49 protein-coding genes and 5 pseudogenes (1 of these 54 only partly in view) are annotated in these 56,792 nt (G+C 70.4%); 25 read left to right on the top strand and 29 right to left on the bottom strand.

Annotated features, from left to right (window positions below; translation table 11 throughout):
- Positions 1-643 carry the 5' portion of an alpha/beta fold hydrolase gene (locus ACWD6R_RS01000; RefSeq protein ID WP_451816734.1) on the bottom strand. The gene continues 131 nt to the left of window position 1, outside the view, so the window shows 643 of its 774 coding nt (coding positions 1-643); it begins with the start codon at positions 641-643; its stop codon lies beyond the left edge, outside the window.
- A gap of 87 nt (positions 644-730) precedes the next feature.
- Here ACWD6R_RS01000 and ACWD6R_RS00995 point away from each other — a divergent pair, with 87 nt between their 5' ends.
- Positions 731-1,270 (top strand): PadR family transcriptional regulator, encoded by a 540-nt coding sequence (locus tag ACWD6R_RS00995; RefSeq protein ID WP_451816733.1) that lies wholly within the window; start codon positions 731-733, stop codon positions 1,268-1,270.
- Between the two features lie 107 nt (positions 1,271-1,377).
- On the opposite strand, the gene ACWD6R_RS00990 is transcribed toward ACWD6R_RS00995, so the two are convergent.
- Complete coding sequence (locus tag ACWD6R_RS00990) at positions 1,378-3,609, bottom strand: peptidoglycan recognition protein family protein (protein ID WP_451816732.1); 2,232 nt, start codon at positions 3,607-3,609, stop codon at positions 1,378-1,380.
- A 374-nt stretch (positions 3,610-3,983) separates the two neighbouring features.
- Positions 3,984-5,423, bottom strand: coding sequence for an MFS transporter (locus ACWD6R_RS00985; protein ID WP_451816731.1), 1,440 nt, complete (start codon positions 5,421-5,423; stop codon positions 3,984-3,986).
- Positions 5,424-6,217: 794 nt separating this feature from the next.
- Between ACWD6R_RS00985 and ACWD6R_RS00980 the strand changes: the two are divergent.
- Positions 6,218-7,886 (top strand): annotated as a pseudogene (locus ACWD6R_RS00980) (IS200/IS605 family accessory protein TnpB-related protein).
- A gap of 8 nt (positions 7,887-7,894) precedes the next feature.
- Here ACWD6R_RS00980 and ACWD6R_RS00975 read toward each other — a convergent pair.
- The 3 genes from ACWD6R_RS00975 to pip form a co-directional block, all read right to left on the bottom strand.
- Complete coding sequence (locus tag ACWD6R_RS00975) at positions 7,895-8,893, bottom strand: NEW3 domain-containing protein (RefSeq protein WP_451816730.1); 999 nt, start codon at positions 8,891-8,893, stop codon at positions 7,895-7,897.
- 77 nt (positions 8,894-8,970) lie between these two features.
- A complete protein-coding gene (locus ACWD6R_RS00970) occupies positions 8,971-10,416 on the bottom strand; it encodes a Gfo/Idh/MocA family protein (protein WP_451816729.1) in 1,446 nt (481 codons plus the stop codon).
- A gap of 302 nt (positions 10,417-10,718) precedes the next feature.
- Positions 10,719-11,696 carry a prolyl aminopeptidase gene (gene pip / locus ACWD6R_RS00965; protein WP_451816728.1) on the bottom strand — a complete coding sequence of 326 codons (978 nt, stop codon included), beginning with the start codon at positions 11,694-11,696 and terminating at the stop codon, positions 10,719-10,721.
- Positions 11,697-11,761: 65 nt separating this feature from the next.
- Here pip and ACWD6R_RS00960 point away from each other — a divergent pair, with 65 nt between their 5' ends.
- The 9 genes from ACWD6R_RS00960 to ACWD6R_RS00920 all read left to right on the top strand — a co-directional run bounded on the left by ACWD6R_RS00960 (position 11,762) and on the right by ACWD6R_RS00920 (position 18,319).
- Positions 11,762-12,274 (top strand): hypothetical protein, encoded by a 513-nt coding sequence (locus tag ACWD6R_RS00960; protein WP_451816727.1) that lies wholly within the window; start codon positions 11,762-11,764, stop codon positions 12,272-12,274.
- Positions 12,275-12,388: 114 nt separating this feature from the next.
- The gene (locus ACWD6R_RS00955; RefSeq protein ID WP_451816726.1) at positions 12,389-12,844 is read left to right on the top strand and encodes a MarR family winged helix-turn-helix transcriptional regulator; all 456 of its coding nucleotides are present in this window, start codon (positions 12,389-12,391) and stop codon (positions 12,842-12,844) included.
- Entirely contained in the window at positions 12,841-13,689 is an 849-nt protein-coding gene (locus ACWD6R_RS00950) for an ABC transporter ATP-binding protein (protein ID WP_451816725.1), read from the top strand. The genes ACWD6R_RS00955 and ACWD6R_RS00950 overlap by 4 nt, the downstream gene beginning before the upstream one ends.
- Positions 13,649-14,512 carry an ABC transporter permease gene (locus tag ACWD6R_RS00945; RefSeq protein WP_451816724.1) on the top strand — a complete coding sequence of 288 codons (864 nt, stop codon included), beginning with the start codon at positions 13,649-13,651 and terminating at the stop codon, positions 14,510-14,512. The genes ACWD6R_RS00950 and ACWD6R_RS00945 overlap by 41 nt, the downstream gene beginning before the upstream one ends.
- 128 nt (positions 14,513-14,640) lie before the next feature.
- Positions 14,641-14,850, top strand: coding sequence for a hypothetical protein (locus tag ACWD6R_RS00940; protein WP_451816723.1), 210 nt, complete (start codon positions 14,641-14,643; stop codon positions 14,848-14,850).
- 155 nt (positions 14,851-15,005) lie between these two features.
- Positions 15,006-15,536 (top strand): toxin-antitoxin system HicB family antitoxin, encoded by a 531-nt coding sequence (locus ACWD6R_RS00935; protein ID WP_451816722.1) that lies wholly within the window; start codon positions 15,006-15,008, stop codon positions 15,534-15,536.
- Between the two features lie 81 nt (positions 15,537-15,617).
- A complete protein-coding gene (locus ACWD6R_RS00930; protein ID WP_451816721.1) occupies positions 15,618-16,463 on the top strand; it encodes a DUF4097 family beta strand repeat-containing protein in 846 nt (281 codons plus the stop codon).
- A gap of 66 nt (positions 16,464-16,529) precedes the next feature.
- Entirely contained in the window at positions 16,530-17,531 is a 1,002-nt protein-coding gene (locus tag ACWD6R_RS00925; protein ID WP_451816720.1) for an ATP-binding cassette domain-containing protein, read from the top strand.
- Positions 17,528-18,319 (top strand): ABC transporter permease, encoded by a 792-nt coding sequence (locus ACWD6R_RS00920; protein WP_451816719.1) that lies wholly within the window; start codon positions 17,528-17,530, stop codon positions 18,317-18,319. Before ACWD6R_RS00925 ends, ACWD6R_RS00920 begins: the two co-directional genes overlap by 4 nt.
- A 130-nt stretch (positions 18,320-18,449) precedes the next feature.
- Here the strand turns inward: ACWD6R_RS00920 and ACWD6R_RS00915 are convergent, their stop codons facing one another.
- The 5 genes and pseudogenes from ACWD6R_RS00915 to ACWD6R_RS00895 all read right to left on the bottom strand — a co-directional run bounded on the left by ACWD6R_RS00915 (position 18,450) and on the right by ACWD6R_RS00895 (position 22,902).
- A complete protein-coding gene (locus tag ACWD6R_RS00915; RefSeq protein WP_451816718.1) occupies positions 18,450-19,514 on the bottom strand; it encodes a tetratricopeptide repeat protein in 1,065 nt (354 codons plus the stop codon).
- Positions 19,511-20,773, bottom strand: coding sequence for an ATP-binding protein (locus tag ACWD6R_RS00910; RefSeq protein WP_451816717.1), 1,263 nt, complete (start codon positions 20,771-20,773; stop codon positions 19,511-19,513). The genes ACWD6R_RS00915 and ACWD6R_RS00910 overlap by 4 nt, the downstream gene beginning before the upstream one ends.
- 184 nt (positions 20,774-20,957) lie before the next feature.
- Positions 20,958-21,265 (bottom strand): annotated as a pseudogene (locus ACWD6R_RS00905) (transposase); the annotation flags it as partial.
- 427 nt (positions 21,266-21,692) lie between these two features.
- Positions 21,693-22,088 (bottom strand): peptidase inhibitor family I36 protein, encoded by a 396-nt coding sequence (locus ACWD6R_RS00900; protein ID WP_451816716.1) that lies wholly within the window; start codon positions 22,086-22,088, stop codon positions 21,693-21,695.
- Positions 22,089-22,170: 82 nt separating this feature from the next.
- Positions 22,171-22,902 (bottom strand): hypothetical protein, encoded by a 732-nt coding sequence (locus ACWD6R_RS00895; RefSeq protein WP_451816715.1) that lies wholly within the window; start codon positions 22,900-22,902, stop codon positions 22,171-22,173.
- A gap of 700 nt (positions 22,903-23,602) precedes the next feature.
- Between ACWD6R_RS00895 and ACWD6R_RS00890 the strand changes: the two genes are divergently transcribed.
- Entirely contained in the window at positions 23,603-27,340 is a 3,738-nt protein-coding gene (locus ACWD6R_RS00890) for an nSTAND1 domain-containing NTPase (RefSeq protein ID WP_451816714.1), read from the top strand.
- On the opposite strand, the pseudogene ACWD6R_RS00885 reads toward ACWD6R_RS00890, so the two are convergent.
- Positions 27,337-28,212, bottom strand: a pseudogene (locus ACWD6R_RS00885) (IS701 family transposase); the annotation flags it as partial. The gene ACWD6R_RS00890 and the pseudogene ACWD6R_RS00885 sit on opposite strands and share 4 nt — an antisense overlap.
- Positions 28,213-28,271: 59 nt before the next feature.
- Positions 28,272-28,451 (bottom strand): annotated as a pseudogene (locus tag ACWD6R_RS00880) (Scr1 family TA system antitoxin-like transcriptional regulator); the annotation flags it as partial.
- A 5-nt stretch (positions 28,452-28,456) separates the two neighbouring features.
- Here ACWD6R_RS00880 and ACWD6R_RS00875 point away from each other — a divergent pair.
- Positions 28,457-29,356, top strand: a complete 900-nt coding sequence (locus ACWD6R_RS00875; RefSeq protein ID WP_451816713.1) for a hypothetical protein — start codon at positions 28,457-28,459, stop codon at positions 29,354-29,356.
- Positions 29,357-29,540: 184 nt separating this feature from the next.
- Here the strand turns inward: ACWD6R_RS00875 and ACWD6R_RS00870 are convergent, their stop codons facing one another.
- Entirely contained in the window at positions 29,541-30,281 is a 741-nt protein-coding gene (locus tag ACWD6R_RS00870) for a hypothetical protein (RefSeq protein ID WP_451816712.1), read from the bottom strand.
- A 253-nt stretch (positions 30,282-30,534) separates the two neighbouring features.
- Here ACWD6R_RS00870 and ACWD6R_RS00865 point away from each other — a divergent pair, with 253 nt between their 5' ends.
- Positions 30,535-31,389, top strand: a complete 855-nt coding sequence (locus tag ACWD6R_RS00865; protein ID WP_451816711.1) for a GNAT family N-acetyltransferase — start codon at positions 30,535-30,537, stop codon at positions 31,387-31,389.
- 358 nt (positions 31,390-31,747) lie between these two features.
- Here ACWD6R_RS00865 and ACWD6R_RS00860 read toward each other — a convergent pair whose 3' ends face one another.
- The 4 genes from ACWD6R_RS00860 to ACWD6R_RS00845 all read right to left on the bottom strand — a co-directional run bounded on the left by ACWD6R_RS00860 (position 31,748) and on the right by ACWD6R_RS00845 (position 35,404).
- Positions 31,748-32,923, bottom strand: coding sequence for a serine hydrolase domain-containing protein (locus tag ACWD6R_RS00860; RefSeq protein ID WP_451816710.1), 1,176 nt, complete (start codon positions 32,921-32,923; stop codon positions 31,748-31,750).
- Positions 32,924-33,086: 163 nt separating this feature from the next.
- The gene (locus tag ACWD6R_RS00855) at positions 33,087-33,539 is read right to left on the bottom strand and encodes a hypothetical protein (protein WP_451816709.1); all 453 of its coding nucleotides are present in this window, start codon (positions 33,537-33,539) and stop codon (positions 33,087-33,089) included.
- A 155-nt stretch (positions 33,540-33,694) separates the two neighbouring features.
- Positions 33,695-34,933 (bottom strand): MFS transporter, encoded by a 1,239-nt coding sequence (locus tag ACWD6R_RS00850; RefSeq protein WP_451816708.1) that lies wholly within the window; start codon positions 34,931-34,933, stop codon positions 33,695-33,697.
- A gap of 21 nt (positions 34,934-34,954) precedes the next feature.
- The gene (locus tag ACWD6R_RS00845; RefSeq protein ID WP_451816707.1) at positions 34,955-35,404 is read right to left on the bottom strand and encodes a YunG family protein; all 450 of its coding nucleotides are present in this window, start codon (positions 35,402-35,404) and stop codon (positions 34,955-34,957) included.
- Between the two features lie 430 nt (positions 35,405-35,834).
- Here ACWD6R_RS00845 and ACWD6R_RS00840 point away from each other — a divergent pair, with 430 nt between their 5' ends.
- Positions 35,835-36,440, top strand: coding sequence for a TetR/AcrR family transcriptional regulator (locus tag ACWD6R_RS00840; protein ID WP_451816706.1), 606 nt, complete (start codon positions 35,835-35,837; stop codon positions 36,438-36,440).
- Between the two features lie 37 nt (positions 36,441-36,477).
- Entirely contained in the window at positions 36,478-37,095 is a 618-nt protein-coding gene (locus ACWD6R_RS00835) for a helix-turn-helix domain-containing protein (protein WP_451816705.1), read from the top strand.
- A 21-nt stretch (positions 37,096-37,116) separates the two neighbouring features.
- Here the strand turns inward: ACWD6R_RS00835 and ACWD6R_RS00830 are convergent, their stop codons facing one another.
- Complete coding sequence (locus ACWD6R_RS00830; protein WP_451816704.1) at positions 37,117-37,812, bottom strand: GDSL-type esterase/lipase family protein; 696 nt, start codon at positions 37,810-37,812, stop codon at positions 37,117-37,119.
- Between the two features lie 58 nt (positions 37,813-37,870).
- Between ACWD6R_RS00830 and ACWD6R_RS00825 the strand changes: the two genes are divergently transcribed.
- Entirely contained in the window at positions 37,871-38,875 is a 1,005-nt protein-coding gene (locus ACWD6R_RS00825; protein ID WP_451816703.1) for a WD40 repeat domain-containing protein, read from the top strand.
- Positions 38,876-38,954: 79 nt separating this feature from the next.
- Positions 38,955-39,506, top strand: coding sequence for a GNAT family N-acetyltransferase (locus ACWD6R_RS00820; protein ID WP_451816702.1), 552 nt, complete (start codon positions 38,955-38,957; stop codon positions 39,504-39,506).
- On the opposite strand, the gene ACWD6R_RS00815 is transcribed toward ACWD6R_RS00820, so the two are convergent.
- A complete protein-coding gene (locus ACWD6R_RS00815; protein WP_451816701.1) occupies positions 39,457-40,068 on the bottom strand; it encodes a Uma2 family endonuclease in 612 nt (203 codons plus the stop codon). The two genes, ACWD6R_RS00820 and ACWD6R_RS00815, sit on opposite strands and share 50 nt — an antisense overlap.
- A 127-nt stretch (positions 40,069-40,195) precedes the next feature.
- Between ACWD6R_RS00815 and ACWD6R_RS00810 the strand changes: the two genes are divergently transcribed.
- Entirely contained in the window at positions 40,196-40,339 is a 144-nt protein-coding gene (locus ACWD6R_RS00810) for a DUF4259 domain-containing protein (protein ID WP_451816700.1), read from the top strand.
- Between the two features lie 65 nt (positions 40,340-40,404).
- Here the strand turns inward: ACWD6R_RS00810 and serC are convergent, their stop codons facing one another.
- From serC to ACWD6R_RS00780, 6 genes and pseudogenes are all read right to left on the bottom strand, one after another.
- Positions 40,405-41,523: a phosphoserine transaminase gene (gene serC, locus ACWD6R_RS00805; protein ID WP_451816699.1), complete on the bottom strand. Its 1,119-nt coding sequence runs from the start codon at positions 41,521-41,523 to the stop codon at positions 40,405-40,407.
- 94 nt (positions 41,524-41,617) lie between these two features.
- Positions 41,618-41,983, bottom strand: a pseudogene (locus tag ACWD6R_RS00800) (cytochrome P450); the annotation flags it as partial.
- Complete coding sequence (locus tag ACWD6R_RS00795) at positions 41,959-42,561, bottom strand: GTP-binding protein (protein WP_451816698.1); 603 nt, start codon at positions 42,559-42,561, stop codon at positions 41,959-41,961. The gene ACWD6R_RS00795 and the pseudogene ACWD6R_RS00800, both read right to left, overlap by 25 nt.
- Positions 42,542-42,904, bottom strand: a complete 363-nt coding sequence (locus ACWD6R_RS00790) for a DUF742 domain-containing protein (protein WP_451816697.1) — start codon at positions 42,902-42,904, stop codon at positions 42,542-42,544. Before ACWD6R_RS00790 ends, ACWD6R_RS00795 begins: the two co-directional genes overlap by 20 nt.
- Complete coding sequence (locus tag ACWD6R_RS00785; RefSeq protein ID WP_451816696.1) at positions 42,901-43,359, bottom strand: roadblock/LC7 domain-containing protein; 459 nt, start codon at positions 43,357-43,359, stop codon at positions 42,901-42,903. The genes ACWD6R_RS00790 and ACWD6R_RS00785 overlap by 4 nt, the downstream gene beginning before the upstream one ends.
- Entirely contained in the window at positions 43,356-44,831 is a 1,476-nt protein-coding gene (locus ACWD6R_RS00780; RefSeq protein WP_451816695.1) for a sensor histidine kinase, read from the bottom strand. Before ACWD6R_RS00780 ends, ACWD6R_RS00785 begins: the two co-directional genes overlap by 4 nt.
- Positions 44,832-45,101: 270 nt before the next feature.
- On the opposite strand from ACWD6R_RS00780, the gene ACWD6R_RS00775 reads away from it, so the two are divergent.
- Entirely contained in the window at positions 45,102-47,939 is a 2,838-nt protein-coding gene (locus tag ACWD6R_RS00775; RefSeq protein ID WP_451816694.1) for an FAD-binding and (Fe-S)-binding domain-containing protein, read from the top strand.
- A gap of 187 nt (positions 47,940-48,126) precedes the next feature.
- Here ACWD6R_RS00775 and ACWD6R_RS00770 read toward each other — a convergent pair whose 3' ends face one another.
- A complete protein-coding gene (locus ACWD6R_RS00770; RefSeq protein WP_451816693.1) occupies positions 48,127-49,017 on the bottom strand; it encodes a LysR family transcriptional regulator in 891 nt (296 codons plus the stop codon).
- Positions 49,018-49,163: 146 nt separating this feature from the next.
- On the opposite strand from ACWD6R_RS00770, the gene ACWD6R_RS00765 reads away from it, so the two are divergent.
- On the top strand, positions 49,164-50,132 hold the full coding sequence (locus ACWD6R_RS00765) for an EamA family transporter (protein WP_451816692.1): 969 nt from the start codon (positions 49,164-49,166) through the stop codon (positions 50,130-50,132).
- On the opposite strand, the gene ACWD6R_RS00760 is transcribed toward ACWD6R_RS00765, so the two are convergent.
- Positions 50,129-50,290: a hypothetical protein gene (locus tag ACWD6R_RS00760; protein WP_451816691.1), complete on the bottom strand. Its 162-nt coding sequence runs from the start codon at positions 50,288-50,290 to the stop codon at positions 50,129-50,131. The genes ACWD6R_RS00765 and ACWD6R_RS00760 overlap by 4 nt on opposite strands.
- Positions 50,291-50,350: 60 nt before the next feature.
- On the bottom strand, positions 50,351-51,061 hold the full coding sequence (locus ACWD6R_RS00755; RefSeq protein WP_451816690.1) for an NUDIX domain-containing protein: 711 nt from the start codon (positions 51,059-51,061) through the stop codon (positions 50,351-50,353).
- A 131-nt stretch (positions 51,062-51,192) separates the two neighbouring features.
- Between ACWD6R_RS00755 and ACWD6R_RS00750 the strand changes: the two genes are divergently transcribed.
- The 4 genes from ACWD6R_RS00750 to ACWD6R_RS00735 all read left to right on the top strand — a co-directional run.
- Entirely contained in the window at positions 51,193-51,987 is a 795-nt protein-coding gene (locus tag ACWD6R_RS00750) for a TIGR03084 family metal-binding protein (RefSeq protein ID WP_451816689.1), read from the top strand.
- Between the two features lie 59 nt (positions 51,988-52,046).
- Entirely contained in the window at positions 52,047-53,699 is a 1,653-nt protein-coding gene (locus ACWD6R_RS00745) for an acyclic terpene utilization AtuA family protein (RefSeq protein WP_451816826.1), read from the top strand.
- Positions 53,696-55,294 (top strand): acyl-CoA carboxylase subunit beta, encoded by a 1,599-nt coding sequence (locus tag ACWD6R_RS00740; protein ID WP_451816688.1) that lies wholly within the window; start codon positions 53,696-53,698, stop codon positions 55,292-55,294. Before ACWD6R_RS00745 ends, ACWD6R_RS00740 begins: the two co-directional genes overlap by 4 nt.
- 8 nt (positions 55,295-55,302) lie before the next feature.
- Positions 55,303-56,792: acetyl-CoA carboxylase biotin carboxylase subunit (locus tag ACWD6R_RS00735; RefSeq protein WP_451816687.1), on the top strand; the 1,490-nt coding region annotated here is incomplete at its 3' end.

Genomic DNA, 56,792 nt, shown 5'->3' with positions numbered 1-56,792 from the left:
GCGGCCCGTTGCTCTCCGGCCGCAGAAAGGTGCGCGGAATCTTCAGCTCCAGCAGCAGCTCGCGCATCGTGGGCGTCGTCCCGCGCGCGAGGTGCACGGCGCTGCGGTGCAGCGCCTCCGGGCCCGCGAGCCGCATCGTCGACCACCAGTGGGGTCCCACCCGGTCGCGCACTTCGTGCCGTCCGTGATCGAGGAACTCCTCCTCCGTGTACGCGGCGATGCCGCTGGTGCCGGGCCGCGGCGGAGCGGGCGCGACCGGGTCGAGGTTCGCGTCGACCAGGACCAGCCGCGCCACCAGATCGGGATGGCGCGCCGCGAGCACGATGGCCACCGCGCCGCCCATGCTGTGCGCGATGACGTCCGTGGCGTACGCGTCGGCTGACCGGAGCGCGACGGCAATCGCGTCGGCGTGCGCTTCGAGGGTGTAGTCGACATCCGTGGGCCGGTCGCTGATGCCGAAGCCGAGCATGTCCATGAGCAGCGAACGGCTGCCGGCGAGGAGCGGATGGACGGCGCTCGCGGTGAAGTACGGACCGGACGAGGCGCCCAGCCCATGCAGATAGAGGCGGGTCGGTGCCGTGCTGCCGGGGATCTCCACCCACCGGATGTGCGCGCCGCCCGATGTCACCTGTGCGTTCTTCATGCTCTCCCGTTCCCCTCCGGCCATGTAAAATCTCGGCGAGACTATATATCGGCGCCGATGTATAGAGCAATGAGGGAGGATGCTCGGGTGTTGGAACTGGCCATCCTGGGATTTCTGTACGAGCAGTCATTGCACGGCTACGAGCTGAAGCGACGCGTCGCCCACCTCACCGGCCACGTCCGCCCGATCGCGGACGGCACCCTGTACCCGGCGATCAAGCGCCTGGAGCGCGCCGGATGGCTCGGCCGCCGGACCGAGCCCGGCAGCAGGGCCGCCCCCCGCCACACGCTGACCCTGACGGACGACGGGCGCGAGGAGCTGCGCCGCCGACTGCGCGAGGCCGACGCGGTGGACATCAGCGACGAGAACCGCTGGTTCACCGTGCTCGCCTTCCTCCGCCATCTCCCGGCGCCCGCCGAGCAGGCGGACGTGCTGCGGCGCAGGCTGGCGTTCCTGCAGGAGCCGAGCAGTTTCTTCTACGACTACAACTCCGAGGGCGAGCGCCCGCTCGGAGCGGAGGCGTTCGGCGACCCGTTCCGCCGAGGTGTTCTCACGATCGCCCGCGCGACGAGCGAGGCGGAACTGAGCTGGCTGGCAACGACGCTGAAGGACCTCGAAACCCGCTGAGACCGCCCGCCGGCCACTTGCCTGAACGCCTGAGCCCGGCTCTGCGACACAGGTGCGCGGAGCCGGGCTCAGGTCATGCGGGTACGTCCGTCAGCGGACCGCAGCGGCTACTTGAGGTAGACGAGGCCGTCCGTCGTGATCGCCGGACGGCCCGAGGTGGCGACGACGACGATCTTGACGGTGTGCTTGGCGCTGGTGGACCAGCTCTTCGTCCACAGGGCGTCGCGGTACTTGGTGGTGGACGACTTCAGGTCGACCGTGGCCACCTTCGTACCGTCGACATACACGTACGCCTGGCCGGACGTGGAGGCGCGCGAGACCACCCAGGCGGCCGAACGGCCGGTGAACGTCCAGCTCAGGCTCGCGCCCTTGGCGGAGCTGGAGTACGACTTGCCGCCCAGGTACGAGGAGGAGGACTTGGCCGTCCAGGTGCCGGTCTTCGTGGCCGAGGTCTCCTGGAGGATGACCGGGGTGCCGGAGACGGAGGCGGCCGCGGTGTTGCCCGCGGTGTCGTACGCGCTCATGGACCATGTGGTCGCCACGCCGGACTTCGCGGTGTGCGAGGCGCTCGTGGTGGTCGGGCCGTAGGTCTTGGCGACCGGGGCGGTCAGCCGGACCTCCTTGAGCGACGCGGCGTCGGTCGCCTTCCACTTCAGGGTGAGCGGGACGGCGGTGGTGTTCACCGTGCCGGTGCGCAGCGCGAGGTTCGGCTTGGTGGTGAAGCTCGGCGCCGTCTGGTCGGCGACCACGGTCGCCGCCGCGGACAGGGCCGTCTTCCCCGACTGGTGGGTGGCGCGGACCTGGACCGTGTGCGTGCCGACGGCGAGGGTGGCCTTCGCCGAAGTGGCGGTGCCCGCGGTGGTGGCGACGCTCTTGCCGTCGACCAGCAGCTCGTATTTGGAGATGAAGGCGCTCGGTGTGCTCGCCGACCAGCCGACCGTGATCGCGGACTTGGTGTAGTACGACGTCCCGGACAGCGTGGCGCCGGTCACCGACTTGACGGCGAGTCCGGTGACGGGGCCCGCGGCGAGGCTGCGGATCGCGGGCAGCTGCCCGTACAGCTTGGTACCGGGGCACTCGGTGTTGAAGCCGTCGCGGTGGCCGGAGATCTGCTGGAAGGAGTACTGCGTACCGGCGGTGAAGGTCTTCTTGAAGCCGTTGGACCCGTTGGCGCCCGCGGTGAGCATGGTGCTGCCCGCAGGGTCGCCCTTGTACTGGCCGAGCTTCCACGCGGCGATCCGGGCCACCGAGGTGGTCACCGCGCTCGGGGCGGCCGCGTCCGTGTACGTGCCGAGGACCGCGACGCCGGCCGTCTGCCGGTTGAAGCCGTAGGTGTGTGCGCCGAAGACCGGCCGGTCCACCCCGCCCTTACGGCCTTCGAAGATCGTCCCGCACTTGTCGACCAGGAAGTTGTAGCCGATGTCCTTCCAGCCGTTGCTCTTGACGTGGTATGCGTACACGCTGCGCACGACGGCCGCGGAGTCGGCGCACGAGTAGGTGTTGGTCCCGGCGGTGTGGTGGACGAAGACCGCCTTGACGGTGTCTGTGTACTCCGGCGCCTCCGGGCTGATCGACTCGTCGGAGCCCCAGCCCGCACGCGAGGTGATGGGCGGCTTGGGCACGGTCGACGGCGGCGCGGGCGGCAGCGACGCGGACGGCGAGGTGCTCGCGGTCGGCGAGGAGCTGTTGCTCGCGGTGGGCGAGGGGCTGTCCGTCGCCGTCTTGGAAGGTGTCGCGGACGGCGTCTCGGATGCCGGGGCGGTGTCGGACTCCGTGGCCGTGGGGGTCGGTTCCGAGGTGGCCGTCGGATCGGCCGAGGGGGAGTCGGACGACGACGGGTCGTCGGCGGGGACGTCGGTCTCGGCGACGAAGGCGGCCGGGGCCGCGTGCAGAGACGAGCCCTTGCCGGGGTCGACGGTGTCCAGCCGCAGCCCGGCGGGCAGCTTCGCGGAGACCTTGCCGTCCGCGGTGACGCGTGCCTCGACGCCGTTGGACGGGCCGACCCACCGCGGTTCGGTGGACCCGCGGACGCCGGAACGGCCCGCCTCCGTACGGCCGTCGATGTCGGTCTCCAGCGGCATCCAGGACGTCCAGGTGCCGTTCGCGGCCGACCTGGTCCGTACCTCGACCGCTCCTGTCACCTTTGCCGCCGGGTCGGTCCAGGTGACTCCCAGCATGCTGAACGGTGCGGTGTCCCGCCGGCCGAGCGACGCGGAACTGCCGTCCGCGGCCACCTTCAGCGCCGTCTTCCGTACGTCGGTCCTGACCGGACCGGCCTTGCTGTCACTGTCATTTGAGGGGTCGCCGGTCACGTTCTGGAACACCACGAAACCTGCCACGGCTGCCGTCGTAACGGCAGCCGTGGTCCATATTTTTCGGTGCGATCTCACGTCGTATCCCTCGGGGTGTCACGGGGGGGTGGAAAGAAGCCGTTTGAATCACGGCGTTGGCACAGCTTTCCATGACCGTCCGACGGCCCGTCCCGCACCCCCGGCGACTAGGGCATTTCTTTGGATTCGAGCCGGATCGGGGAGCCCGGCATGATTCAAACGAGAGGCCCTGGTGACGCTCCGGCTGCATGATCCGCAGGGCCCGCCGCCAGGGCCGACCCGGAATGTTGTTCCAGGCGGACCTGCGCGTGTGCCAGTGATCGGCCGCGAACCCTGCAGGATTCGCGGCCGATCGCGTGTTCGGTGAGGGCGTCGGCCGGTGGTCAGGCGACGGGGGACGTTTCCGGCTCGGGCTGCGCGGTAGTCGGCTGCTTGGCGCGCAGTGTTGTGAGGGCCAGGGCGGCTCCGGCGGCGGCGATGGCGGAGGCACCGAGGAAGGCTGCGGAGAATCCGTCGGTCAGGGCGGATGCGTTGCCGAGCTGGTCGGCGCCCTGGGCGGCGGCGATGGCGGTCATCGCGGCCAGACCGAGGGCGGAGCCGATCTGATAGCTGGTGTTGACGATGCCGGAAGCCAGGCCGCCCTCTTCCGGGCGGGCGCTGGAGATGGCCGTGCCGAGGGAGGGGATGAAGGCGAGCGACATGCCGACAGCGGCGAGCAGTGAGGCGGGCAGCACGTCGACCGCGTAGGAGCCGTCGGGGCGGACGAAGGACAGCCACAGCATGCCGGCGGCGAGCGCCACCATGCCGGAGACGATCATCGTGCGTGGCCCGAAGCGGTTCATGAACCGGGGCGCGAACACAATCATCATCAGCATCACCGCGCCGGTCATCGGCAGCAGGGCAGCTCCGGAGGCGAAGGCACCCAAGTCGAGTACCTGCTGGAGGTAGAGGTTCAGGAAGAACCACATCGGGATCCACGCCCCGGCCAGCAGCAGCTGCGCGAGGTTGGCGCCGGCGAGGTTGGGCGTGCGCAGGATGCTCAGCCGCATCAAGGGCGCACGGCTCTTGGCCTGACGAGCGACGAACAGCCCGGTCAGGGCGATTCCTGCGGTCATCACCAGCCAGGTCTCGCCCGCTGCCCAGCCGGCCTCGGGGGCACGGACCACCGCGTAGACGATGGCGCCGAGGCCGGTGGTGACGGTGAGCGCGCCGAGAATGTCGATCGAGCCGCGGGTGGGTGGGGCGGAGGGCATCAGGCCCGGAGTCGCCACCAGGGCGAGCACGGCAACGGGGATGTTGAGGTAGAAGACCCACGGCCAGTTCGTGTACTGGGTGATGACGCCGCCCAGGAAGACGCCTGCCGTGCCGCCGGCCGGCGCGGCCGCGCCGTAGAGGGCGAACGCCTTGGTCAGCTCCTTCGGGCTGGATCCGAACAGCATCATCAGCAAGGTCAGCGCGGAGGGTGCGATCAGCGCCGAGCCGGCGCCCTGCACGGCGCGCCCGGCCAGCTCGATCCACACCTCGTTCGCGAGCCCTGCCATCAGCGATCCGACGGCCAACACCGCCCAGCCGGCGCTGAATACCCGCTTGGCGCCCAGGAGATCCGACAGGCGGCCACCCAGCAGCAGCAGTCCGCCGAACGCGACGACGTAGGCGTTGAACACCCAGGACAGATTGCCCTGGGTGAACCCCAGATCAGTCTGCATCTCGGGCAGGGCCACTCCGATGATGGATGTATCCATGATCACCATGAACTGCGCCATGGCGATCAGTGCCAGTCCCCACCACCTGCGCGGGGACGGCTGCGGCGATACTGCGGACATCTCACTCACCTCATATACTCCTGGGGGGTATCTCTGAACGCGAGAAAACATACCCCCTAGGGGTATGGAATGCAATGGATCGGAGCGCATCACCGCGAAGGCGGGGCGCGCCCGCGAGAAGGAGGCAGCCCACGTCGGCTGCCACGCGCCGCACGGCTGAATCGCCTGCTGCGGACTGTGGTTGACGTGGCCGCGTACAGCCCCGGTTCTCCGCCACCTTCAGACCTCGGTGGCCGCCGCGCAGACTGCGCCACGCCTTTGGCTGCTCACAGCTCCTCACAGGGAGGACCGAGCGACCCCTGCCATCGATCGAGTCAGTCGCTGTCCAGCCCTGGGCAGGCGGGGGTCTGTGCCAGTGGTCGGCGGCGGCAGGTGCAGGGTTGCTACGTGAACCGGCGTGCGGGCAGCGGTGGGGGCGGCGTCCAGGCGGCAGCGGGGCAGTCGGCGCAGAGCTGTGCCGGCCGCGGGCGCGGTGGTCGCCGGCGTCATGACGATGGGTGCCCTGGCGCCGCCCGCGGCGTTTGCCGCCGCCAGGCCGGACACCGCCGTGCCCCTTATCGGCACGGGGATGTTTCATCAACCGCGCCGGCCGACGGAGGATGTGTCCTCCGCCGGCCGGCGCACGTGGTGTCCAAGGGGTGGTGAGCTGCTGTCGGTTTGCTGAGCGGGAGTGAGTCCTGCCGGTGGGGCGGGGGGCGGGAACGGGGGTTCTGGGGTCGAATGGGTGACCTTTGGTAGCTGTTGCTCGTTGGGCTGGGTGACGGGTGTCCGGTCTTGCGGGAGGGGGTGATGTGGTGGGTGGTTTGCGGGAGTTGGCGGCACCCTTCGTGGTGCCGGGGCCTTGCGGGGTGGCGATCCGGGACCGTCTCAAGAACCTCACTCCCCGGGACGAGGAAGTCCTCCGCTGGGTCGGTGAGCACCAGGGCCGTCTGGCTTCGCGTGACCTCAAGGCTCGCTGTGCGGACGGTCTGGAGCACAGCGCGGGCACCTGGGCATCGCGTAAGCGGGGCCTGACGCCGCTGTCGTCGTCGCGGATCGCGGGTGCGATCACCAAGGCCAACGCATGATCAGTGGGCGCTGGCCCGGCGTTGCCAGGCGGCGCATATCCAGAAGCTGGCAGCCGGGATCAAGATGCTGCGGCACCGGCTGTCCCTCCCGGTCGGGAAACGTGGAACGAAGCGGGCTGCGGGCGGCTACCGGTCGAAGAACGAGTGGTTTTGCAAGTCCCGCCGGCTCGCGATGCTGGAAGACCGGCACGCCGCTGCTGTCGCCGAGTGGCAGGCCGGACGGGTGCGGGTGGTACGGGGCGGCAGACGTCTGCTCAACACCCGGCACAACCTCACCCAGGCCCGGCTCACCGAGGAGCAGTGGCGGCAACGGTGGGAGGCGGAGCGCTGGTTCATCGCCGCTGACGGCGAGTCGGGAAAGGGGTTCGGGAACGAGACGATCCGCGTCACCCCGGACGGCGAGGTCAGCATCAAGCTGCCTGCTCCGCTCGCGCACCTGGCCAACGCCGGGCACGGCCGGTACATCCTCGCCTCCCGGATCGCGTTTGCGCACCGGGGTGCGGAGTGGGCCGACCGCATCACCGCGAACCGGGCCGTGGCCTACCGCATCCACCTCGATGTGGAGCGCGGCCGCTGGTACCTCACCGCCTCCTGGCAACGCCCCATCGTGAAGACCATCCCGCTGGAGGCCGCCCGCGCCCGGGGCATGATCGGTGTCGATACCAATGCCGATCACTTCGCCGCCTACCGGCTCGACCGGCACGGCAACCCCGTCGGCGGGCCTCGGCGGTTCTTCTACGACCTGTCCGGGACCGCCAGCCACCGCGACGCACAGATCCGCCACGCCCTGACCCGCCTGATCAACTGGGCCAAGTCTGTCGGTGTCGCAGCGATCGGCATCGAAGACCTCGACTTCACCACCGAGAAGACCCGGGAGAAGCACGGCCGCCGCAAGCGGTTCCGGCAGCTCATCTCCGGCATGCCGACCGGGAAACTCAAGGCCCGGCTGGTGTCGATGGCCGCCGAACACGGCCTGAGCATTGTCGCGGTGGATCCGGCCTACACCTCCCAGTGGGGTGGCCAGCACTGGCAGAAACCGCTGACCACCCCGCACCGAAAGATGTCCCGTCACGATGCCGCGGGCATCGCGATCGGACGACGCGCCCTCGGACACCCGGTCCGGGATGGGGTATCCCCTGCTCGAACGGAGTTGAGAGCTTGGGGAAGGACGACACCGCCCCCACACGACCGGAGAGATCGTGCGGGGCATCGGACCGTCCAGGCCGAATCAGGTGACCGGGGGCGTGAGGGAACCCGCCCACCCATAACGGACCGGCCCCCTGGAGGGCCGGCGCCGAACGGGATGCGAAAGCGGGAACCCAGCGCATCCAACACCGTTCGGGATGCGCCCAGTACGCAGCAGTGGGTCCAGGACTCACTTATGCACACTGGTTAGGAACGGTGTTACGGAGCCAACGCGATGTCGAAGAGGTGGATGCCGGCATTGGCCGGGAGCACCACGAGTTCGACCTGCTTGGCCGGGTCCAGGGTGATGGAGTGCGCGAAGACCCGGTAGGCGATGCCGGCGTTGCCGTACCCATCGGGACGGTTGCGGCCGTCCGTCGACTTCACGAGCGTCGCGCCGTGTGCCGTTGCCTCCTGGAACGACCAGTTGGGGAAGCCGATCGACCCGGTGGTGCTCGACCCGTCGGCGTAGATCACCGTCGCCGTCCCGGCGGCCCCGAAGCCGACGCCGGAGCCGAGGAAGACCAGCTTGCTGCCCTTGCCGGCGACCTTCACGCCCTGTCCGGTGCTCGACACGCTGTTCTTCGTGCCGGGGGCCGCGGCAGGCCAGGTCAGCTGGGCGCCGAGGGCGCTGACGGAAGCTCCGGGCGTCAGCCCGACCGCGGCGAGCTTCTGCGCGGAGAAGCTGTTGCCCTCGCCGTCGTATTCACCGGCCTTGGTGTCGTTCTCGTCGGTGATGGCGACCTTGTTGTACGCGTCGGAGAGGCGGGCCAGCACGGGGCCGGAGCGCTCGACCCGCGTGCCCGTGGCGGTGCCCTGGCCATCGCCTCCCTTGTAGGTGGCGGTGGCCGTGAACGTGCGCATGGTGAAGCCCTCGCGCTGTTCGGGTATCTGGATCCGGAACTCCGCAGTGGCCGCGGCACCCGACTGGTACGAACCGTCGACGCTGCGCACCGCGGGCTGCACGGCCCAGCCGGCGGGGCCGTTGAAGGTGACATTGAGCCGGCTCAGGCGCTCGGGTCCCGCGTTGGTGACGGTGACCTTCACCTCCGAGATGGCAGGGCCGTTCAGGTCGATGGGGGCGATCGTCACCTGGGTGCGCGCCTCGGACGCGGCCGCGTCCTGCGACGCGGCGACCGCGGGGGCGGAGGTGAACGCCACCGCCGCAACTGCCAGGGCCGCCACGGCTCTCCGGGCTGCGGTCACATGTACGGACATGAATGCTCGCTCCTTCTCTTACGGTTCGGGCAGTGCTCGGCCAGGGTTCAGGGGACAGGGTTGGACGTGGGCCGGAGTCACACGGGCGGCATCTCGATCATGCGCGAGTCGAGGCCGAGACGCAGATTCACCCACGAGCCCCGGGTGAAGTCCGGGATCCCTATCGGCTTGCCCTCCTTCTCCAGGGACATGACGCTCAGCGGCACCGGCGCGCACCAGGCCGCCGAGTCGTACACGTCGATGTCGGGCACGAGGCCGGCGCGCATCAGCTGCACGGTGCGCCACTGCATCACGTAGTCCATGCCGCCGTGGCCGCCGTTGTTCTCGGCGTCGTCGCCGATCTTCTTCCAGAGCCAGTGGTCGAACTCCTTGCGGTACGACTCGAAGTCGCGCCAGGAGTCGTCGCCGTGGTCGGGCTCGAAGTAGACCCGGGCGCCGGTGGAGGAGGTTCCGACGTAGTCCTCGAAGAGGCCGCGGCTGCCGGCGAGGCTGTTGATGCGGCTGTACGGGCGGGGGGAGCTCACGTCGTGCTCGGCGCGGATCGTCCGGCCGTTGGCGGTCTCGATCATGCAGGTGACGAGGTCGCCGTTGATGTAGGTCTCGTTCCACGACGGGTGGCCCTTGGGGACGAAGCGCTCGCGGTAGTCGGCCAGGCCCTTCGGGGCGGTCGCGGTGGCGCGCAGCGTGGTCATCCGGTCGCCGCGGTTGATGTCCATCGCCGCGGCGATCGGGCCGAGACCGTGCATCGGGTAGAAGGACGCGATGCTGCGGGTGTGCCACAGGCGGCGCCAGGAGTCCGTGTAGTACGTGTCGGAGAACAGCAGGGCGCGCAGGTCGTGAAGGTAGCCGCCGTGACCGTTCGTGACGTCACCGAACACACCTTCGTGCGCCATCTTGAGCATGGCCAGCTCGTTGCGGCCGTACGAGCAGTTCTCGGCAAGCATCAGGTGCCGTCGGGTCCGCTCGCAGGTGTCGACCAGGTCCCACAGCTCGTCGAGCTTGGTGGCGATGGGAAGTTCGACGATGACGTGCTTGCCGGCCAGCAGCGCGGCCTTGCCCTGCTGGTAGTGGAACTCCCAGGGCGTGGCGATGTAGACGAGGTCGATGTCGTCCCGCTTGAGCATCTCGGCGTACGAGTCGGCGGAGCCGCCGAACTCGGCGGGGCGCGGCTTGCCCGCCTTGACCAGGTCGTCCGCGACGCGCTTGGCGCGGTCCGGGCGGATGTCGCAGATGGCGGTGACCTGACAGCCGGGCACGGCGGACCAGCCCTTGGTCATGTCGTGGCCGCGGTTGCCGAGGCCGATGACGGCGACCCGAACGGTCCGGTGCACCTCGTACGGCACGTTGATCATGGAGGTCTGGCCGGCGAGGCGGCGCGGCTCGGAGGCCGTGACCGCTCCGGAAGCGCCCGGCGCGGCGAGCGCGGGGGCGGCCCCGGCGGCTCCGAAACCGACGGCGATCGCGCCCGTGGCCACCGCCCCTCCGAGAACCGAACGCCGCGAGACTGCGGGGACTTCAGACATGACGGGACTCCAGATTCGGCTTGGTCGGGATCACTGGCGGGACGACTGTGACGTGCATGACATCTGCATGTCAATAGATGATTGCAAAATGCTTCTTGCGCTCATAAACGAACATCGCGGCCCGTACTCCGCTGCATCTGCGTGCACAGCGGGGCGGGCCGCGGCTCGGATCCGGCCGCCTCCCAGGCGAGAAAGCCCGCGCCGAGGCAGCCCGCCCGGTCGCCGAGTCGCGCCCGGACCACTCCGGGCCTGGCGGGACGCCGGCGTCTTCACCTCGCCGGCCTGATCCGAAAGATAAGGACCTAGCGCGACGCGAACCGGTCCAGCGCCTCCAGCACCGCCCGGCTGGTCGCCGCACCGCCCAGATGTCCCGCCCCGTCGATCACGGTCAACTCCGCGTCCGGCCATGCCCGGGCCAGCTCCCAGGCGGTGATCAGCGGCCCGCCCAGGTCGAGCCGGCCGTGCACCAGCACCCCCGGGATCCCGGCCAGCCGCCCGGCGTTCCGGATCAACTGCCCCTCCTCCAGCCAGGCTCCGTTGGAGAAGTAGTGCGAGCAGATCCGCACCAGGGCCTGCTGCGCCCTGCCCGGCCTGCCGCTGTACGGGGGCGGTCCCGCGTACGTCTCGTGGGAGATCACCGCGTCCTCCCACGCACACCAGTCCGCCGTCGCCCTCGCCCGTACCTCCGCGTCCGGGCTCTCCATCCGCCGGGCGTACGCGGCGAGGACGTCCGGGGTCGGCTTGCCCTCGGCCTCCGGCACCCCGGCCCGGAACAGGTCCCACGCCTCCGGGAAGATCTGCCCTGCGCCCCGGTACAGCCAGTCGATCTCGCTGCGCCGGGTCGTGGTGACGGCCGGGATCACGATCTCGGAGACCCGGTCCGGATGCTCCTCGGCGTACGCCAGGATCAGCGTCGAACCCCAGGACCCGCCGTACAGCAGCCACGTGTCGATCCCCAGACGGACGCGCAGCCGCTCCATGTCGGCGATCAGACGCCCGGTCGTGTTGTACCGCATGTCGGCGGCGGGGTCGCTCGCGTGCGGGGTCGACCGGCCGCAGCCCCGCTGGTCGAAGAGGACGACCCGGTACCGGTCCGGGTCGAAATACTGCCGCGCCCACGCACCGCACCCCGACCCGGGGCCCCCGTGGACGACGAGCGCGGGCTTGCCGTCCGGATTGCCGCAGACCTCCCAGTACACGAGGTGGCCGTCGCCGACGTCGAGCATCCCGTGGTCGTACGGCTCGATCGGCGGGTACTTCTCGTCGGGCTCACGGTCCATGGTGGCGTTCCTCCGGTCCGGGGCAAAGGGTTCAGACTACGGCAGCCAGGCGTAGCCTGGCTGCCGTGAATTCCACCGCCCGGATCCTGGCCGTACTCGACGAACTGCTCACCGAAGCGGGCCCGGAGGAGCGCGGCGCCCTCTGGCAACTGGCCGAACAAGGACGTGAGTTGGACGCCAATCTGGTGCGTCTGCCGCCCGGCGCCGAGGTCGGCGAGCATCAGGAGGACATCCTCGACGTCCTCCTCGTCGTCCTCGCGGGCGGCGGTCGTGTCCTCGCAGGCACGGGCGCAGGCACGGAGACGCTGGAGCTGACCCCCACCACGGCCGTCTGGCTGCCCCGCACCTCCCGCCGCGCCCTCGCGGCGGGCCCGGACGGGCTGGCGTACCTGACCGTCCACCGCCGCCGCCCGGGTCTGACCATCAAGCCGTCGATCCACGCATCGGTGGCACACGAAGGCGGCGAGGGGCCCTGCATGCTGGACCGGGTCTGCCCCGAGTGCGGCCGACTCTCGCCGGACCCGGCGCCGGTGTTCTGCAGCCGGTGCGGGGAGCGGTTCCCGGAGGTCCTGTCGTAGCAGGGGGCGCGGCCGCGCGGCCGCGCCCCGGCCCGTCGACGCACCGCTCGACGGTGGCCCCCTTCGCAGGGCCCCTGCCACGTAATACGTCGCAAACAGAGGTAAAATGGGCAGGTGGTGGCGAGTGATCTCCCCGAAGAACTCGCCGGACTTCTGCCCCGCATTCAGCGGCTCGCCCGGCGGCGGCTGTGGAGCGGTCTGCCCACGCCCCGGCTGCGTGGAGCGCACGCGGAACTGCTGCGGCTGGTTGCCGCCCAGCCCGGAATCCGGGTCTCGGCGGCCGCGCGCGAACTCTGCCTCGCGCCCAACTCCGTCTCCACGCTGGTCAACCACCTGGTCGCGGAAGGCCTGTTGCGGCGGGAGCCGGACCCCGGCGACGGGCGGGCCGCGCTCCTCCATCCGACCCCGGCGGGCGTCGGCCGGCTGCGCGACTGGCGGGCCCGGCGCGACGCGCTCTTCCGCGAACACGTGGCGAAACTCGACTCCGCCGACCGGGCCGCGCTGACCGCCGCGCTCCCGTCACTGCGCAGACTCGCCGAGTCACTGCGCGAAGGAGAGGAGACCCCATGACTCCCGCCCTCCGCTGCACCGGTCTGACCTACTCCTTCGGTACCTCGAAAGCCGTCGACGGCCTGGACCTGCTCGTCCGCCCCGGCGAGGTCTTCGGACTCCTCGGGCCCAACGGCGCGGGCAAGACCACCACCCTGCGCGCGATCACCACGCTGCTGCCCGTACCCCCCGGCGTCATCGATGTGTTCGGCCACGACGCGGCCCGGCAGAAGATGGCCGTACGGCGCCTGCTCGGTTACGTACCGCAGCAGCTGTCGGCCGACGCCAGTCTCACCGGCCGGGAGAACGTCGCCCTCTTCGCCCGCGTCTTCGACGTGCCCCGCCGGCAGCGCGCGGCCCGTGTCGGGCAGGCGCTGGACGCGGTCGGGCTGGGTCCCGAGGCGCACCGGCTCGCCGCCACGTACTCCGGTGGCATGGTGCGCCGCCTCGAACTCGCTCAGGCGCTGGTCAGCGCACCCCGCCTGATGATCCTGGACGAGCCGACCATCGGTCTGGACCCGATCGCCCGCGACAGTGTCTGGGACCGCATCAACGAAATCCGTGCCGGCACCGGGATGACGGTGCTGGTCACCACCCACTCCATGGACGAGGCAGACCAGCGCTGCGACCGGCTCGCCCTGATGCATCTGGGCAGACTGCGCGCGCTCGGCACGCCCGCCGAGCTCAAGAGCGAACTGGTCGCGCACCGCGAGGAGCCCGGCGATAGGGCTCTGCCGCCACCGACCCTGGAGGACGTCTTCCGGTACCACTCCGGAAGCGGCCTGGACGACCCCGGTTCTTCCGGAGAGAAGGGAGTCTTCAACGATGTCCGCCGTACCCGTCGCACCGCATCCCGCCGCGGCTGAACCCGGCTCGCCCGACCGCCGCTTCGCCCTCCTCCTGGAACCGCCGCCCGCCCGCACGGGCTGGCACGTCGTCCCCGCGCGGGTCGCGGCGATGTGCGCCGTCGAACTGCAGAAGCTGCGCCACGACCGCGCCGAGATCTACACCCGCGCCGTCCAGCCCGCGCTCTGGCTGCTGATCTTCGGCCAGACGTTCTCCCGTATCCACGCCATCCCCACCGGCGGTGTTCCGTATCTCGACTTCCTGGCGCCCGGGATCATCGCTCAGTCCGCCATGTTCATCGCGATCTTCTACGGCATCATGATCATCTGGGAGCGGGACTCGGGCGTCCTCACCAAACTCATGGTCACGCCGACGCCGCGGACCGCCCTGGTGACCGGCAAGGCCTTCGCCGCCGGGGTGAAAGCCGTGATCCAGGCGGCGGTCGTCATCGTGATCGCCGCGGCGCTCGGCGTCGGCATGACCTGGAATCCGCTGCGGCTGCTGGGCGTGGTCGTCGTGGTCGTCCTCGCTTCCGTGTTCTTCTCCTGCCTGTCGATGTCGATCGCCGGGATCGTCCTCACCCGTGACCGGCTGATGGGCATCGGCCAGGCCATCACCATGCCGCTGTTCTTCGCCTCCAATGCGCTCTACCCGGTCGCGCTGATGCCCGGCTGGCTCCAGGCGATCAGCAGGGTGAACCCGCTGAGTTACCAGGTCGACGCCCTGCGCGGACTGCTCATCGGCACGCCGGCCCACCTCGGCCTCGACTTCGCGGTACTCGCCCTCGCCGCGTGCGCCGGCATCGTTGCCGCCGGTTCGCTCCTCGGCCGGCTCGCCCGCTGACCGCGTACGACGGTTCTCGACGGTACGGGCCCGATCCGGGTCCAGGGGCGTCGGCGGCGGTGCGGCCAGGGGGTGATTGCGGGGATGCCCTCGACCCCGCCTCCGCGCGGCGTCGAGGTGCGCGGTCGATGCCCGGGCCATGTCCCATCACCGGACCGAACCTGCGATCTCCCCTGGACGACGCCCGGCTCGACCTGACGGATCTGTTCGCGTTCACCGTGCCCGGCGACCGCACCGTCCTGATCACGAACGTCAACCCGGTCGCACCATCAGGAGCCGCGGCCTGGACACCCCGCACCGGCAACCAGCTGGCTAGTGGCATCACGTGGTGCCACTAGTGATGCCAGAGAGGCCGAGACGCCACGTGGCACCGCATTGGCGCAACTAGATGTCGGCATGTTTCCGCAGGTCAGGGCCGTCAGGTTACCCACGGCCCGCAACCGCCTCCCTCGCGGGCTTGTGCATGGCGCCATGGTGGTGCCATTATGACGTCATGGACCTCACGCCGTATGTCGACAACCTCCGCCGCGAACTCGCGGTGGCCGCCGAAGCCGGCGGCGAAGAAGCCCGCGAGCTGGCCGAGCGGCTCACTGCTCCCCTGGAGTCGGCGACCCGCCTGACGATGCTCAATGTGCTCTCCGCCGCGATGGACGAGATCACCCGTGAACTCGCCCCGGGCTCGGTCGACGTACGACTGCGCGGGCTCGACCCCGACTTCGTGGTGACGCGGCCGGCGGGCGACGAGGCGTACGAGGACAAGAGCGGGCCCGCCGAGCCGCTCAAGGCACCGGCCCCGGCACCCGCCGACGGCGACGACAGCGGCACCGCCCGCGTCAACCTGCGACTGCCCGCCCACCTCAAGGCGCGCGCCGAGGAGGCCGCGAGCCGCGAGGGCCTGTCGGTCAACGCGTGGCTGGTACGAGCCGTGTCGGCCGCGGTCGACGGCGGCACCCAGTCACGTACGACGGAGAAGACCCGCACCACCCGCACCGTCGGACAGAGCTTCACGGGCTGGGTGCGCTAGCCGCGCCCCGCCCGCCCCGCTTCACCCACACCACGTCCCACCAGCAGGGACGCCGCGAAGACCCAAGAGGACGGGATAGCCATGCCTTCTTTCGACACTCCCCAGCCGATCTCGGTCACCGCCAACGTGGCCGCCGGTTCCATCCAGTTCTCCGCGAGCGACCGCCTCGACACAGTCGTCGAGGTGCGGCCCCGCGACCCGAAGAAGGACAAGGACGTGCGGGTCGCCGAGCAGACCGAGGTCACGTACGCGAGCGGCGTGCTGACCATCAGGACACCCAAGGGGCGCTACCTCGTCGGGCCCACCGGCAGCGTCGACGTGACGGTCGAACTGCCCACCGGCTCGCGCGTCGACACGACCGGTTCCTGGACCCAGGTGCTCGGCGAGGGCCGGCTCGGCGAGGTCCGCGTGAAGACGTCGTCGGGTGACGTCCGCCTGGATGCGACGGGCCCGCTGCAGCTGACCGCGTCGCACGGCTCGATCACCGTGGATCAGGTCGAGGGCCTGGCCGAGATCACCACCAGCTCCGGCAGCCTGCGCGTCGGTGTCGTGGACGGCCCGGCCGTCCTGAAGAACTCGCACGGCTCCACGACCGTCGGCGCCGCGATCGGCGAACTGCGGGTGAGCGGCGCCAACGGCGACATCGACATCCAGCGCGCCGAGAGCTCGGTCACCGCGACCACCGCGCACGGCACCCTGCGCGTGGGCGACGTGGCCCGCGGCACCGTTCAGTTGGAGACCTCCTACGGCGCCATCGATGTCGGCATCCGCGAGGGCACGGCCGCCTGGCTCGACGCCAGCGCGAGCAATGGGCAGGTGCGCAACACGCTGCAGGCCTCCGACAGCCCGGACAAGTCCGAGGAGACCGTCGAGGTCAGGGCGCGTACCCGCTACGGCAACATCGACATCCGCCGCGCCCGGGCCTGACCTGCCCGATCGCCTTGCAACCAAGGCCACTTCACCGCTCACCACTCCTTCGAATGGGAGGGCCCCATGCCTTCTTCTGTCATGCCCACGCCTAGGCAGGACGACGGTCACCCGTCGCCGGCTGCCGTCTCCGCCGTCGGTCTGCGCAAGTCGTACGGCGACAAGACCGTCCTCGACGGCATCGACCTCGCCGTCCCGGCCGGGTCCGTGTTCGCGCTGCTCGGGCCGAACGGCGCCGGCAAGACCACCACCGTGCAGATCCTGTCCACACTCATCTCCGCCGACGGCGGGCAGGCCCAGGTCGCGGGCCACGACGTCGCCACGTCACCGGACGGGGTGCGTGCCGCGATCGGCGTCACCGGGCAGTTCTCCGCCGTCGACGGGCTGATCACCGGCGAGGAGAACATGCTCCTCATGGCGGACCTGCACCACCTGTCCAAGCGCGAGGGGCGGCGGGTCGCCGCCGAGCTGCTGGAGCGGTTCGACCTCGTCGACGCCGCCAAGAAGCCCGCCCAGAGCTACTCCGGCGGCATGAAGCGCCGCCTGGACATCGCCATGACCCTGGTCGGCAACCCCCGGATCATCTTCCTCGACGAGCCGACCACCGGCCTCGACCCGCGCGCCCGCCACAACATGTGGCAGATCATCCGCGAGCTCGTCTCCGACGGCGTCACCATCTTCCTCACCACCCAGCACCTGGACGAGGCCGACGAGCTCGCCGACCGTATCGCGCTGCTGAACGACGGCAAGATCGCCGCCGAGGGGAGCGCCGACGAGCTGAAGCGGCTCATCCCCGGCGGGCACGTCCGGCTCCGCTTCTCCGACCCGGCGGCGTACCAGTCGGCCGCCTCCGCCCTGCGCGAGGCCACCCGGGACGACGAGGCACTGTCATTGCAGATCCCAAGCGACGGCAGTCAGCGCGAGCTGCGCTCCATCCTCGACTGGCTGGACTCGGCCGGCATCGAGGCCGAGGAACTGACCGTGCACACCCCCGACCTCGACGACGTCTTCTTCGCCCTGACCGGCGGCGCCGGCGTCCCCAACCAGCCCAAGGAGGATGTCCGATGAGCTCCCTCTCCCTCGCCGTGCGCGACTCGTCCACGATGTTGCGGCGGAATCTGTTGCACGCGCGGCGCTACCCGTCCCTGACGCTGAATTTGCTGCTCACGCCGGTCATGCTGCTGCTGCTCTTCGTCTACATCTTCGGGGACGTGATGAGTGCGGGCATCGGCGGCGGCGGTGCCGACCGCTCCGAGTACATCGCGTATCTCGTCCCGGGCCTCCTGCTGATGACCATCGGCAGCACCACGATCGGCACCGCGGTCTCCGTCTCCAACGACATGACCGAGGGCATCATCGCCCGCTTCCGCACCATGGCGATCCACCGCGGCTCCGTGATCATCGGACACGTCATCGGCAGCGTCCTGCAGTCAATCATCAGCGTGGTCATCGTCGGCGCCGTCGCCGTGGCCATCGGCTTCCGCTCCACCGATGCCACCATCCTCGAGTGGCTCGCGGCGTTCGGACTGCTCGTGCTCTTCGCCACGGCGCTCACCTGGATCGCGGTCGGCATGGGCCTGATCAGCCCGAACCCCGAGGCCGCCAGCAACAACGCATTGCCGCTGATCTTCCTGCCGCTCATCTCCAGCACCTTCGTCCCGGTCGACGCGATGCCGGGCTGGTTCCAGCCGATCGCCGAATACCAGCCGTTCACCCCGGCCATCGAGACCCTGCGCGGGCTGCTGCTGGGCAGCGAGATCGGCCACAACGGGTGGCTGGCCGTGGTCTGGTGCCTGGGGCTGGCCGTGCTCGGCTATGTCTGGTCCAAGTCGGTGTTCAACCGCGACCCGAAGTAGGGGGCAGCAGTTTGCGGGCCGCGGCCGGCAGCTCGTCCCACTCCAGGGCGGCGTACTCCGACACCGCGTCGGCGTACGCCGCCCCGTCGGCGTTCTCCGCCGCCGGACAGGCCCCAGGGGCACGCGGCCCCTACCGCGTGCGCGGCCGGTCGAACCAGATCGTCAGCAGCGTCGGGGCGAGCCCCACCCAGAAGATCACCTGCGGAACACCCCGGTCCGTCCACGGCACCGCCGCGATCGCCACCGCGCAGAGCGTCCCCAGCACCGCCTGCACGAGCACCAGCCGCGCCCAGAACATCCGCCGCACCAGCGACCGCACGCTCAACTGCACCCCCGCACGCAGCTTCCGGTAGCGCCGCCACGTGCCGAACGCCCAGACCGCCCCGATCAGTGCCAGCACGTAGAGCCGCCTGCCGAGCGGCAGCGGCAGGTCGGGAGCGTCCCCGTCGGACGGGAACAGGTTGATCGCCGCGCCCGCCATCAGCAGGCTCAGCACGGCGAGCCACCGGGTGCCGCGCAGCATCTGGAACACCGCACGGTCCAGCCCCAGGCGCATCCGGTCCGAGGCCGGGTCGGCGGCGAGTGCCGACGCGTACACCTCCGCCTGCTGCTTCGGCCTCACGCCCGGCGCGGCGGCCTCGCTGTCCGCGTGCAGGCCCAGCGCCCAGGCGTCGTTGGGGTCGATCCGCAGGGTCTCGCGCACCGCCAGCTTGCTCAGGTCGCTCCTGCCGTTGAGGGTCGCGGCCTTCCACAGCGAGGCGTACGCCCAGGTGTCCTCCGGGGCCAGGCGGACCGCCTCCTGCACTGCCGCCAGCGCCTCGGGCCAGCGCGGCTGCCAGGCGTTGAGCGCCTCGGCGAGCGCGACGTACGACTGACAGAAATGCGGGGCGAGCCGCACCGCCTCCTGCGCCGCCGCCAGCGCCTCGTCGATGCGACGCAGCCGACGCAACGCGTAGGTCCGGGTGATCAGCGCGCTGACGTACTCCGGGTCGATCGCGAGCGCCGCCCCGGTCGCCTCGACGGCCTTCTCGTACTCCTTGGCGCGCTCGTGGCAGCGACCCAGTTGGGCCCAGGCACGGACGTCCTCGGGGTCCTGGGCGAGCCGCTTGGCCAGCAGCGCCTTCGCTTCGTCGACGCGGTTGAGCATGAGCAGCGTGGACGCCTGCTCGGTGAGGTCCTGCCCGGCGGTGGTCAAAGCTTGCGCTTCCTCTTCAGATAGGCGAGCAACTCGTCGTACATACCGCCCTCGTTGGCGAACATCGCCACATTGCGCGCCGAGGCGAACCAGGGGTCGGTGGATGGCCGGACTTCCTTCGCCGCGGCCAGCAGGTCCTTCATGTTGATCATCCGGACCGTGCCGGTACGGGTCGAGTCGAGCAGCGCCCGCTCCGACGCGGACTCGCAGAGATGGGCGAGGTCGGCGCCCGACAGATCCTCGGTGACCTTGACCAGCTTGCCCAGGTCGACGGATTCGATCGGCCGGTTGCGCAGGTGGTAGCGGAGGATCGCCTCGCGCGCGGGCGCGTCCGGCGGCAGGACGAGCAGGGTGCGGTCGAGCCGGCCGGGACGCCGCAGTGCGATGTCCACGTCCCAGGGAACGTTGGTCGCGGCGAGTACGAACACGCCCTCGTTGGACCCGTCGACGCCGTCGAGCTCGGTGAGCAGCTGGTTGACGGTGTTGCGCATCCCGCCGTGGTGCATACGGCTCCGCTTGGCGCCCAGCGCGTCCACCTCGTCGAGGAACAGCACGCACGGCGCCTGACGGCGGGCGGTCTCGAAGACCTCGTGCATGTTGCGCTCGGAGTTGCCCATCCACATGTCGAGCACGTCGTTGATCGACACGGACATGAAGCTCGCCCCGAGCTCGCCCGCGACGGCCCGCGCGATGAACGTCTTCCCGCACCCGGGCGGCCCGTACATCAACAGCCCGCCGCGCAGGCTCTTTCCGTACAGTCGGCCGAGCTCGGGGTTGCGCATGGGAGCCAGGAACGCGGCTTCGAGGCGCTCCTTGATCTCGTGCATGCCGCCGACGTCGGCGAGCGTCACGGAACCGGGGGTGTCGACCTCCCAGGTGGTGGCGTCGCCCGGGGCGCCCTGACCGTCCACCGGGACCGGCGTCTCGGGAGTCCCGGACGTGACGAAGCGGGGCGGCACGGCGCCCCTGATCTCGTCCTCGGCGGCACGCCAGTCGAACCCGGTCGGAGGGGTCGTCGGCGGCTCTTCGGATGCCTTGGGGGCCTCGGGTGCGGGCATGCCCATCGCCCGGACCATGAGCGCTCGCGCACCCGCGTCGCCCGGCGCATGCTGAAGCGCCACGGCGGCCTCGCTGACGGCGGCGTCGTTCAGCCCGTCGGAGAGCAGCAGCTCCGCAAGATGCAGCCGAAGGGGTACGTCGTCGGGTGCGGCGGCGACAGCGGTACGCAGACTCTGGATCAGGGCGGACTCGTTGGGCATGCCAACACCCTATTGAGAGGTTGTGACGGGCGACCCATGGGGCCGCCTGCCACCTCACTTCGGTGGCGCGGCCTGCGACGGGTGATCAGCAGCGGCTGGCGGACGTTTCCTTCGAACCTGCATCGATTCGGGTCACGTCCACCGGAGTGGTGTATCGACGGCCACTCGTTGATCCATTTTCAGGCTATGTGGTGAGTTCGGTGGGCAGGGCGGGATCGACGCTTTCTCCGTCGATCGGGTGGAGGCGTGCCTTGGCGAGGAGTTCGCAGCCCATGTAGCGACGTGCTTCGGTCCATTCGTCGTTCTGCTCGGCCAGCACGGCTCCGGCCAGGCGGATCACGGCCGCGCGGTCGGGGAAGATTGCGACGAGTCCGGGCGGCGGCGGATCTCTTTGTTCAGCCGTTCTTGCGGGTTGTTCGACCAGATCTGCCGCCAGATCTCGCGCGGGAAGGCGGTGAATGCCAGCAGGTCCGACTGGGCGGCGTGCAGGTGGGCTGCGGCTGATCTCTCCTTCAAAGACCTGGTCGTCTTGAAGGATCAGTCGGTGGCCGTTCATCTATGCGGGCACCATCCCCAAAGCCGGAACAAGCCCCGGGATCGGGTCGAACCCGTACACCACTTCCAAGGACGCAACCCGGCACCGTCCAGAGCGCCCGTCGTCCTTGAGCAGGCGGAGCCGCACCGCATCGCCAGTAAAAGCGTCGAGCCTTCCCAGCGACCTGACCGCCACCGCCGCGGTCGTCGGTCGTCAACCGGCCGCATGCTGCGCACGCGGACCAGGCACGCCTATGCGGCTCGCGAACCCAGGCGGATACGGGTCGCGGACCCAGGTCCGACAGGTGATCGGGGACCTCTCCCCAGCCCGAAAGGGCAACGCTGTGATATCCAGCGCCACCCCTTCGGACCGCTCACCTCAGGGTCAGCAGGAGCCCACCCATTTGTGTGAGGAACCCCTGTCGGCCGCGGTGGACTTCGCGGCGACGGAGCTGCCGGGGCTCAGGCAGATCGTCATGTCGCCGGTGTAGCCGCTGACCGAGTACACCTTGACGCGATCGAACCCGGGCTGGACGATTCCGTTGTTTTGCCAGGACCGGTCGTCGTTCTCCACAGTGTGCCCATTCGCGAAGTGGTTGGTCCCCCAGTCGCTGTCGTTGCCGTCCCACTTGTAGCGGTCGCCGTCGAAATTGCTGAGGTACCAGGCACAGAAGTACTCCCGGGGACAGTCTGCGGTGCCGGCTGAGGCGGGAGTCGCCCCGGTGAACGCAAGGGCTGCGGCCCCGGCAGTGGCTGCCAGGCCTGCGACGAGTTTGCGCATGGCAAAGTTTCCTTTCGGTTCGTCGGATGCTTCCGTGAGACCACATGGGATCCATGTGGTGGCTTGGTGGTGGTTCGCCGCTTCAGTGCGCCTGGGCGATCAGGGCACGAGCGCGCGGCAGGGCACGGGCGACGAGTTCGTCGCGGTCCGCGATCTCGTCCCGCAGGGCGGTCAGAGCCTGCACCTTGTAACGGGTCTCCAACTGCTTCGCGGTGGTGACCAGGGCTGTGTCGCGTGCGCACTCGGCTTCGGCAACAGCCGCTTTCCGTTCCCGGTCCGACTGGGCGCGAGTGGGGCGACGGTCGTCCGGTGCGGCTTCCCCGGTGTGCAGTTCGCCGAGGTCCTTGACCTGGTATCCGTGCCGGTGCATACAGGTGGACCAGTTCTTGACGGCTGACCGGTACCGGACATCGTCGAAGATTCGGGGCTGGTATCTGATCTTGATGTTTTCGAGGTGCGTCGTGGCCCGATACCAGCGTCCGTAGTCCCCGTAGAGCGCGTCGCGGGCCTCCGCCAGGCAGCCCTCTCTGCCGGTCGAGACCTGATACCCATTGGGGAGGTTGACGGTGAGGCGATCGGACCGCTCGTCGACCATCGCGTTCTGGTAGGCGGCCTTGCGGGCGTCGGAAAGCCCCCGGAAATAGAGCTGGTTGGGGTTCCTAGCGGCTCGTTCAGCAGCGATCCGGGCCAGTTCCGTTCCGAACCCGTGGCTCGCCGCCCACGCCGGGTCGTCGATTCCGTACGGGAAATCCCGCACCGGCTTTGGGCGGTGGGCCGGAACACCGGCCACATACAGGAAACCGTGTTCCCTCATGCACCGGCTGATCAGCAGGGCCTCGGCATAGTCGAGCTGCTCGGAATCCTGTATAGCCGGCGCTCGTGTCGCACCTCGGCTCGACGGGACCACCCCGTCGCGCCCACAGCCCGTCAGCCCTGCGATGCACAGAACCGCCCCGGCCGCGGTTGCCAGTGCACGCCCGAACCTCACGGCGCGAACACGCTCCCTACCGAGATGCCTATGCCGCGTTGGCCGGTACATTCCGTCCCAGCCGCTCGCCCGGGCCGAGATCGCAGGGCGCGCCACGGCCGGAACTCGTCACGCCTCCTCGGGGCATCGGCCCCGCAGCGCCGAACGCTCTTCATATATCCCCCTTCATCGAGTCCGCGGACCGCATGCGTCGAGACCGCAGATCGCAGCCCGTTGCCGGCTGTTGAACCGGCGGGGACGGGTGCTCGGGCCGTCCCCGGAGCGGCCATGTCCCACAGCTTTGGCCGTCCGGCAGTTGTCCGGCAGGCCCCTTTCACCACGTCAGACAATTTCCTGGCCAGGGCGGCATGTGCCCGTCGTGCCGCCTTGCTCCCCTGCTGCGGGCGTCAGTAGCGTTCGAGACGGCAGTAGGCTGCGCCGACGGGGGAATGTGATGGGGCGTCGTGAGCGACCGCTGGATCCCACCGAGGGTCCCGTCGCGCGATTCGCGTACGAACTGAGGAAGTTACGCCAAGAGGCCTCCGGCATGACCTACCGGGCGATGGTCAAGCAGGCGCACTACTCCGCGGCCACGCTCGCGCAAGCGGCGAGTGGCGACCGACTGCCGTCGCTGGCGGTCAGCCTGGCGTACGCCGGTGCATGCGGCGGCGATCTCGACGACTGGGAACGACGCTGGCGCCAGGCCGCAGCAGACGCCGCCGAAGACACCCGCGCCGACGACACCGAGTCCCCGTATCTCGGCCTTGCCCGGTTCGACACGGGCGACCGCGACCGCTTCTTCGGCCGCGACCGTCTCGTCGACCAGCTCGTGAACATGGTCCGCCGCACACACCTGGTGGTCCTGATCGGGCCGTCCGGCAGCGGCAAGTCCTCACTCCTGCGGGCCGGATTGATCCCCCGCCTGCAGGAGGCCGAGCCGCAGCGTGCGCGCCCCGCTGCGATCCGCATCCTTACTCCTGGACCTCACCCGACGCGCACGCACGCCGCCCTCCTGGGTGCGGACAACACCCGCGCCGGGGCCGTGATCGTGGTGGACCAGTTCGAAGAGGTCTTCACCCTCTGCACCGACCCGGCCGAGCAAACCCGCTTCCTGGACCTGCTGTGCACGGCTGGACACCCGGCGCACGGCCAACGGGTCGTCATCGCCGTCCGGGCCGACTTCTTCGGCCGGTTCACCCGGCATCGGCCCCTTGCCGAGGCTGCCCGCGACGCCACGCTACTGGTGGCTCCGATGAGCCAGGACGAACTGCGTGAGGCCATCGTCAAACCTGCCGCCCTCGGCGGTCTCGTCGTGGAGCGCGCGCTGAGCGCGCGGATCATCGGCGACCTCACGGACGAGCCCGGCGGGCTGCCTCTCATGTCCCACGCGCTTCTGGAGACCTGGCGCAGGCGTAAGGGCAGAGCGCTGACCGAAGCCGCATACGATGCTGCCGGCGGTATTCACGGAGCGATCGCCCACACCGCGGAGGAGCTCTACGAGCGACTCACCCCCGAGCAGGCCGAAACGGCCCGTCGTATCCTGATGCGTCTGGTCACCCCCGGCCAGGGAGCTCAGGACACGCGCCGGCCGACTGACCGCGCCGAACTCTCGGCCGGTCACTCCGGCGAAGCCGCCGTCGTCCTCGAACGACTCGCCCGCGCCCGGCTGATCACGCTCGACGAGGACACCGTCAACCTCGCCCACGAGGCGCTGCTGACGGCCTGGCCCCGGTTACGTGAATGGATCGACAAGGACCGCGAACGGCTCAGGGCCCAGCGGCGGCTGACGGATGCCGCCCACGGCTGGGCCGCACTCGGCCGCGACGCCGGGGCCCTCTACCGCGGACTGAGCCTGACCACGGCCGAGCAGTACTTCCCCGAGGGGGACGGGGACGAACTCACCCACCTGGAAAGGGCGTTCCTCAACCGCTCCGTGGGGGCGCGCGAGCGCGCCCGGCGCCGCAACCGGACGCGGACCGCGACGCTCTCCCTCTTCCTCGTCGTCACTCTCCTCGCATCGCTCGCCGCCTGGCAGCAGAACCGGGCCGCCGAACGACGACGCATCGAGGCGGAGGCACGCCGCATCGCGAGCGTCGCCGAGAGTCTGCGCCCTTCGGACCCGGTCACAGCGATGAGGCTCGGCCTCGCCGCCTGGCGCATCGCCGATCTCCCGGAGACGCGTTCCGCGCTGCTCGCCGCCTCGACGCAGCGGGAGCAGAGCGTCTTCACCGACCCCGACGGCGGGCGTGAGACGATGCGGCGCCTCAGCAGCGACGGGCGCATGCTGATCAGCGTCGGAGCAGGCCAGGTGAGCCGCTGGGACCTAGCCACCCAACGGCGCACAGCGACTCTGCCCGGCCTGGGCAAGGCCCTGGGACGGGCAGGAGGACTGCGGTCCGACACCCTCACCCTCCCCGTCTTCACCCTGGACGAGGCCCCCGGCCCGTTCGTCCTGCGCGATCTGTCCACAGGCCACGACTCCGGGCCCTTGTCCCGTCCTGCGGGCGCGGGTGTGGAGATGGGCCCGAACGGGGACCGGGTCCTCACCTACTCCACCAACCGTTCCGTGTACGTGATCCAACTGTGGGACGCGGAAAGTCGGCGGCTGCTGCTGGAACTGAGAGAACCGCGCGAGGATAACCACATCGTCGGGCCTTCCTCCGCAGCAACGCGGGGACACTCGACGGTCCGGCGCCTTATGCGCGAGCGCCGCAACGGACTGCTGGCGGATGCAGCCTTCCCCGACGCCGCAGTCAGCCCCGACGGCCGATATCTGGCGCTGTGTGTTCCGGGCAGACCGCTGCAGTTATGGGACACCGCACGACGACACAAACTGCAAACGCCTTGGGCGCCCAAGGTCACACTCGAATGCGTCAGGGAACATGTCCGGTTCACCCCCGACAGCCGGAGACTGGCGGTGATCAGCGACACCGGCGTGAGCACCTGGGACATCGACTCCGGGCGGCGGATGCCCACCCTCGCTCACGCGGGCGTGAAGGAGGCTGCCTTCAGTGAGGACGGGACGTACTTGGTCGCATCCGACGGGGCCGCGATCCTGTTGTGGCGGCTCGCGTATCCCGACCGCCCCGTCTTCAGACACCCTCTCACCGGTGAGCGTGTCACGGACCTCAGAGTTGACCCCCGAGCGGGCTGGATACGCTACATCGGCGGGCTGGTGGGCGCCGCCGGCCGGACGGTGCGCACCCTCGAACTGGGGGGCGCCACCGACTCCGGCTGGCAGACGACCCCCGTCCTCGTCGCCGCGTTCGCACCAAACGGATCGGCCCTCGCCACTTCCCATCCGGCGGCGGACAGAAAACATGTCCGGTTCCGACTGCGCCAGGCGCAACCAGGCGGACGTACGGTGGAACTTCCGCCGACCCCCTGCCGGATAGACGGTGATGTCCTGGAGTTGCTGCCGCTGTGCTCGCCATTGATGGCCTTCAGCTCCGACGGACGCACCTTCGCCTTCGGCAGCAGCGGCTACCAGGCATCCAGCCGCCCTCTGGTGTCGTTGTGGGACGTGCGCCGACGCCGCACCCTCTTCTCGGCCGACGTAACCCGACCTCACATGGCCGGAGTCGTCGCCTTCGGCCCGGGCGACAGGTCCCTGCTGGTTTCGGAATTGTTCTCCGACGGCTCGTCCGGCACAACCGAGTGGGACCTGCACAGCCGCACCCTGACCCGGACCATTGCCGGCGCGAGCGGGTCGCTCCTGGCACTCCGTCCCGACGGCCGCCTGCTGGTCACAGGACAGGGCGCGGTGGTCGAGCTCCCCTCGGCACGGACCCGTTCATCCGCGGTGGGGCCCGGCGAGACGAGCGCACTCGCCTTCAGCGCCGACCGCCGACAGCTCGCAGCCGGCAGCTCCGGCCGCGTCACTCTGTGGGATGGCCGCGCGGAGCACCTTCTCGGCACACTGACCGGACTCGATGCCGGTCCTGTGAACATCTCGGCCCTGGCTTTCAGTCCTGACGCCCGCATCCTTGCTGTTGCCACCGACACCGGGATCCTGCGCCTGTGGGACACCGCCTCGCACCGGCCTGTCGGTTTGCCGCTGCCCACCCCCGGCGACGCGCTCCACACGCTGGCGTTCAGCGCGGACGGCGACACCCTGTACGCCGCGGGCGAGCATGTACCGCTGCAGACGTATCCCATCGGCTCCGACGATGCGGAGGCAGTCGTATGCCGACGTGTCGGCAGGGACCTGACGCCCGAGGAGTGGAGGCGCTACGTACCCGGCGCGCTCTCTCGATTCGAGGCCGGCGGGTGCGTGAGTCGCTAGCGGTGGTTTGTTAAACCGGGGAGTAGAGGTGAAGTGGGTGGCCTGCGCCGACGGCGTTGATCAGGACTTGGAGTTCGGGTGGTGGGGGTGCGTTGGTCCAGGCACGCCAGCATCGTTGGAGGGTGGTCCAGGGGGTGAGCCAGGCCCGGACGGCGCGGATCGCTTTGGGCCAGGTGGTCGGGTGGGGCGGGTGGGGTCTGCTTGGGCCCCCTCTCAGCCGGTCTCGCCGGAGTTGCGGCTGTCAGGACCGTGGGGACAACAGTGAGTTCCCGGTCCGGTGGTTGAGCGAACCAGGTGTCCCAGCAGAACGAGAACGCGCAGGTGACCAGCGTCTGGTGGCGGCGGATGGCGGTGTCGGAGCGGACCTGGAAGTCAGCCCACCCGAGTTCGTCCTTGACCTGCTTGTAACTCTGCTCGATCCAGTGCCGGATGACGTAGATCCGCACGACTTCGTGCAGGTCAGCGGCGGGATTGGGGCTGTCGGCCTCGCGGGGGCCGCCGGGGCGGGGCAGGTCGGTGGCCAGGTACCAGGTGGCCTTCGCGGGCAGGGTGGCCGGGTCGGTGGTCGCCACGACCAGGCGGACGTTTCCGTCGGGTCCCCACCAGCCGAGGTGGGCGTCGGCGGCCCACCATGTTTCGGTGTGTCCGTCGCGGAAGGAGCGCTCGACGGCGGTCCAGTCGCCGGGATGATCGGGGTCTGTCCAGGTCAGGGCGCGTGCGGCGTCGACGGGGGTGTAGGCGTCCTTGCCGTAGGACCAGGTGCCGTGGCTCCGTTTGAGGGCCATGACGAACGGTAGTCCCGCCGCATGGAGTTGCCTGCGGAAGCTGTCCTGGTCGCCGTAGGCGCAGTCGGCGGCCATAGCTCGAAAGGCTGAGCGACATCGAGGATGTGGCGGAGCTGCCTCTTGCGTACCTGATGGCCTCCGATGGGCCGCGTGAGCGGATGCAGTTCTAGCACGAAGTCGATGTCGGCCGCCGGTCTGCGGGTAAGAAGCTTCTGCCGCTCCATTCGAGCCACAACCCGTCCCTCGATCTCCTCGTCGTCGAGAGCCGGGTGGTGGTTGGTGAAGACCGCACGGGCGTGCTCCTCCGTCTGGAGCAGACCAGGCACCGCGTGTGCGTCATCCGCGCCTGAACAGTGACGCGAAGATTCTGCTCCTGTACGTGCAGGGGCTCCCCGAGGGTCTGGCCGACAAGCCGCTCAGCGAGCATGCGCGGCAGCTGGGGATCACGGGGCGGGCCTATCAGCGGGCCAAGAGGATGCTGGTCGAGGACGGGTTCCTGCACGAGTGGCATCAGCAGAACGACCGGGGCCGGTGGGTGACCGTACAGCTCTTCGCCAACTCCCCGGTCACGGGTGCGGCGGCGGCCGGGCTCCGGGACGGGCGGGGTATCGAGGTGCCACCGAGTGCGCAGAAACGGACGGTCGATCGGCCGAGGGGTCGGGTGGCCGGTGGCTGTACACCGGTAGATGAAGAACTGGGGAAGAACTCATCCCACCCACCCACCGAAGCCGAACCCGAAGCTGAATCCGCGCCGGAAGTGGCCGAGGGCGAGCGGGTGTTGCTCTCGTTGCGGCATGTGCACCGGGAGCTGCATCTCGGGGCGCGGGAGGCGCGGGGGCTTGCGGAGGCCGCCGCCGAGTGGTTGCGGCGCGGAGTCACGGCTGCCGATCTGCGGCGGGCGCTGACCAGTGGGCTGCCCGAGAGCGGCGTGCGATCCGCAGTGGGTTTCCTGAGGCACCGGCTCGTACAGAAGCTCCCGGAGGCGGTGCCGCCACCCACCGTCGAGGCCCGGCCCGCGCCGCGGGTCGCCGAGTTGGTGGTCTGCGAGGGGCCCGGCGACGATCACGTGTTCCGGCCTGTGGAGGACGAGACGCTCTGCGGTCCGTGTCGCGGTGAGGAGGCCCGGGCGTACTGGGCCGCCCAGGCCGCCGCGCACGGGAAGCAGCCTTCTCATACCCCGTGGCGGGACCGAGTCGCCGCCCTCGCCGCGAGCTCAACAGAGGCGACCTGACGGGGATCAGGTCGCCTCGTATCCGCCGATCCGGGTGAGCACGGCGAGACCGAGACCGAGGCCGCGCTGCGGCAGGCGCCTTCGCGCGGTGGCCGTTGATGACCTCCTCGGGATAGACCGCTAACGGTGGAGTGGGGTATTGAAACTGTCCGAATACCCCGGCCGGGGACACCGTAGACGAGGGTCACAGGTAGTCGAAGAAGCGAGTCCACCAGGTTGGGGGATGCTCAGGCGGGTAGTAGGAGACGAGGTCGCTGACGCCGCCGTATCTTGTCCAGAGCAGGTGCTCCGAGATGCGGATGCAGCCGAGTGCTTCGAGCTCGTCATCTACGCGGTGACGGTCTGTGTCTTGGAAGAGTTCGCATTCCTCTTCCTCGTCGTAGCTTCCGGGATTGCCCAGGGTCACGGCGGCGAGGTTCCCGAAGTTGCTGACGGCCACGGTGATGTGTTCCCCGCTGGCCGTGGCGGCGTCCGGGATAACGATCGTCCCGTGGTGGCTGGCGTCCTGGACCCCCCGGTCGACGATGCATGTGCACTGGAACCGCTGGTCCAGACGGGTCGCGAGCTGGTCGAATCGGGCCCGGGTAGCCGTGTGGTCATGGCCGCGGGGGAATTCCATGTGGTCCGGATCATCGAGTTCTCGCAGCAGTGCCCAGGCGTGCTGGTCATCGAGAGGCATGTACATCTTCTCCTTGCTGGTGAATCGATTGGAGCGCTGGCTGACGTCGGCGGCGTAGGCGGCCCAGTCGCCGCCGGATGCCTTCTGCCACTGGACGGCGACTTGGATGTGGACGCCGAGCATCCGGGCGAGGATCGCGGCGGGGAGCTCGGCGGCGAGGGTGAACAGGGCGGTGGATCGGTCCTGTTGGGGGCTGAAGGCCAGAGGCCGGCCGACGGTGTCGGTGAGTCCGGTGCGAGAAAGCACTTCGTTGAGCAACTGCCGTATCCCGGAAGGCGGGGAGTAATTGTCAAATTCTGTGGATCGGTTGATGTCCCCTCTCAGGGGATCCGGTTTGCCAGGTGGTTTGGTGTCCCGGTCTCAGGCAGGAGGTTGATTTCGCTTCTTCCTGGTCAAACCGCCCGGGTACTGGCTACGACACACGAGCCGGGCTGGTCGCCGCCCGTCTCGGGCTTTTTTCGGAGGCGGTGCTGCACCACCCCGTGATGGGATGCGTCCCATGAGCGAGCCGTCCCTGCGTGACCGCATCGAGCAGTACTACGCCACCGTGCCGCTGCTGTTCGCCGAAGCCGAGACGTTCGGCTCCTTTCATCTCTTCGTACGAAAGGAGGTAGGTGCCCCGTACTACGGCGGCCCGAGTCATGCCCGCCCCACCTCGGCAGGCGGCCCAGTGACACCCTCTGCGGCCGACATCGCCTTGGTACGCGCCCGGCAGCGCGAGCTCGGCGTGCCGGAGGCCTTCGAGTGGCTCTCCGAGGTAACGCCGTCGTTGCGCGGCAGCATGGAGGCAGCGGGTCTCCCGGTGGCCGAACGCCCGCTGATGATCCTCGATCCACTGCATCAACTGTCCTCGCAGGCCCTTCCAGATGGCGTCACGATCCGGGCTGTGGATGCCGACGATTGCGCACTGCCCGCCGTACTCGCCCTTCCCGGGCTGGCGTTCGCAGACGAGGGCACAGCAGTGGGGTCGGCGGGCCGCGCGGAGTTGGAGGCAGCGGCCGAAGAACTCAAAGCGGACGGCACAGCCGCATCGACCCGCCCCTCCCTCCGAGCCGGCCACAAAACGCTCGTCGCCGCCTTCGCCCCGGACGGCACCCCGCTTGCCGCGGGCCACTACCACCCAGCGAATGGCACCACCGAGATCGGCGGAATCGGTACCCTCCCCGCCGCCCGCCGCCAAGGTCTCGGCGCTGCCGTCATGACGGCCCTGGCCTCCCATGCCCGCGGCCATGGCGTGCACACCGTCTTCCTCGCCTACGCCGATGAGGCCGTCGCGCGTATCTACGCCCGACTGGGCTTCCGCCCGGCCGGCACTACCCTGCTGATCACCAACCAACCGGCCCGTGGCCAGTAGGGCCAGGGACTGGAAACATCAGTCACCACGCTTGACCGCGGCGAGACCTTCATAGGCAACCTTTGCGACATTGAGATTGTTCATGCCGCAACGGTCTCGGGGCGTTCGACGAGGTGGCCGCGTTCGAAGCGGGCTCCGGCGCGGACGAGGGCGACGAGGTGGGGTGCGTTCACGGCCGGGTTCTCTGGGGGTAACCGTGTGGCGCGAGGCGAGTGGAGACTACTTTGTGCAGCTCAGCGCCGGTGTGTGCAACACCTTTGGCGCTACTTGTGATTGGAGCGGCTGTCGGAGCTCCCGAAGAGTAAGCCGTAGTCACCCGTGCGGCACGAACGGCCTGGCCGCGGTGCCGAGTGCATGGTCAAGTGGTGCGGCACAGAGCGTGGTCGATGAGGTTGCGCAGTGCGTCTTCCTGACGTGCCGCGGTCTGCAGGTCTGCGGAGCGGCTGTGCGCGGAGACGGTGATGGTGCGCCGGCCGTCCGTGGTTGTCGCTGCCCGGATGACATATCCGAAGCCGCTTCCTCCGTGCCCGAGGTAACCGCCGCCGCAGGACAGGGGTGTGAAGAACAGGCCCAGGCCGTCCTGGGTGCCTGCCGGGTGGCCGCTGTCCTGCGGCACCGGGACTGTGGTCTGCATGGCAGCGAGCTCGGCGGGCTTCAGCAGTCGTCCGTTGGCCAGGGCGGTGAAGAAGCGGTTGAGGTCGCGGGCCGTGCCGGTCATCGAGCCGTCGGCCCCGCTGTCGAAGGGACGGTAGGGGATCGTGGTGTCGACCATCGGGCCGTCCACGGTGAACTGCTGGTAGTTGGCCGTGTGCGGATGCGGGAGGAAGGGCCAGGTGCCCGGGGTGTCGGTGTGCTGCAGGCCGAGGGGGTGCAGGATGCGGTTGTGGACCTGCTGTTCCCAGGTGCGGCCGGTGATCTTCTGGATGATCATTCCGGCGAGTACGTAGTTCGTGTTGGAGTACGCCCAGCGGGCGCCTGCTGGGAAGGCAGGCGCATGGCGCATGGCCAGGGCGACCAGCTCTTCGGGTTTGTAGGCACGCCACCGGTTGGCGAAGTAGGTCTGGGCACTGGGGTCGGGGAAGACGTCGTAGATGTAGTCGGACAGGCCGCTGGTGTGCTGCAGCAGGTCGCGGACGGTGATGGTCCGTCCGTCGTTTCCGGCTCCGGACACGACCCCGGGCAGCAGTTGCTCCACCGTCTGGTCGAGGGAAATCCGCTTTTCGCCCACCAGTTGCAGCACGACGGTGGCGACGAACGTCTTGGTGGTACTGCCCAGCCGCAGGTAGCCGTCCGTCGGAACCGGGCGGCGAGTGACCAGGTCCCCCACCCCGGAGCGGGCCGTGACCGTCCCGCGCGGGGTCTCCAGGCGGACTGCTACTCCGGTGACCCCGGCAGCGTGCAGCGCGTCGGCGTCACGCTGCACAGACCAACCCGTGCCCGAGGGGTGCGGTGCGGCCGACGCCGCAGCGGACGGCAGAGACGACACAGCCAGCGCCAGCACTACAGCTGATAACCGTAAACGACGAGAGGTCATGACCCGAGGCTAGGAACCGCAAGGGCCACCCGCCATCCGGGATACGCCCCTTCTCGAAGGGGTGCCAGCCGGATGGACAATCGTGCCAGGCACACATCCACTGGCCTCCCGCACCTGATCGTGCCTCTGAACAGTGGATAGAGGTTCGGACGCAGCTTCTGACTCAGCCGCGTTGGTTCAAAGCTCTGGTCAGGTCCCGGTTGGCCTCACGCGCAGCGGCGAGGTCGGACTGAGCCTCCTCCAACGCGGCGGTCAGCTCGACGTTGCGCTGTTCCGGCCTGGTGATCTTTCGCTGGAGTTCGTCGATGTCGGTTGGGGCTCCGAGTCCCGACGCCTGCCATGCCTGGGCTCCCAGCGCCTGCGACAGTTGCTTCTCCAGCTGCTGAATGCGGGTGGTCAGGCGGGTGTTGCGGGCTTGGGCGTTGGCGAGGTCGGCCTGGAGCGATGCTCGGCTCACCGGCGAGCCGCCTGCCGGGCCCTGGGCTGCTGGTTCGAGCTCGGCGGCGTGGACCAGGGCGAGTAGGTCCCGGTGGCGGCAGAGGAACGTGCGGTCCACTGCGGCTTGCCGGGCGATGGCCGAGACGCTGATCGGGGTGCCGGTTCTCCACCCCAACATGCCGTTGGAACAACAGCGGCATCGCCGGGTTCCAGACGCGTTCGTGGCTGTCGTAGGAGTCTCTGAGAGGTGCTCCGGGGGAAGGACCAGCTGCCAAACGGCCTGTGACGACCCTTCTGCGCTTCCCGGGTGTTCCGCGACAGAGGAGGAGCTCTTCACGCCGCTTCCTCCTGCTGCATGGTGGCGTTCCGTAGCGGAGCGGACGCCAAGGCCAGAAGGCCCGCGCCGGCCAGTACGGCCGCGCACACCACCGCCGTGGTGAAGGCGTCGATGGCATCGGCCAGTTGGCCGAGCAGGTTCAGGGTGACCACCAGGACCAGACTCTGCACCAAAGTGATGAGCGACTGGACTCGGGCGAGATGACTGTACGGGCTGGCTCCCAGCATCAGCGGGCCGAGGTGAGTGACGAACAGGCCCAGGCCGAGGCCGATCGCGGTGGCTGCCGCCACGGCGATCGGGGCCCGCTCAGTCAGTGCGAGCACCCAGATGCCGAGGCCCATGGGAACGACGCTCAGGGCTGCGACGAAGCCCGGCAAGCGAAGGGCTCCCCGGCGCGCCACGAGCAGGGCCACGAGGAGGGCGCCGAGTGCCTGGCCGCCCAGCACCACGCCGGCGGCCCGTGCGCCCCAGTGGTTCTCCCGTGCGAGGAGGGGAACGAGGAGCGACCCGACGGGGATGGCGAAGCCGGCGACCGCGCCGGTCAGGATCAGCGCCGGCCGGAGCACCGGGTGACGCAGCGAGAACGTCACCCCCTGGCCCGCCTCACGCAACAGGCTCGCACGCTGAGCGGGCGGGGGAACCTCGAAGCGGGGGCGAATGAGCGCGGCCACGATCACGGCGAAGGCGAACGTCAAGCCGTCGAAGAGAGCTGCGCCGACCAGACCGCCGGCCGTTACCAAGGCACCGCCCAGCGAACCCCCGACCAGCGAGATCAGCTGGCTGCCGGTCTGACTGAGACCGACCGCACGGTCGAGACGGTCCGGGTCCACCAGTCGTCGCGGCATCGAGCCCGACACCGGGAGGTAGAAGGCATCGATGGTTCCCATGACCACTCCGGCCCCCAGCAGCAGCCACAGAGTGGATCCTTGCGCGGCCGCGGTGAGGCCCACGACAAGGGTCATGGCGAGCATTATCGAGTCACCGATGATCAAGATGCGCCTGGGGGAGAACCGGTCTGCGACTGCCCCTCCAATGAGAAGAAACAGGGTTCTCGGAAGGGCAACGGCAGTGAGCACGAGCCCTCCGGTGCCGCCCCCGTGCGCAGTGGCTGCCCAGCCCAGGGCGAAATACATGGCGGCATCCCCCAGCTGGGACGTGAACGCTCCACTGAGCCAGAGGAGATACGTTCGCGGCAGCTTTGCGCGCGCCGTTATGTGGTTATCGGCAATGGTCATGAAAGATCACAGTATTGGTGCTTACACCTCTGTGTCTGCGAGATGATCTCCCGTCTCCTCGCGGGCCCCTCGACCGTCGCCCTCGGCCAGGCCGAGGTGCGTGAAAACGCGGCGACGCAGCAACTCGTACTGCTCACGGCAGCGATTGGGTGGCCCCGGCGGCCGTACCACCATCGTGCCTTGGCCGACCACCTCGCTCGGGTCGAACTGCTCCCTCGTCAGATCAATGTCGATGCCGTGGAACCGGTTCCACCAGTGGTAATCGGTGAACTCCGCCCTGACACGGACTTCCCCGTACACTAGATCGCCGCCGAGGAGATCGTTCACGACCACGGCGGTTACCCCGCACTGACCACGTGCCGGATTGTCCGGGCGCCAACTGTTCATGTCCTCGGGGGCGCACGTGTCGACGCCCCAACTGGACCGCAGGGCCCTCTCGATGTCGGACAGTGTGATCGTGTTCGTGATCAAGAGTGTTCCACGCGTCACATGTGTTCACACCGACCGTGCCACAGCCCTGACCGATGTCGCCGAGACCGCATCCGAGCACACCTGCTCATCCTGCGGAGCCCTCGATCGCATCCGCCTGCGCGGCGACGAACAGCGCACTCGGTGCGGGACAGTTGCGACACCTGCCCTACGCGCCCATCACACAAACCGGGGCCTCACCGCGGGCAGTCGCCCGTCGCCCCGTTCGAAACCTGAACAAGATCCCGTACACCGCTCTCCGGTGGTCCGCCCAACGCCCCTGCCGGTCAACGAGCTTCGGCAGACGACCGTGCGTCATCGTCCGCGGTGTGGCGAATCCACCGTCGCCGGGGCGGAGCGAGGACAATGACAGCGACTCCGGGCCGACGAAGGAGGACCTGTGGTGAATGCCGTGGTGAGCCGCGGAACTGGGATGACCGAGTCCGCCGAGGACCGGGCGCAGTGGCGTGGCCGGCTCCTGCGGGCAGGGCGGGACCTGTTCGCCGCATACGGCTACGCGCGCACGACCGTCGAGCAGCTCTGCGCCGAGGCGCGCGTGCCGATTCGCGCGTTCCATCAGCAGTTCACCTCGCGGGAGGCGCTGTTGATTGCGCTGTACGACGAGGTGGCGACCAGCGGACTGCGCGCGTCCGAGGAGGCGATGCTCTCCGACGACATGGAGGAGTGCGGGACGGAGGAACGGTTCCGTCGCCTCTTCGCCGCCTATGTGCGCGGGGTCACCGCTGATCCGCGGGCCGCGCGGGTGGCGTTCGTCGAGGTGCTGGGCGTGAGCCGCACCGTCGACGAGCATCTCGCGATGTGGCGGACAATGTGGTCCGAGTTCCTGACCTGTGAGGCCGAGCGTGCCGCCGAGCGGGGTGAGGTGGGTGACGGCGACCAGCGGGTCGCGGTCACGGTGATGACCCACTCGGTCGAGGAACTCCTCGCCCACCACGCCCGCCGCCCCCGCCAGGTCACGCCCGACTGGCTGACCGAAGAGCTCACGCGGCTCTCTCTGACCATGCTCGGCTCGCCCTGACCGCCACCGCGTTCCCGTTCCGCGAAATAATGGGGAGATGGGAGACGGAGCGAAGGCGGATGCGGATGCCGGCGATGAGTTCGCCGCCGTCCTGACCGGGGTCGGGTCGCGTCTGAGGGCCCTGCGCCGGGAGCGCGGCACGACCCTCGCTCAGCTGGGCGAGACGACCGGGATCTCGGTCAGTACCCTCTCCCGCCTGGAGTCGGGCGGCCGCAAACCCACCCTGGAACTGCTGCTGCCGCTGGCCAAGGCGTACGGGGTCGCGCTCGACGAGCTCGTCGGCGCCCCCGCCACCGGCGACCCCCGTGTCCATCTGCGTCCCTTCACCCGCGGCGGCAGAAAGTTCATGCCGCTGACCCGCCACCTCGGTGGCCTCCAGGCGTACAAGATGGTGCTGCCCGGCCGGCGAGGGGCGACCGGGCCCCTGGAGCAGCGGGTGCACGAGGGCTACGAGTGGCTGTACGTGCTGGCGGGGCGGCTGCGGCTGGTGCTGGGTGAGCACGATGTCGTTCTGACCACCGGGGAGGTCGCCGAGTTCGATACGCGTACGCCCCATGCCTGGTCCAGCGCGGGGCCGGAACCGGTCGAGATTCTCAGTCTGTTCGGGCCGCAGGGCGAACGGATGCATGTGCGGGCCCGGCCCACCAAAAAGTGAGGGCACCGGGACGGCCGGGCGTCACGTTTCCGTGCGGCCGCCCGCGTACGGCCCGCCCATGCCCCAGGCCTGGTGCATCGCGTCGGCGAACGTCGCGGCCAGCTTCTCCTCGCCCGTGGGACCGGGGTGCGTGCCGTCGTACGTGTCCGTGTGGATGTCGTACCCGGCCGGGCGCGAGGCCAGCAGGATCGGTGACATCGGCTCGTCGAGGTCGGCGACCGCCTTCGCGAGGAGCTCGTTGAAGCGGTCGCACTCGGCGGCGAACGGGGCGTCCGACTCGGCCCGTATGTTCGGGATGACCGGCAGGAGCACGGCCTTGATGTGCGGGTTCGCGGTGCGGGCGGCGGCGACGAACGCGCGGGCGTTCTCGGCCGTCTGCCCGCTGTCCGTGTAGAAGCCGAGGTCTATCAGGCCGAGCGAGACGAGCAGGACGTCGGCACGCGTCGCGGTGACCGTGTCCGCGATCACCGGGGCCATGTGCAGCCATCCCTCGCCCCAGCCCGCCAGATGCCGGCGGGCCCGGGCGGGGAAATCCGGGGCGCCGTACGCGTACGAGACCGGGGTGTTCGTCGCGGTGTCGTACAGCTCGGTCCGGGGACCGACGATCTCGTACGGACCGTCGAAAGCCGCTTCGAGGTGCTGCCACATGCGGTAGCGCCAGGTGAAGTCGCCGGCGCGGCCGATGGTCATGGAATCGCCGACGAACAGAAAACGCATGGCGCCATCATGGCGGATCAACGCGCGGAGCTGCGACGTGAGGATGGACACTTGGTCCATGCGTTCGTATCTGACAGTCACCGGTGCCGCCGCGCTGCTCGTCCTCGCCGGGGCGACAGCCGCCCCGGCCACGGCCGACGACGGGTCCGCCGACCGCAGCTTCACGATCGAGGACCCCCGGATCACCGAGTCCAGCGGCCTCGCCGCGAGCCGCGCCCACCCGGGCATCTACTGGACGCACAACGACAGCGAGGACGGGCCGTACGTCTACGCCGTCGACTCCCGGACCGGGAAGACCGTCGCGACGATCACCATGCGCGGGGTCGGCGCGCCGCGCGACGTGGAGGCGATCTCGCTCGGACCCGACGGCAACCTGTACGTCGGCGACATCGGCGACAACCTGAACGGCAGCTGGGACCACGTCTGGATCTACCGGTTCCCGGAGCCGAAGGTGCTGAAGGACGCGACGGTCCGGGCGACCCAGTTCGACGTGAAGTACGCGGACGGGGCGCGCAACGCCGAGGCGCTGATGGTCCACCCGAAGACCGGCCGGGTCTACATCGCCTCGAAGAACGAGGACGGCGGCGGACTGTACGAAGGACCCGCCGAGCTCTCCACCGGACGGACCAATGTGTTCCGGCGGGTCGGCGAGGTGCCGTGGGTGACGGACGGGGCGTTCTCGCCGGACGGGAAGGAACTGGTGCTGCGGTCCTACTTCAGCGCCCGTGGCTACGCGTTCAAGGACGGCCGGCTCGGCGCCGACCACCCGGTCGACGCACCGTTGCAGAGACAGTCCGAGTCGGTGACGTACACCGCGGACGGCTCGGCGCTGATGTTCGGCTCGGAGGGCGCGCGGAGCGACGTGGTACGGGTGGACATCGCAGGCGCGGACAGGAACGGCGGCGACGCCAAGTCGCCGTCGAAGGACGGCGGCGGTGCGTCGGCCGCCGGCGGGACGGGCGGGGACGGCAACGAGGTGAAAGGCAGCACACTGGTGGGAGCGGTGGTGCTCGCCGCCGTGGGCGCACTCGTCTTCATGAACCGGCGCCGCAAGCGCGGCTGACCGACCGCGCCCGACCCCATCGGCGCACATCCCGGGGCCGAAGCCATCCGGTGACGCGCCGCACGTAGGGTCGGGCGCTATGACGAACCAAGGACCCGAGGCCTTCTCCACCGAGCGGCTCGACGCACTGCCGCTGCGAGCCGCGCACGCCGACGAGATGGCGGCGGTCCTCGCCGACCCGGCCCTGCACACGTACACGGGCGGCGCCCCGGAGGACCTGGACACCCTCCGGGCCCGCTACACCCGCTGGGAAGCCGGCTCGCCCGACCCTGCCGAACACTGGTGGAACTGGGTACTCCGGGACCGTGCCGACGGTCGTCTCGTGGGCTGGGTCCAGGCCACGGTGGCGGGCCCCCGGGCCGAGATCGCCTGGGTCGTCGGCACCGAATGGCAGGGCCTGGGCTACGCGAAGGAAGCGGCGGCCGGACTGGTGGCGCACCTGCCGACCGGGGGAACGGTCCGTACGCTCGTCGCCCACATCCACCCCGACCACACCGCGTCCGCCGCGGTGGCCGCGGCGGCGGGACTCATGCCCACCGACGAGTGGGAGGACGGGGAGCGGCGGTGGCGCCGCACGGACGTCACTTCCGGCGCTGCCCGGCCCCCAGCAGATCCGCGACGTCGAGGGTGACCTCGGCGCCGATGGAGGCGGGGAGGGTGGCCTGCTGCCCGGGGGCGTACACCTGGTGGCTGTCGTACCCGTCGGCGATGGGCTCGGTCAGGACATGGACCCGGCCGTGCTTGCGGTTGACGATCACATAGACCGGGATCTTGGCCTCGGCGTACGCGGTGACCTTGGCGCGCAGATCATTGTTGTAGTTGCTCGAAGTGACTTCCAGTACGAGATGGAAGATCACCGGGTCGAAGCAGTTGCTCTCGATGACGTGGTCTTTGAAGTCGGCATCGATCAATGCGAGGTCCGGGATGGCGTAGTCCTCCGGGCCGCCCGGCAACCAGATGCCGATGCCCTGAAGAAGCCTCGTCTCCTTGCCGTGCAGACCTGCGGCGAGGAACGGAACCATGAGGTCCGTCAGTACATCGGCGTGATCGCCGTCCGCAGGTGGGGCCACGGTGATAACGCCTCCGATGATCTCGACGCGGTAACCCGGATGCTGCTCCATGAGCCTGTTGGCCACGTCGAGCTGCGATTCCGGCTCACCGTCACAGGGGTGCTCGACTGCTGCTGCAGACATTGCGGGCCTCCTGGTGCGTGGTGTCGAGAGCATCATCGTAGGACGGTGCGCCCCCACATGTCCCTTTGGTGATCGTCCACTCGGTCGAGTGAACGAGGCGGTCGGTCCAAGCGGAGGCGCTCTGCGGGTGGGAGCCCGGGTTCAGGCCCTCGACCGGGTGGTGACCGAGCCGTCCGAGCTGCTGGAGCTGTGGAGCGAGGGCGGGCACGGGGAGCCGTGGAACGAAGGGATCGGCCGGCTCCGGGCGGTCCTGGCGGAGGCGGCGGGGTGAGCAACGGCGAGGGGCCCCCGGTACGGATCCGTACCGGGGGCCCCTCGGAGGCGTACAGCTGCTCGTTACAGCTTCTCGATCACGTAGTCGATGCAGGCCGTCAGGGCCAGCACGTCCGCCGGGTCGATCGCCGGGAACATCGCGACACGCAGCTGGTTGCGCCCCAGCTTGCGGTACGGCTCCGTGTCGACGATGCCGTTGGCGCGCAGCACCTTGGCGACCGCCGAGGCGTCGATCTCGTCCGAGAAGTCGATCGTGCCGATGACCGCCGAGCGCTTCTCCGGGTCGCTGACGAACGGGGTCGCGTACTTCGACTCGTCGGCCCAGCCGTACAGGTTCCGCGCCGAGGTGGCCGTGCGGCGGACCGAGAAGTCCAGGCCGCCCTGGGTGTTCAGCCAGTTCAGCTGCTCGTTCAGGAGGAAGAGCGTGGCCAGGGCCGGGGTGTTGTACGTCTGGTTCTTGAGGGAGTTGTCGATCGCCGTGGGCAGGCTGAAGAACTCCGGGATGTGGCGGCCCGACGCGTGGATGCGCGCGGCGCGCTCCAGGGCCGCCGGGGAGAAGACGCCGATCCAGAGGCCGCCGTCGGAGGCGAAGGACTTCTGCGGGGCGAAGTAGTAGACGTCCGACTCGGTGATGTCGACCGGCAGGCCGCCCGCGCCGGAGGTGGCGTCCACCAGGACCAGCGAGCCCTCGTCGGCGCCCGCGACGCGCTCGACCGGCGCGGCGACACCGGTCGAGGTCTCGTTGTGCGTGAACGCGTAGACATCGACGCCCGCCTCGGCCCGCGGGTCCGGGTGGGTGCCCGGGTCGGAGGCGATGACGCTCGGGTCGGCGAGCCACGGGGCGAGCTTGGCGGCCTTCGTGAACTTCGACGAGAACTCGCCGAAGTTGAGGTGCTGGGACTTCGTCTCGATCAGACCGTGCGTCGCGATGTCCCAGAAGGCGGTGGAGCCGCCGTTGCCCAGGATCACCTCGTAGCCCTCGGGGAGGGAGAAGAGGTCGCGCACACCCTGACGCACCGAGCCGACCAGGTTCTTGACCGGGGCCTGGCGGTGGGACGTACCGAGAAGAGACGTTCCGGTGGCGGCCAGCGCGTCGAGCGCCTCCGTCCGCACCTTGGAAGGACCGGCGCCGAAGCGTCCGTCGGAGGGCTTGAGGTCAGCGGGAATCTGGATATCAGCCACGAACCGGAGCGTAGTACCTCACGGGCACGGTCGAGCGCCGTGTCCGTCGGATGAGACACGCGCCCCGGCGTGTGGACCACATCGCGCGGCGGGGTCAGCCCAGTTCGACCGGCAGGTCGTACAGGTCGTTCTGGGTGACGATCGGCTTGTTCCGCAGCTCGGACGCCGGGACGGCGAGCTTCAGCTCCGGGAACCGCTCGTACAGCGCGGGCAGCGCCACCCCCGCCTCCAGCCGGGACAGCGCCGCGCCCGGGCACACGTGCGGGCCGTGGCCGAAGGAGAGGAACGCGTTGTTGCCGCCGGCCGGCGAGGAGCCGTCGGTGCCGAGCAGCAGCAGGTCGCCCGCCTGGATGTGACGCCCGCCGAGGTGGGTGTCGCGCGACGCCCAGCGGCCCGCGACGTTCCGCGTCGAGGTGTCCTCCCGGAGCACCTCGTTCATCGCCTCGGCGACGCTGTGCCGAGCGCGAGGGCATGGAGGTGCTCGACCAGCGTGATCAGTACGTACTTGCTGGACGAGCGGTCCCGGGCGTCGCACTCCACCAGGGGCACGTCGTCCGAGAGGTCGAGCGCCTCACGTATCTGCTGTTCGGTGTGGAGCGGGCCGCCGAAGTCGTTGCACGCAACGATGAACGGCGTGCCGTGGTGCTCCAGACGGTCGATCGCGTACCAGGAGTCGGCGAGCCGGCGGGTGTCGACGAGGACGACGGCGCCGAGCGTGCCCGAGAACAGCCGGTCCCACAGGAACCAGAAGCGTTCCTGACCGGGTGCGCCGAAGAGGTACAGCACCGAGCGTTCGTCGAGGGAGATCCGGCCGAAGTCGAAGGCGACGGTCGTGGACGTCTTCGACTGCACACCGTCCAGGTGGTCGACGGCCTCGCCCGCGCGGGTCATGGTCTCTTCCGTGTTCAGCGGACGGATCTCGCTGACGGAGCGGACCATGGTGGTCTTGCCGACCCCGAAGCCGCCGACGACGACGATCTTCAGTCCGTTGTCGGCCGTCGCCTGCAGGGCGGCACGGTCAGAGGTTGCGGAGTCCAACGAGCACCTGTTCCAGGATGTCGGGGTCGGGGAGCCGGTCCGCGACACGGGCGGTACGGGGGTGGCGGGCGCTGATCCGGCCGGTGTCCAGCAGGTCGGACAGCATGATCCGGACGATGCTGACGGGCAGCCCGAGGCCCGCCGCGATCTCGACGACCGCGGTGGGGCTCTGGCACATCCGCAGGATGGTGACGTGCTCCGACTGCATGCCGGGGGCCGGCTCGCATTCGGAGACCACCAGCGTCACCAGGTCGAACGCGTCCGAATCGGACCGGCTGCGGCCACCGGTGAGGGTGTACAGCCGGTCCGGGGCGTCGTCCCGGCCGGGACGGGGGCGGGTCATACGGCCGCGGTCGCGTAGGCGGCTCCGGTGGCGTCGGAGGGGGCTTCGGAGGTCGCGGAGGAGCGCGGCGGGGCGCTGAGGTGTTCGCCGAGCTGCTCGACGAGCTCGGTCATGTTGTGGCCGATGAGGCCGACGTCGGAGTCCTCCGAGGCGACGACCGCGAGATGGGCGCCCGCGCCCGCCTCGACGATGAACAGCACGCCGCCGTAGAACTCGGCCATCGCGGACCGTACGCCGCCGGTGCCGTCACCGAACTCGACGGAGGCGCCGTGCGACAGGCTCTGGATGCCGGCCGAGATCGCGGCCAGCTGGTCGGCCTGATCGACGGAGAGCTCGGGGGTACGGCAGAGCCTGAGGCCGTCCCTGGACAGGACGAGGGCGTGCCGGGTGCCGGGGGTGCGCTCCAGGAGCCCCTCCAGCAGCCAGTTGAGCTTCTCGTCGGTGGTCGCGGTCATCGGGTGTTGCCTTCCGGGTGCGGGGGATTGGGCCGTACTGCCTGGCGGAAGCTGCTGAAGCGGGCTGCCTGTTCCTTGGGGTCGGAAGTACGGGGCCGGGGAGTCGCGGCGCCGGGGGTGGCGCCGTTGGCGTTGTTACGGGATTCGGCGGCGGCGAGGGTACGGCCCCGGGTGCGCTTGGGGAGGCCGCTCTCGCCGAACCGGGGGAGGCTGCCGGTGGTCTCGGACGCGGAGCCGGAGCCGGTCTCCGCGTTCGCGGGGGCGGGCCCGGCGGCCGGGGCGGGGGTGTGGACGGGCTCCGGTTCCGCTGCCGGTTCCGCCACTGGGGCGGGCGCCGGGACGGTCACCGGCGTCCGGGTGATCAGTTCCTGCGGGAGCATCATCAGGGCGCCCGTGCCGCCGCGCGCGGACGGCCGGAACGAGACCGTCAGACCGTGCTTACGGGCCAGCCGGCCCACGACGGCGAGACCGAGGCGGGTGCCGGACAGACCGGTCAGGTCCTGGTTGGTGGCGGACACCGCACGCTCGGCGCGCCGCAGCTGCACATCGCTCATCACCAGACCGCTGTCCTCGACGGTGAGGACGATGCCGGCGGGCACCTCCTCCACGTACACATGGACTTCCGCGGTGGGCGGCGAGAAGTTGGCAGCGTTGTCGAGGAGTTCGGCGAGCGCGTGCATGATGCCCTCGGCCGCGTGACCGGCGATCGCGACGTCGCTGGTCGAGTGGAGACGTACCCGCTGATAGCCGCTGATCCGGCCCATCGCGCCGCGCAGGATGGACTCCATCACGATCGGCTTCGCCCAGCGCCGCCCGGAGCGGGCGCCGGTCAGCACGGCGATGGAGTCGGCCAGCCGGCCCGCCTGGGCGGTGCGGTGGTCCAGGTGCAGCAGATCGCCGAGGACGTCCTCGGCGGAGTGCCGGTGCTCCATGTCGCGCAGGTCGGCGAGCATGCTGGTGGCGAGCGCCTGCATCCGTCCGGCGGCGTTGGCGCAGGCGGCGATCGCGGCGGAGCGCTCGGTCTCGCTGCGGGCCACGCGCGCGCCCAGCCGCTCGACCTCGTCGTGCAGCCGGTCGCCCAGCCGCTTGACCTCGTCGTCCATCCGGGCGGTCTCCGCGGCGGCCAGCTCGGTGATCCGCGCGTTCTCGGCCGCTGCGGCGGCCTTGACCCTGGCCGTCTCCGCGGTGAACCGCTGGGCGTCGGCCGCGGACGACGACACCAGCCGCGAGGTCTCGGCGGTGAACCGCTGGGCCTCGGCGGCGTTGTGCGCGCGCAGCAGGCGCGTGGTGGCCCGGGCGTGGACGGCGATCGCCACGGCGACGGACAGCAGCAGGGCGGCTGCGCCGGCCCCCCAGGACAGCGGGGTTCTGACCGAAGCGGGAGCGGCGAGGACCGCCCACAGGCAGCAGGAACCGGTGACGGCCGCCGAGACCAGCAGGGCCAGTGCGGTTGGCCGGGATGTGGGGCGCAAGCGGAGTCCTAGGGGGCGGACGGCGACGGACAGGGGGTGGATCCGGACACTTCGGTACAGCGGGGGGCGAAAGAGATCAACCGGAGCTGATAATTCCTGATCAAGTCTTGGCCACTATATGAGAATTGACGATCTGCTTGGGAAGCCCTTGCGGTCTTCCCTGTTACGTATGTGACTACGCATCCGACGTATTCCGACGGATTGACGCATTCGGGGGGAAACGCGAGGGGGCGGCGGGCCCACCGCCCCGACCAGCGGCATTCTGGGCCCATGGCTGAACGACAGGACCGGACCGCTCTTGTACGGGCCCTCGGCAGCGCCGTGCGCGGAGAGGTGGAGTTCGGCACCACCGCGCGGGCGCTGATGACGATGGACGCCTCCAACTACCGCCGGGTGCCGCTCGGCATCGTCGCCCCGCGCGACGCCGACGACGTCGCCGCCGCGCTCGCCGTCTGCCGTGCGCACGCGGTGCCCGTCGTGCCGCGTGGCGGCGGCACCTCCATCGCCGGGCAGGCCACCGGCACCGGTGTGGTCCTCGACCTCACCCGCCACCTGGGGAAGATCGTCGAACTGGACGCCGCGTCCCGGACGGCCGTCGTCCAGCCGGGCGTGGTCCTGGACGACCTGCGCGCCGCCGCCGCACCCCACGGCCTCACCTTCGGCCCCGACCCCTCCACGCACAGCCGGTGCACGCTCGGCGGGATGATCGGCAACAACGCCTGCGGCTCCCACTCGGTGGCCTGGGGCACCACCGCCGACAACGTCCACGCACTGACCGTCGCCCGCTACGGCGGCGACACGCTCCGGCTCGACCGGGGGAGGTGGGACGGCGCCCCCGCCGGCCTGCGTGAACTGGTCGGCTCCCACCTCGCGCTCCTTCGCACCGGCTTCCCCGAACTCCCGCGCCGCATCTCCGGATACGCCCTCGACGCCCTCCTCCCCGAGCGAGGCCCTGACCTGGCCCGAGCCTTCTGCGGCAGCGAAGGCACGCTCGGCGTGATGACGGAGGCGACCGTACGACTGGTCGAGGCGCCCGGATCCCGCGCCCTCGCCGTACTCGGTTACGCCGACGAGTCCGCGGCCGCCGAAGCCGCCCCCGGCCTCCTCCCGTACCGCCCCCTGACGGTCGAGGGCATGGCCGCCGATCTCGTACGGGAACCGGCCGGGCTGCCGCGCGGCGGAGCCTGGCTCCTCGTCGAGACGGGCGGGGACACCCCGGCCGAGGCGCGGGCGCACGCCGAACGGATCCTGCGGGCGGCCGACGCGGTGGACGCGACCGTGGTCACCGACCCGGCCGCACAGCGGGCCCTGTGGCGCATCCGGGAGGACGCGTCCGGCACCGCTACCCGGATGCCCGATGGCAGTGAGGCCTGGCCCGGCTGGGAGGACTGCGCCGTACCGCCCGCCCGCCTCGGCCCGTATCTGCGCGACTTCCGCGCCCTGCTGGCCGCACACGGGCTGCGCGGCACGCCGTACGGGCACTTCGGCGACGGCTGCATCCACGTGCGGATCGACTTCGACCTGCTGAGCGGCGACGGTGTGGCCCGCTTCCGCCGCTTCTCCGAGGAACTTGCCGCGCTCGTCGTCACGCACGGCGGCTCGCTGAGCGGGGAACACGGCGACGGGCAGGCCCGGGCCGAGCTGCTGCCCCGGATGTACGGGGACGAACTCGTCGCGCTCTTCGGCCGGTTCAAGGACCTCTGGGATCCGGACGGCGGCATGAACCCCGGCATCCTCGCCCGCCCCGCCCGCCTCGACGAGAACCTCCGCTTCGACGTCCTGCCGAAACGCCCCGTGGACGTCACCTTCGGCTACCCGCACGACGGCGGCGACTTCACGGCGGCCGTACGACGATGCGTCGGCGTCGCGAAATGCCGTACGGCGCAGCCGGCGGGCGCGGACGTGATGTGCCCGTCCTTCCGGGCGACCGGCGAGGAGGCCCACTCCACCCGCGGCCGGGCCCGCCTGCTGCACGAGATGCTCGCCGGCGAGGTGATCACGGACAGCTGGCGGTCGGAGGAGGTGCGGGACGCGCTCGACCTCTGCCTGTCCTGCAAGGGGTGCCGCAGCGACTGCCCGGTGGGCGTGGACATGGCCACGTACAAGGCGGAGTTCCTGCACCGCCACTACCGGGGGCGGCTGCGGCCCGCCTCCCACTACGTGATGGGCCGGCTGCCGCAGTGGCTGCGGCTCGTGGCCCCGATCGCGCCCGTGCTGAATGCGCTCGCCCGGATCCGCCCGTTCGCCGCACTGGCGAAACGGCTGGCGGGCATCACTGCGGAGCGGACGATTCCGGTGCTGGCGGGGGAGACGTTCACCCGGTGGGCCCGAAAGCGCAGGGGCCGTGGGACGGTGATCCTGTCGAGCGATCAGGTGGTGACCGTCTGGCCGGACACCTTCACCAACCACCTCTCCCCGGAGGTCGGGAAGGCGGCCGTCCGGGTCCTGGAGGCGGCGGGCCGGACAGCCCTGTACCCGGAACGGAGCGTGTGCTGCGGACTCACCTACGTATCGACGGGCCAACTGGACAAGGCCCGCGCGGTCATGCGCCGCACCCTCGACCGGATGGAGTTCTCCCTCGGCGACCCGCTCGTCGTCCTCGAACCGAGCTGCGCCGCCACCCTCCGTACGGACCTGCCGGAACTCCTCCCCGACGACCCACGCGCCGCCGAACTCGCCGGTTCGGTACGGACGTTGGCTCAGTTCCTGGAGGAGTACGCCCCCGAATGGCGGCCGCCGCGCCTGGACCGCCGGGTCGCGGGCCAGACCCACTGCCACCAGCACGCGGTCCTCGGCGACGCGGCCGAACGCCGGCTGCGCGAACGAGCCGGGCTGGAAGGGGAGTTGAGCGGAGGGTGCTGCGGTCTTGCGGGGAACTTCGGTTTCGAGCGGGGCCACTGGGATGTGTCGGTGGCCTGCGCGGAGGAGCAGCTGCTCCCGTCGGTACGGGGTGCGGAGCCCGGCACGGACATCCTGGCGGACGGTTTCTCGTGCCGGACCCAGCTGGCACAGCTGGCGGGTGTGCGGGCGAGGCACCTGGCGGAGCTGCTGGCGGAAGGGCTGGCGGAGGGACTGGCCGGCGCCGGGCCCTCCCCCGACGGCAACTGACACAAGCGTTCCGCTCAGGCCCTTCGGCGATCGAGGGGCGGGGTCCGGGACGGAGCCCCGCGGCCGGGAAGGGTGGGGCGGGAACAGGCGTCCCCGCCCCACCTCCGTCATCAGCCCGCCTCGACCGCCCGGGCCACCGCCGCCACCAGCCGCTCGTTCTCCGGAGCCGCCCCGCCCGGGCATTCCCTCACCGGGCGATGTTCTGCCCGATGATCTCGCGGGCCAGCGTGGCGAGTTCGGGCAGCGCCGGGTGGCCGGGGACGTCGCGCCGGGCGAGGAGCAGCGGGACGGGCGGGGCGTCGACGAGCGGGCGGTAGGCGACCCCCGCGTGCGGATGCATGTCGGCGGTGGAGGCGGCCGACACCCCGGAGCCGCGCCCGGCCGCGATGGCGGTCAGCCAGTCGTCGGTGTTGGCGACGGTGACGGTGGCGGCGGGCCGGGCGCCACGTGGCCACAGGTCGACGGTGGTGGTGCCGGAGACGGTGTTCAGGACGATCGGGCCGCCCGCGAGATCGGCGAGACGGAGCGTGGCGTGCGCGGCGAGCGGCCCGTCCGCGGTCACCGCCGCCACCCGGTCCTCGCTGAGCAGCACCTCGGTGACGAGCCCCGGCGCGTCGACGGGGCCGCGCAGCAGCGCCGCGTCGACCTCGCCGCGGGTGAGCCCGGCGGTGCGGTCGTCGATCCGCAGCAGTTCGAGGGGCGTCTCCGGGTGCCGCTGCTGCCAGCTGCGGAGCAGCGGTGTGGTGTAGGGGCCCAGCGCCGACCAGGCGTGTCCGAGCCGCAGCGGCCAGTGGCGCAGACCGCCGGGGTCGACGGCCTCGTCGAAGGCGGCGACCGCCGCGGCGGCCTTGTCGCGGAAGACGACGCCTTCGGAGGTGAGGGAGAGGTGGTGGGTGGAGCGGTCGACGAGCCGGACGCCGAGGTGCTGCTCCAGGGCGGCGAGGGTGCGGGAGACGGCGGGCTGGGTGAGCCGGAGCGCGGCGGCGGCGCGTGTGACGTTGCCCGCTTCGGCGACAGCGAGGAAAGCCCGTAGATGACGCAGCTCGACGGTGCGGCCGGGGCCCTGTCCTGTGCTCATGCGTGTAGAGCATAACGAGAGCGCAATCGGCATTTCCCGCGCCGCGCGGACGTCTCTACGGTGAAGAAACGAGCCGCACCGAAAGAGTGCAGTATCTTCAATTACCAAGTGCAACACATTGAACTCTTCGAGGATGAAGGCCGCCCGTGAATGACCAGCGCAGTGCCGTGGAGCCGGCCGCAGCAGCCGTCGCCGTACCGGAGGCGGTGTCGGCCCTCGACGGGACGGGTCCCGCACGACCGGGCGGCCGCAGGGCGGCGCTCGCTCCGGTGGCGCTGGTGGTCGCGGGCGGACTCTCCGTCCAGTTCGGCTCCGCGGTCGCGGCGCTGCTGATGCCGCGGGCGGGCGCGCTCGGCGTGGTCACGCTCCGGCTGGCCGTCTCCGCGGTCGTCCTGCTGATCGTCTGCCGGCCGAAGTGGCGCGGCCACTCACGGGCCGACTGGGGGACGGTGGTCGCGTTCGGCGTCACGATGGGCGCCATGAACATGCTCTTCTACCAAGCACTCGACCGCATCCCGCTGGGTGCGGCCGTCACCCTGGAGGTGCTCGGCCCCCTCGCGCTCTCGGTCGCCGCCTCCCGCCGGCTGATCAATCTCGTCTGGGCGGGGCTCGCGCTGGGCGGGGTGTTCCTGCTGGGTGGTGGCGGCTTCGACCGCCTGGACCCGGTCGGCGCGGCGTTCGCGCTCGGGGCCGGGGCGATGTGGGCGGCGTACATCGTCTTCAGCGCACGCACCGGCCGCCGCTTCCCGCAGGCCGACGGCCTGGCCCTGGCGATGACGGTCGCCGCGGTCCTGTCGCTCCCGCTGGGCATCCTGGAGTCGGGCGCGAAGCTCGCGGTCCCGTCGACGCTCGCGATGGGCGCGGCGGTGGCCCTGATGAGCTCGGTGCTGCCGTACACGCTGGAACTGATGGCACTGCGCCGACTGCCCGCGGCGACGTTCGCGGTCCTGATGAGCCTGGAACCGGCCATCGCGGCGACGGCCGGCTTCCTGATCCTCGACCAGGCGCTGACGGCCACCGACGCGCTCGCCATCGCCCTGGTCATCGGGGCGAGCATGGGAGCGGTCCGCAGCCAGATCGGCGGCGCCCGCCGCGCGAGGCCGGACACCCCTTAGGGATTGTCCGGCTGCGGCGTCGGGCTGACGGTGTCGAAGTACAGCCGGTCGGTCACCGCGTCGAGGAAGAACCGCCCGGCGCAGCCGGACCCCGTGAGGTGCCTGTCGTACGCCGCACTGTGCATCCAGCGGGCCTGGCCGGGCAGGAACTCCGCCACCGCGGCCGGTACGTTCCCCGTGACGCCGCCCCCTTAACTACGGATCTCCGGTCCGCACCTTCACCACGCGCAGGCCGCATCCAGGTCCCCCACCGAGTCGGCGAGTTCCGCCGGAGACGCCGGCCAGCCGAAGGTGTGCCAGTGGGCGATCCGCCAGGACAGCCGGCGGGGCCACAGCGGGGTGGTGGGCAGCTCGGGGACCGGAACCCAGACGGGGAAGCCGCCGTAGTTGTCCAGGGTCTCCGGTGCGCCCACCTCGCCCTCGGTCTCCACCGTGAAGTAGTGGCCCCGGGTGCCGCGCCGCCAGATCCGGGCCGCCTCGCGCACGACCGTCCCGTGCAGGCCGGTCTCCTCCCGGAGCTCACGGACCGCCGCCATCTCCGGCGTCTCGCCCGCCTCGACCCCGCCGCCCGGGATCTCGTACCAGGTCCGGCCGCCCTCGACGAGGCCGATCAGCAGCATCCGCCGGTCACGGATGACGATCGCGCCGCCGCGGACCCGGGTCGGCGCGGCTGCGGTCGGGTCGTCCAGGGCGGCCGCGCCCTGCGTCAGCGACCCCTGCGACCAGGCGCGCAGGACCTTCTCCGCGGTGCCGACCGGACGGATCCGGGCGTGCAGTGCCTCGGCCAGGGACAGGGCGACCGATGGTCCGGCGGCGGTCCGGCCGTTGTCCGGGAAGGCGTAGTAGATGCCGATCTCGTCCCGATACTGCTCCAGGACAAGCCTGTTGTCGTCGAAACGCACGCCCGCGGTGCGAGGTTCGTCAGTCATCGGCGGAGGCTAGCAGCCGTCCCGAACCGCCGGTGGAGGCGGATGCATCAATTAATGCAAGCATGCTTGCTTGTTTCTGGGTCCGCTGACATGCTCCTGGGCACGCCGCCACGCCCCGAGGGGAGCGCACCGTGTCCGATGCCGCAGCCGTGCTCGACGATCTGCGCAGTGAGAGTGACGAACTCGACCTGTTGGTAGGAGAGTTGAGTGCCGGGCAATGGGCCGGGCCGACCCCCGCCGCAGGCTGGACCGTCGCCCATCAGATCGCCCATCTGACCTGGACCGACGAGGTCGCCCTGCTCGCCGTCACCGATCCGGACGCCTTCGCGGTGGAGGTGGCCAAGGCCCGGGCGGCCCCCGACAGCTTTGTCGATCAGGCTGCCGAGGAGATCGTTGCCGCGGAGCCGGCCGCGCTGCTCGCGCGCTGGCGCGACGGGCGTGAACGGCTTGGCCGCGCCCTGCGCGACGCCCCGCCCGGCACCCGCATCCCGTGGTACGGGCCGCCCATGAGCGTCGCGTCCATGGCGACCGCGCGGCTCATGGAGACCTGGGCGCACGGGCAGGACGTCGCCGACGCCCTCGGTGTCGTGCGCGCCCCGACCGCCCGGCTGCGGCACGTCGCCCGGATCGGGGTGCGCGCCCGCGACTACGCGTTCCTCGTACGGGGGATCAAGCCGCCCGGCGAGGAGTTCCGGGTCGAACTGACGGCACCCGGGGGTGAGTTGATCGCCTACGGGCCCGAGGGCGCCGCACAGCGCGTCACCGGACCGCTGTACGACTTCTGTCTGCTCGTCACCCAGCGCGCCCACCGTCTCGACCTGGCCGTGCGCGGTGTCGGGGCCGACGCCGACCAGTGGCTCGACATCGCACAGGCCTTCGCCGGGCCGCCCGGCCCCGGCCGCGCACCCAAGGGCGGTGCACGGTGACCGCCGCGCCGCTGCGGATCGGGAACGCCTCCGGCTTCTACGGCGACCGCTTCGACGCCATGCGCGAGATGCTCACCGGCGGCCCCCTCTCCGTCCTCACCGGCGACTATCTCGCCGAACTGACCATGCTCATTCTCGGGCGGAGCAGGCTGGGGGACCCGAACCGCGGGTACGCCACCACCTTCCTGCGCCAGCTCGAAGAGGGGCTCGGGCTCGCGCACGAGCTCGGGGTGAAGATCGTCGCCAACGCCGGAGGGCTCAACCCGGCCGGACTGGCCGAAGCGGTCCGTGAGTTGGCGCAAAAGGTGGGCGTGCCGGTGCGCGTCGCGCATGTCGAGGGCGACAGCCTGCCCGTCCCCGAAGGGTTCCTCACCTCCAACGCGTACCTCGGGGGCGCGGGCATCGCCGCCTGCCTGCGCGCCGGGGCCGATGTCGTCGTCACCGGCCGGGTCACCGACGCCGCCCTCGTCACGGGACCCGCCGCCGCCCACTTCGGCTGGGAACCCGACGACCACGACGCACTCGCCGGTGCTCTCGTCGCCGGGCATGTGCTGGAGTGCGGCACCCAGGCGACCGGCGGGAACTACTCCTTCTTCCGCGGCCACGACATCCGCCGGCCCGGCTTCCCGCTCGCCGAGATCCACGCCGACGGGACGTCCGTCATCACCAAGCACGACGGCACGGGCGGCGTCGTCGACGTCGGGACCGTCACCGCCCAGCTGCTGTACGAGACCGGAGGCGCCCGGTACGCCGGACCGGACGTGACCGCCCGGCTCGACACCGTACGGCTGACGCAGGACGGACCGGACCGCGTACGGATCTCCGGAGTGCGCGGCGAGGCTCCGCCGCCCACGCTCAAGGTCGGGCTCAACCGGCTCGGCGGCTGGCGCAACGAGGTCGTCTTCGTGCTCACCGGACTCGACATCGAGGCCAAGGCGCAGCTGGTGCAGGACCAGTTCGCGCAGGCGCTCACCCGGACCCGTACGCAACCCGACGAGGTGCGGTGGGAGCTGGCCCGAACCGACAGGGCCGACGCCGACACCGAGGAGACCGCCGGCGCCCTGCTCCGGCTCGTCGTCCGCGACCAGGAACCGGAGACGGTCGGACGCACCGTCTCCGGGGCCGCGATCGAGCTGGCCCTCGGCAGCTACCCGGGCTTCCACGTCACCGCCCCGCCCGGCAAGGGCGCGCCCTACGGCGTGTTCGAGGCGAGGTACGTACCGGCGGGAGAGGTCGGCCACGTCGCCGTACTTCCGGACGGGCGGCGGGAGGACATGGCAACACCGGTACAGGTGAGGGCACTTGAGGATGTGGACGAGCCCGCTCTACCCGAGCCGCTGCCCACCGGGATCACCCGGCTCGCCCCCCTCGGCCGCATCGCGGGCGCCCGCAGCGGCGACAAGGGCGGGGACGCAAACGTCGGCGTCTGGGTCCGTACCGACGACGCCTGGCGCTGGCTCGCGCATGAACTCACCGTCGAACGGTTCCAGGAACTGCTCCCGGAGACCGCCGAGTTGACCGTAGTGCGGCATGTCCTGCCGAACCTCCGCGCCCTGAACTTCGTCGTCCACGGTCTCCTCGGCGAAGGCGTCGCCGCGCAGGCCCGTTTCGATCCGCAGGCCAAGGCGGTGGGGGAGTGGCTGCGGTCCCGGCACCTCCCCGTCCCCGTGAACCTGCTCGAATCCACCGACGCACCGGAGGCGCACGCATGACCGTTCTGGCCACCGGGCTCGAGACCGCGAGCCCCGAATACGCCGCCAACCGCGCCGCCATGCTCGCCAAGCTCGCCGAGCTCGACACCGAGCACTCCAAGGCCCTCGCGGGCGGCGGCGAGAAGTACGTCGAGCGGCACCGGAGGCGCGGCAAGCTCCTCGCCCGGGAACGGATCGAGCTGCTCGTCGACCCCGACACCCCGTTCCTGGAACTGTCGCCGCTCGCCGCCTGGGGCAGCGAGTACGCGGTGGGCGCCTCGCTCGTCACCGGCATCGGCGTCGTCGAGGGCGTGGAGTGCCTGATCACCGCCAACGACCCGACCGTACGCGGTGGCGCCTCCAACCCCTGGACCCTCAAGAAGGCCCTGCGCGCCAACGAGATCGCCTTCGCCAACCGTCTCCCGTGCATCAGTCTCGTCGAGTCGGGCGGGGCGGACCTGCCGTCCCAGAAGGAGATCTTCATTCCTGGCGGCGCACTGTTCCGCGACCTCACCCGGCTCTCCGCCGCGGGAATCCCGACCGTGGCGGTCGTTTTCGGGAACTCGACCGCCGGCGGGGCGTACGTCCCCGGCATGTCCGACCACACCGTGATGATCAAGGAGCAGTCCAAGGTCTTCCTCGGCGGACCGCCGCTCGTGAAGATGGCGACCGGCGAGGAGAGCGACGACGAGTCCCTCGGCGGCGCCGACATGCACGCCCGCACCTCCGGGCTCGCCGACCATTTCGCCGTCGACGAGCACGACGCGCTCCGCCAGGCGCGGCGGATCGTCGCCCGGCTCAACTGGCGCAAGGCACACGCCGATCCGGGACCTGCCGAACCGCCGAAGTACGACGAGGAGGAGCTCCTCGGCATCGTGCCCGGCGATCTGAAGGTCCCGTTCGATCCGCGCGAGGTCATCGCCCGGCTCGTCGACGGCTCGGACTTCGACGCGTTCAAACCGCTGTACGGGACGAGCCTCGTCACCGGCTGGGCACGGCTGCACGGCTACCCCGTCGGCATCCTCGCCAACGCCCAGGGCGTGCTGTTCAGCGAGGAGTCGCAGAAGGCCGCCCAGTTCATCCAGCTCGCCAACCAGCGCGACATCCCCCTCCTCTTCCTGCACAACACCACCGGCTACATGGTCGGCAAGGAGTACGAGCAGGGCGGCATCATCAAACACGGCGCGATGATGATCAACGCGGTGTCCAACTCCAGGGTCCCGCACCTGTCCGTCCTGATGGGCGCCTCGTACGGGGCCGGGCACTACGGCATGTGCGGGCGCGCCTACGACCCCCGCTTCCTCTTCGCCTGGCCGGGCAGCAAATCCGCCGTCATGGGACCGCAGCAACTCGCGGGCGTGCTGTCCATCGTCGCCCGCGCCTCCGCCGCCGCGAAGGGACGGCCCTACGACGACGAGGCCGACGCCGGGCTGCGCGCCATGGTGGAGCAGCAGATCGAGTCCGAGTCGCTGCCGATGTTCCTCTCCGGGCGGCTGTACGACGACGGGGTCATCGACCCGCGCGACACCAGGACCGTCCTCGGGATCTGCCTGTCCGCGATCCACACCGCCCCGGTCGAAGGCGCCCGCGGCGGCTTCGGCATCTTCCGGATGTGAGGACGACCATGATCAGCACCCTGCTCGTCGCCAACCGGGGCGAGATCGCCTGCCGGATCTTCCGGACCTGCCGCGCCCTGGGCATCGCCACCGTCGCCGTGCACTCCGACGCGGATGCCGACGCGCTGCATGTCAGGGAAGCGGACGCAGCCGTACGGCTGCCGGGGGCCGCCCCCGCCGACACGTATCTGCGCGGCGATCTCCTCGTACGTGCCGCGCTCGCCACGGGCGCCGACGCCGTGCACCCCGGCTACGGGTTCCTCTCCGAGAACGCCGGGTTCGCCCGGGCCGTGCAGGACGCCGGCCTCCTCTGGGTCGGTCCGCCGGTCAAGGCCATCGAGATGATGGCGTCCAAGACCCGCGCCAAGGAGCTGATGGCCGCCGCCGAAGTGCCGCTGCTCGCCCCCGTCGACCCGGCGAAGGCGACCGCGGACGATCTGCCGCTGCTGCTGAAGGCCTCGGCCGGTGGCGGCGGGCGCGGGATGCGGGTCGTACGGGAACTGAGTGCGCTGCCCGGCGAGATGGCGGCTGCCACGGCCGAGGCGGCGAACGCCTTCGGGGACGGGGAAGTCTTCGCCGAGCCGTACGTCGAGCGCGGCCGTCACGTCGAGGTCCAGATCATGGCCGACGAGCACGGCACCGTATGGGCGCTCGGCACCCGCGACTGCTCGCTCCAGCGCCGCCACCAGAAGGTCATCGAGGAAGCACCCGCACCCGGCCTCGACGAGGCGCTGCGCACCCGGCTGCACGACGCGGCGACCGCCGCCGCCCGAGCCGTCGGCTACCGCGGCGCGGGCACCGTCGAGTTCCTCGTCACCGCCGACGGGCGCCCCTGCTTCCTGGAGATGAACACCCGCCTCCAGGTCGAACACCCCGTCACCGAAGCCGTCTTCGGCCTCGACCTCGTCGCCCTGCAGCTCTCCGTCGCCGAAGGCGAACCCCTCCCGGCCCCCACACCCCCCGCCCCGCACGGGCACGCCGTCGAGGCCCGGCTCTACGCCGAGGACCCCGCCCACGACTGGCAGCCCCGGACCGGGCCGCTGCACACCCTCGACGTACCGGACGAACCCGGACTGCGCCTGGACACCGGGTACACCGGCGGCGACACCATCGGCGTGCACTACGACCCGATGCTCGCCAAGGTCATCGCCCACGCCCCTACTCGCACCCAGGCCGTACGGCTCCTCGCCCGCGCCCTGGAACGCACCCGCATCCACGGACCGGTCACCAACCGCGACCTGCTCGTACGGTCCCTGCGCCACCCCGACTTCACCGGCGCCCGCCTCGACACCGGCTTCTACGACCGCCACCTGGACGCCCTCACCGCCACCCCCGACGACGCCACGGACCGGAACCTCGCCGCCCTCGCCGCAACCGCTGCCGACGCCACCCGGCACCGCACCACCGGCACCCCGTGGAAGCCACCCACCGGTGCCAACCCACCACGCCCCCCGGCGGCGTCCGCCCCGTACCCGGGTTCCACCGGCACCCCGTGGAG

The sequence above is a fragment of the Streptomyces sp. NPDC005151 genome (genome assembly GCF_053599875.1).
The sequence above is the reverse complement of the archived record's forward strand: the minus strand, read 5'-3'. Positions and strand labels throughout refer to the sequence as shown.

Coding starts and splice junctions, on each gene's coding strand:
- ACWD6R_RS00775 (WP_451816694.1), top strand. CDS start 45,102: ATGGCTGAACGACAGGACCGGACCGCTCTTGTACGGGCCCTCGGCAGC.
- ACWD6R_RS00740 (WP_451816688.1), top strand. CDS start 53,696: ATGACCGTTCTGGCCACCGGGCTCGAGACCGCGAGCCCCGAATACGCC.
- ACWD6R_RS00985 (WP_451816731.1), bottom strand. CDS start 5,423: ATGTCCGCAGTATCGCCGCAGCCGTCCCCGCGCAGGTGGTGGGGACTG.
- ACWD6R_RS00850 (WP_451816708.1), bottom strand. CDS start 34,933: ATGACCATTGCCGATAACCACATAACGGCGCGCGCAAAGCTGCCGCGA.
- ACWD6R_RS00865 (WP_451816711.1), top strand. CDS start 30,535: ATGAGCGAGCCGTCCCTGCGTGACCGCATCGAGCAGTACTACGCCACC.
- ACWD6R_RS00930 (WP_451816721.1), top strand. CDS start 15,618: ATGCCTTCTTTCGACACTCCCCAGCCGATCTCGGTCACCGCCAACGTG.
- ACWD6R_RS00910 (WP_451816717.1), bottom strand. CDS start 20,773: ATGCCCAACGAGTCCGCCCTGATCCAGAGTCTGCGTACCGCTGTCGCC.
- ACWD6R_RS00890 (WP_451816714.1), top strand. CDS start 23,603: ATGACCTACCGGGCGATGGTCAAGCAGGCGCACTACTCCGCGGCCACG.
- ACWD6R_RS00825 (WP_451816703.1), top strand. CDS start 37,871: ATGCGTTCGTATCTGACAGTCACCGGTGCCGCCGCGCTGCTCGTCCTC.
- ACWD6R_RS00935 (WP_451816722.1), top strand. CDS start 15,006: ATGGACCTCACGCCGTATGTCGACAACCTCCGCCGCGAACTCGCGGTG.
- ACWD6R_RS00790 (WP_451816697.1), bottom strand. CDS start 42,904: ATGACCCGCCCCCGTCCCGGCCGGGACGACGCCCCGGACCGGCTGTAC.
- ACWD6R_RS00925 (WP_451816720.1), top strand. CDS start 16,530: ATGCCTTCTTCTGTCATGCCCACGCCTAGGCAGGACGACGGTCACCCG.
- ACWD6R_RS00815 (WP_451816701.1), bottom strand. CDS start 40,068: ATGTCTGCAGCAGCAGTCGAGCACCCCTGTGACGGTGAGCCGGAATCG.
- ACWD6R_RS00820 (WP_451816702.1), top strand. CDS start 38,955: ATGACGAACCAAGGACCCGAGGCCTTCTCCACCGAGCGGCTCGACGCA.
- ACWD6R_RS00745 (WP_451816826.1), top strand. CDS start 52,047: ATGCGCGAGATGCTCACCGGCGGCCCCCTCTCCGTCCTCACCGGCGAC.
- ACWD6R_RS00830 (WP_451816704.1), bottom strand. CDS start 37,812: ATGCGTTTTCTGTTCGTCGGCGATTCCATGACCATCGGCCGCGCCGGC.
- pip (WP_451816728.1), bottom strand. CDS start 11,696: ATGGACCGTGAGCCCGACGAGAAGTACCCGCCGATCGAGCCGTACGAC.
- ACWD6R_RS00855 (WP_451816709.1), bottom strand. CDS start 33,539: ATGTTGGGGTGGAGAACCGGCACCCCGATCAGCGTCTCGGCCATCGCC.
- ACWD6R_RS00835 (WP_451816705.1), top strand. CDS start 36,478: ATGGGAGACGGAGCGAAGGCGGATGCGGATGCCGGCGATGAGTTCGCC.
- ACWD6R_RS00785 (WP_451816696.1), bottom strand. CDS start 43,359: ATGACCGCGACCACCGACGAGAAGCTCAACTGGCTGCTGGAGGGGCTC.
- ACWD6R_RS00950 (WP_451816725.1), top strand. CDS start 12,841: ATGACTCCCGCCCTCCGCTGCACCGGTCTGACCTACTCCTTCGGTACC.
- ACWD6R_RS00895 (WP_451816715.1), bottom strand. CDS start 22,902: ATGAGGGAACACGGTTTCCTGTATGTGGCCGGTGTTCCGGCCCACCGC.
- ACWD6R_RS00945 (WP_451816724.1), top strand. CDS start 13,649: ATGTCCGCCGTACCCGTCGCACCGCATCCCGCCGCGGCTGAACCCGGC.
- ACWD6R_RS00860 (WP_451816710.1), bottom strand. CDS start 32,923: ATGACCTCTCGTCGTTTACGGTTATCAGCTGTAGTGCTGGCGCTGGCT.
- ACWD6R_RS00900 (WP_451816716.1), bottom strand. CDS start 22,088: ATGCGCAAACTCGTCGCAGGCCTGGCAGCCACTGCCGGGGCCGCAGCC.
- ACWD6R_RS00940 (WP_451816723.1), top strand. CDS start 14,641: ATGCCCGGGCCATGTCCCATCACCGGACCGAACCTGCGATCTCCCCTG.
- ACWD6R_RS00840 (WP_451816706.1), top strand. CDS start 35,835: ATGACCGAGTCCGCCGAGGACCGGGCGCAGTGGCGTGGCCGGCTCCTG.
- ACWD6R_RS00975 (WP_451816730.1), bottom strand. CDS start 8,893: ATGTCCGTACATGTGACCGCAGCCCGGAGAGCCGTGGCGGCCCTGGCA.
- ACWD6R_RS00970 (WP_451816729.1), bottom strand. CDS start 10,416: ATGTCTGAAGTCCCCGCAGTCTCGCGGCGTTCGGTTCTCGGAGGGGCG.
- ACWD6R_RS00920 (WP_451816719.1), top strand. CDS start 17,528: ATGAGCTCCCTCTCCCTCGCCGTGCGCGACTCGTCCACGATGTTGCGG.
- ACWD6R_RS00770 (WP_451816693.1), bottom strand. CDS start 49,017: ATGAGCACAGGACAGGGCCCCGGCCGCACCGTCGAGCTGCGTCATCTA.
- ACWD6R_RS00755 (WP_451816690.1), bottom strand. CDS start 51,061: ATGACTGACGAACCTCGCACCGCGGGCGTGCGTTTCGACGACAACAGG.